Below are 56,888 nucleotides of genomic sequence, written 5' to 3'. Positions count from 1 at the left end.
CGCCTGGTCGGGCGCGCCATTGCCGACTACCGCATGATCCAGCCCGGGGATCGCGTGCTGGTGGCCGTCTCCGGCGGCAAGGATTCCCTGTCCTTGCTGCACATTTTGCGTCACTTGCAGCGGCGCGCGCCGGTGTCCTTTACGCTTGGCGTCATCACGGTCGACCCGCAAATTCCCGGCTTCGATCCCGAGTCGCTGGTGGAGTATTACAGCCGCCTTGGGCTTGACACCCTCTACGAGCGCCAGCCGATCATGGAGCAGGCGCGGGCGCACATGGATGGCGATTCTTTTTGCGCCTACTGCGCGCGCATGAAGCGCGGCATCATGTATCGGCTGTGTCGCGAGCATGGTTTTGGTGTGCTCGCGCTTGGGCAGCATCTCGATGATCTGGCCGAAAGCCTGATGATGTCCATATTTCACGGCGGGCAGTTGCGCACCATGAAAGCACACTATCGCATCGACGCTGGCGACCTGCGTGTCATCCGCCCGTTAGTCTATTGTCGCGAGCGTCAAACCCGCGCCTATGCCGAGGCCGCCGCGCTGCCGGTGGTGCCGGATTCCTGCCCGGCCTGTTTTGACAAGCCGACTCAGCGCGATTATTTCAAGGAGCTGCTCGCGCGTGAGGAGCAGGCCAATCCGCGCCTGTTTGGCAATCTGCTGAGTGCCATGCGGCCCTTGCTGACTGAAGGCGATGTGTGAATAAGCCGGCTATTAGGCTAGGCTCGCTCAGCAATGGCGGTTCAAGAACCCGTCCCGGAGAACGATACAGTGAGTAGGGCTGCTCACAATGAGGGAGATGACGAAAGCCGACATCCTTGTGACAGGGAGTCGCTTGCCGACAAGATAGGACGGAACAGAGCCGGGCTGCGAGCGGTCGCTTTTTTGCAACAATGCGCAAAGTTAATCATGGGAATTCACGACCTGGGCTGGTCAGCACCCTGAGCGTCAGCGCGGACTCTTTGGCACAGCTTCGAGGCTCGACCATGTTTGATCGACTGGATGCCATTCAACCCATTGCCTCCACCCGTTTTGGCCATGCCTTGGGCAGTGGTGAAAACGAGCATCACCCGTTGCTTGACGGGCGCCCCTTGCCGCGCAAAGGCACCGGGAGAGGCGACCAGCGTGGCGGCGAGCGGCGCTCGGGCGAGAGACGTCGCAAGGAGCGCCGCTCCAAGGAAAGGCGTGACGCGGATCGGCGCGGTGATCTGCGTCTGGCAACCGAGCGGCGCCTGGAAGACAGACGCGCGCTCGATCGCCGCGATGGTGATCGCCGCCGTACCGAACGCCGTCTGCCGAGCGCACCCAGGTCCAACCTGCGCGGTCCGGCGATCTTTCCGTCGGGTTGGGGGCGAGCGCGCCGCCCGGTGATTGACGACTACGCCTGATGTTGCCGCAGCCGTTGTGCCATGGCCGCCGCTTCCAGCATCACGGCCGGCGTTGCTCCGCCGCGTACAGAAACGCCAGCAAGCGCGGGCTGTATTCAGGAATCTGCTCGCTTGAATCATGATCCCCACCGGGAATTTCCAGCAGTTCCAGTCCGCCCGGCGCGCCACTGCGGGCAATCACCCGCGCATCGCTAATGGGCACCGACCGGTCGGCATCGCCATGCACTAGCAGCACCGGGCAGCGGATGGCCTTGATCGTATTCATGGGCGCGATAGTCGCGAAGCGATGGCCAATTACCCATTCCACATAGCGCGCGACCAGGTCAATGATGGGCGCTGGCAGATGGACCTGGCGAAGATAACGCTCAGTCACCCAGCGCGGGTGGGCAAAGGCTGATAGGCTGACCACGGCCATGACATCATCGCGCCGCGAGGCGCTGAACAAGGCCGCGCCAGCGCCAACCGAATGCCCGATCACTGTAATGGAGCGTGCCGCATTCGCCTGCGTGGCTTGCAGCCAAGCGATGGCGGCATCCAGATCCTCGGCGAAGCGTGGCAGGGAGGAGAAGCTCGCACCCGGGCTGCGGCCATGGTTACGCGCATCGAACAGCAGCACATTGTAGCCACCGACATGTAGGGGCGGAGCAAGCGGCAACATCTGCTCGGCATTGCTGCCCCAGCCGTGCAGAATCACCACCGAGCGGTGACTCTCATCCGCCGGCAGCCACCAGCCAAACAGCGGCTTGCGCGAGCGACCGGGGATGGCGACGGTCTCGAAAGGCAGACCCAGGACGCCGGGATCGGACTGCTCGCGCAGCCGCTTGGCACGAAAACCAAGCTGTATGGCAAGGTGAAACAGCAGCCAGCCCAGCAGCAAGGCAGCGATCAGACTGACGGCAAGGGTGGCGAGGTTCAAGGGTAATGGCAGCATGGAGGACGCAGTTTGCCCGCAGCGCCGAAGCAATCGCCATGCATTCGATCAATGCGGCCGTCTAATGCGCCTCATCCCAATTCTCCCCAACACCGACATCGACAATCAGGGGCACTTTTAGCTCGGCGGCGGATTGCATCAGGGTGCGAATCCGGTCACTGGCGGATTCCACGGCGTCCTCGGTGATCTCGAATACCAGTTCGTCGTGTACCTGCATGATCATGCGCACTGGTGGGCGCTCGCGCTCGATCCAGGCATCGACGGCGATCATGGCGCGCTTGATGATGTCCGCCGCGCTACCCTGCATGGGGGCGTTGATGGCGGTGCGCTCGGCGCCCTGGCGGCGTTGCTGGTTTTGGTGATTGATGTCGGGTAGATAGAGCCGGCGGCCGAACAGAGTCTCGACATAGTGGTCGCGCGCGGCCTGTTCGCGAATGCGCTCCATGAAGGCTTTCACGCCCGGGTAGCGGGCAAAGTAGGTGTTCACATAGGCCTGGGCTTCCCGCCGTTCGATGCCCAGTTGGCGCGCCAGGCCAAAGGCGGACATGCCGTAGATGAGGCCGAAGTTGATCGCCTTGGCCGAGCGGCGCTGGTCCGCCGTGACCTCATCGGGCGCGAGTCCGTGGATTTCCGCCGCGGTGGCGCGGTGGATGTCCTGCCCCTCGGCGAAGGCGGCGAGCAGGCGTTCGTCGCCTGAGAGGTGCGCCATGATGCGCAGCTCGATTTGGGAGTAGTCCGCCGCCAGCAGTCGGTAGCCGGGCTCGGGGATGAAGGCGCGGCGGATAAGTCGGCCTTCCTCGCGGCGGATGGGGATGTTTTGCAGATTGGGGTCGCTGGAGGACAGGCGCCCGGTGGCGGCGACGGCCTGATGATAGCTGGTATGCACCCGGCCGGTGCGGGCATCGCGCATGCGCGGCAGCTTGTCGGTGTAGGTGGAGCGCAGTTTCGACAGGCCGCGATGCTCCAGAATCAGGCGCGGCAGTTCGTGGCCGTCCTCGGCGAGTTTTTCCAGCACGGACTCGGAGGTTGAAGGCGCGCCCTTGGGGGTGCGCGAGACCACCGGCAGGCCGAGTTCGTCGAAGAAAATCGCGCCGATTTGCTTGGGCGAGCCGAGATTGAAAGGGCGACCGGCAACCTCATAGGCTTGTTGTTCCAACGCCGCGACGCGCTCGGCCAACTCACGGCTTTGTTGGTTCAATTCATCGGCATCAATCCGCACACCCAGGCGCTCCATGCGCGACAGCACTGGGATCAGCGGGATTTCGATGTCCTGATACAACGCCTGCAGGCGCTCGTTCTGCTCCAGTCGCGGCCAAAAGCGGCGATGCAACTGGAGCGTAATGTCGGCATCCTCGGCGGCGTAGGGCGCGGCCTGCTCCAGCGCGATCTGATCGAAGCACAGTTGCTTGGCGCCCTTGCCGGCGATGTCCTCGAAGGCGGTGCACTTGTGGCCCAGATATTTCAGCGCCAGCGTGTCCATGTCATGGCGGCTGGCGGTGCTGTCGAGCACATAGCTTTGCAGCATGCTGTCGTGGGCAATGCCTTGGAACCTGATGCCATGGCCGGCGAGCACGTTCATGTCGTACTTGAGATTCTGCCCGAGCTTCAGGCGCGTCGGGTCCTCAAGCAGTGGCTTGAGCGCGGCCAGCACCTGGTCGCGGTCGAGTTGCTCGGGGGCGCCGGGATAGCGATGCGCGAGCGGCAGATAGGCCGCCTCGCCCGGCTCTATGGCAAAAGACAGGCCGACGATCTCGGCTTGCATGTACTCAAGCGCCGTGGTTTCGCTGTCGATGGCGAACAGCTCGGCTTCTTGCAGGCGCGCGAGCCAGCGTTGGAAGGCCTCCTCGGTCAGTATGACCTGATAGTCCGACTCCGCCTTGTTGGCCTGATCGGCCTTGGGGCTGGTTTGCTGCTCCAGTGCACTGGCGGTCTCGCTATCCGCCACCGCCTCCAGGGTTGCCAGCAGCCGGCGTGATTCGATGCGCTGGTACCAGGTACGCAGGCTGTCGGTGTCTGGTTCGGCGGGTGTCAGATCCTCCGGCGCCAGCTCCAACGCCACATCGCGTTTGATGGTGGTCAGCTGTCGCGCCAGCGGCAGTTGCGCCAGATTCGCGCGCAGGTTTTCGCCCACCTTGCCGCCAATGTGATCCGCGTGCGCCATCAGGTTATCGAGATCGCCATGCTCGCCCAGCCACTTGACCGCCGTCTTGGGGCCGCACTTGGGCACGCCGGGAATGTTATCGACGCTATCGCCCACCAGGCTGAGATAATCGACAATGCGCTCGGGCGGCACGCCGAACTTCTCGCGCACGCCCTCGGGGTCGAGCAGGTTGTCGTTCATGGTGTTGACCAAATGAATGCGATCCGTCACCAGCTGCGCCAGATCCTTGTCGCCGGTGGAAATGAGCGTGCGCAGCCCGGCCGCCTCGGCGCGGGTCGCCAAGGTGCCGATCACATCATCGGCCTCCACCTCGGGCACGATCAGCAAGGGCAACCCCAACGCGCGCACGATCTCGCGCAACGGCTCGATCTGTTGGCGCAGGTCATCGGGCATCTCCGGGCGATTGGCCTTGTAATCGGCAAAGAGCGCGTTGCGGAATGTTGGGCCGGGCGCGTCGAACACCACGCCGAGATAGCGGGGTTGATAGCGCTCACTTAAGTTGCGGATCATGTTCAGCACGCCAACCAGGGCGCCGGTCGGCTCCCCGCGCGAGTTGCTGAGCTTGGGTAGGGCATGATAGGCGCGAAACAGGTAACCTGAGGCGTCGAGCAGCACGAGATCGTAGAGCTTTGACATGGTGGCGATGATGACAGGGTTGGAACGGCAGGATCGAGCCAAGGGGGCTCAAAGTAGCACGATGCGACCGCTGGTGGCAGTGGGCATGAAGGAACGCGCGTGCGCTTGGCATGGCCGACATGCCTGCCGGAAAGCTTGCTGGAAAGCCTAATGGACACGCCGATGCAACAGCACAGCAGTCTGTTCGACGCCCTGCTCGACGAGCCGGCCTGGTTGCTCGGGGCCTGCTTGGGATTGTTCGCCCTATGGGAACTTGGATTGCGCAAGTTCGGCGCTCGTGGCCCTTCGACGCCCGTGCCGGGATTGATCGCGACGGCGGATCTGGTGTTGCTGCCAGCGGTGGTGATCCTGGTTGGCACCTTGTTGCGACTGGCGATCGTGCCCTTTGGGAGTGCGCGTGCCGATGAGCCGCTGCGAGTCATCATGGTGTTTGTCTTCTACATGGTACTGTCCTGGTCCCTGGTGCGGGTGGGCGAGGTGTTTCTGTTCGAGAAGCGCGTTGCCGACTATCGCGCCACCGTGCCGGCGCTGCTGCGCGCGATCGGCTACCTCGGTGGCCTGCTCGGTGGCATCAGTCTCTTTATGTGGCAGCAGGGCTATTCCATCACCGGGGTTTGGGTCTCGACCGGCGTGGCCGCCGCCCTGGCTGGATTCGCGCTGCAACGTCCGCTGGGCGATCTCTTTGCCGGTATTGCCATGGGCATTGAGCGCCCCTTTCAAATCGGCGACTGGATTGAGCTGCCAGGCGGCATCGTCGGGCGGGTTGTGGACATTAACTGGCGCGCGACCTGGCTGCTGGGTTGGGACAACAGCCGCCATATCATTCCCAATTCGCTGCTCGCTGGTCAGAACATCAAGAACTATGAAGGCGGCCGGCGTCAGTTCGCGCCCTGGTATTTGGTCAAGGTGCCGGCCGAGGTCGACCCGCGTTTCGCCACCGCCTTGCTGCTCGAGGCCGCCATGCGCGCACCCCACGTGCTCAATCGGCCATTGCCGGTGGTGCGACTGGCCAACGCCATGAGTCAGCCTTATGAATACATGGTGTGGGTGCATTATGACAACTATCCGGCCATGTTTCGCGGCCGCGAGGAGTTGTTCCGCGAAATTCATTATGCCTTTCTCAATGCCGGGATTCATATCTCGCCGCAAATCTCGGAATGGCGCACCCGCCGCGCCGATGCCAATACCCGCGAGCGTCCGAGTATTTTCCAGGCACTCAAACAGCTTGATCTCTCGCGCCAATGGACGGATGAGGAGATCGAGCAGATCGCGACCCCAAGTCGTTATCTCGACTTCGACGCCGGCACTGTGTTGCTGCGCGAGGGTGAAATTGCCGAGGCCTTCGATATCGTGATCCACGGTCTGGTGGAGGCCAGCATCACCTTGCCCGGCGGCGCGAAAGAGGTCACCGAGTTGCTCGGTCCCGGCGATTATTACGGCATCCTGTCGATGGCGACCAGCGAGCCGTCATTTCTTGAGTATTCGGCGCGAAGTGACGTGGTCCTGGTCCGCATCAGCTTCGAGTGCCTGCAGCGGGTTCTGGCCACGCACCCGGACCGCGCCGCCGCCCTGGCCGCCACGGTGAAGCAACGCTTCGATGCCGCCGAGCGCGCGCGCGAGGCCTCCCGCCGCCACGTACCCAAGCGCAGTTTTCGCGACATCCGGCGTCGGATTGAAGAATTGATCGGGCGGCGGGGTTGAGGTTGTCTGCGGGTATTTTGGGTTTGCGTTTGCCATCTCGCAAGAGAAACCCGGATACTTGCCTTTTTTTGACCCGGTTCTATTGAAGACCTCAAAGCCCCGATGCATCAGCGGATTCGCGCCACCCTTGCCGAGCATATCGAGACCATCCAAGCCTTGGCTGACCTCAGCGACGAGATCAAGGCCCTGGCTGAGCTTGGGGTGGCGACGCTCAAGGCGGGCGGGCGGATTTTGTGGATGGGCAATGGTGGCAGCGCGGCCGATGCCCAGCACCTGGCCGCCGAGCTGGTCGGGCGCTTTGAGCGCGAGCGCCCTGGGCTTGCGTCCATTGCCCTGACCACGGATACCTCGATTTTGACCTCGGTTGCCAATGACTATGGCTTCGAACGGATTTTTGCTCGCCAGGTCGAGGCCATCGGGCGTGCTGGCGATCTGCTCATTGGTCTGTCAACCTCAGGCAACAGCTCCAATGTGGTGTGTGCCATGGCGGTGGCCGGCAGGCTAGGGCTGGCGCGCGCCGGGCTCACGGGGTCCGATGGTGGCGCGCTGCGCGAGCAGTGCCAACTCTGCCTGTGCGTGCCATCGCGGCGCACCGCGCGCGTGCAGGAGGCGCATCAGCTCATCGGGCACCTGTTGTGCGATGCCATTGAGGCCGAGATGGCACCAGGTGGCCGGACATGATCCTGGCTGATCCAGTCGCGGTGCGCGCGGCCTTGGCCAATGGCTTCGGCGCTCGGCGCTTGCTGGTGGTCGGCGATCTGATGCTGGATCGCTACCTGTGGGGAGAGGTCCAACGCATCTCGCCCGAGGCGCCGGTGCCCGTGCTGCGACTGCGCCGCGAGACCGAAGTCGCCGGCGGCGCGGCCAATGTCGCGCGCAATCTGGCCGCGCTCGGGCTTGAGGTCGAGCTGGCGGGCGTGATTGGCGAGGATGCCGAGGCCGAGCGGCTGCTTGCCTTGCTGCGCGAGGCTGACATCGGCACCCGGGCCATACTGAGCACCAGCGAACGCGGCACCAGCACCAAAACCCGCGCCATCGGTAATCACCAGCAGATGCTGCGTATTGACCGCGAGGAGACCACCGCCCTGGAAGCCGGTCTGGAGGATGCGCTCTTTGCCGCGATTCAGCCGCTTCTGGCCGGGGTCCATGGCCTGCTGCTGTCCGACTATGCCAAGGGCGTGCTGAGCGGCGGACTTTGCCAGCGCCTGATCCAAGCCGCCCGAGCACTCGGCAAGTCGGTGTGGGTCGATCCCAAGGGGCTGGATTTTAGTCGCTACCAGGGCGCCAGCCTGATGACTCCAAATCGCGCCGAACTGGCCGCCGCCTTGGGGCAGCCGGCAACCGAGCTCCCGCCATTGCTCACAGGCGCCAATCGGCTGCGCGAGACACTGGGGCTGGAGGCGCTGGTCGTCACTCTGGGTGAACTGGGCATGACGCTGATTGACGCCCAGGGCCAACAGCAGATCCCGGCGGTGGCGCGTGAGGTATTCGATGTCTCCGGCGCTGGCGACACCGCCATTGCCGTGCTGGCCGCCGCCCTGACCGCCGGTCTGACAAGGACCGATGCCGTGGCGCTGGCCAATCTCGGTGCCGGCGTGGTGGTTGGGCGGGTCGGCACCGCGCGGCTCGAAGCCGCCGAGCTGCTTGCCGCCATGGAACAGGACAATGCCAGTGCCCAGCAGGCAAAAATCCTCACGCCGGAGGCACTGCTGGAACGACTGCGCCACTGGCGCGATCAGGGCGAGCGCATTGTTTTCACCAACGGCTGCTTCGACCTCTTGCACGCCGGCCATGTCAGCTATCTTGCGCAAGCACGCCAGTATGGGCAGCGTTTGCTTGTTGGCTTGAACAGCGATGACTCAGTGCGCGCGCTCAAAGGCCCGCAACGCCCGATCATGCCCGAAGCCGACCGCGCCCTGGTGCTGGCGGCTCTGGTCGCCGTGGATGCCGTGGTCATCTTCAGCGAGCCCACGCCGCTGGAATTGATCCGAGCCATTCGCCCCGATGTGCTAGTCAAAGGGGCGGATTATCGCCCCGAGCAAGTCGTGGGTGCCGATGAGGTACAGCGCCATGGCGGGCAACTGGTGCTGATTCCACTCTTGCCCGAGCGCGGCACCAGCGCCATGATCGGACGGTTGAAGGCTCAAGTTTGAAACCACTAACAACTAGCAACTAACAACCCCAATGAACTACATCCTAATTCTCTACTACAGCCGCCACGGCGCCACTGCCGAGATGGCGCGCATGATCGCGCGCGGTGTCGAGGAAGAAGGCCTGGAAGCGCGCTTGCGCACGGTGCCGGCTGTCTCGGCGGTTTGCGAGGCTCTCGAGGACAGCATCCCGGCCACGGGCGCCCCTTATGCCACGGAGCAGGATCTGCGCGACTGCGCGGGTCTGGCGCTTGGCAGCCCGACGCGCTTTGGCAACATGGCCGCGCCGATGAAATACTTTCTCGATGGCACCTCTGCCCTGTGGCTGAAAGGCGCCCTGGTGGGCAAGCCGGCGGGGGTGTTCACCTCCACCTCCAGCCTGCATGGTGGGCAAGAAACCACGCTCACCTCCATGATGCTGCCATTGCTGCATCACGGGATGTTGCTGCTAGGCCTGCCCTACAGCGAAACCGATCTGCTGCACACCACAGGCGGTGGTACGCCCTATGGTCCCTCGCACCTGGCCGGTATCAATAACGATCTGCCGCTGAGCGAGGCCGAGTCACGGCTGTGCCAGGCGCTGGGCCGGCGATTGGCGCGCACCGCGCGTGCGCTGGCGGGTTAGGGTTCATCCCGTTTGCCATGCAACAACTCGGTCTGGCGCTGCGCCTGCCTCAAAGGCAAGTCCTTGCCAATTTCATCCCCGGGCGCAATGCCGAGGTGCTGGCCGCGCTGCGTGACTGGATGGTCGCCCAGGGCGCGTCCTACCTGGCCCTGCACGGGGAGTCCGGTTGCGGCAAGACGCATCTACTGCGCGCCGCCTGTGCCGAGCTGGAGCAGCATGGGCAGCCGCTAGTCTACCTTTCGCTGGCGCAGCCCGGTCTGGCGCCAGATGTGTGCGAAGGGCTGGAAGCACTGGGTGCCGTCGTGCTCGATGATCTGCACGCCATTGCTGGCAGCGCCCCTTGGGAGCAGGCACTGTTCGCACTCTTTAATCGCTTGCGCGAGCAGGGCGCGCGCTTGTTGGTCGCCGCCACCCGCCCGCCCGCGGCCCTCGCGCTAACCTTGCCCGACCTGCAATCGCGTCTGTGCTCGGGGCCTAGCTTTCTGCTCCAACCACTCGATGATGATGGACTGGATCGACTGCTAGGCCAGGGCGCGCGCGACCGTGGCTTCGCGCTCGATGCCGCCGCGCGCCGCTATTTGCTTTGCCGCTGCGCGCGCGATCCGGCGACCTTGCTGCGCCTGCTCGATGAGATCGACGCCGCGAGCCTGGCCCAGGGGCGGGCGCCGACCGTCCCCTTTCTAAGCACATTGCTGACCTCCCGCGAGCTCTGCTGACACAGCAGTCGCGGGCCTTAGATTAATAAGGTCGCCCGATGAGGACATAAAATGCGCTATCGCCGCTGGCGGACAGCCCCAGGCCCAGATAGGCTGGACCAATCCAGGTGTCCGAGCCAAAGAAGAGGCTGCCGCCAAGGCGGGTGCCCTCGGGCGCCAGATCGAAGGCGACTCCTTCGGCATCGTTAAAGCGGCTCTCGGGCAGCCAGCCGGCTTCCAACGAGGCGCCAAGAAAGAGTCCGCGCCCAAGCGGCGTGGCCAGGGTGGCGACCTGGCGATAGTAGGCCAGGGAGCCGAACACCATGTCGTTGCCGCGAAACTGCTCGTTGGCATAGCCCGAAAGCGTCAGGAAACCGCCGAGCGGAAACTGGTCGTAATAGGGCATGTCGGTGCCAAAACTGGTGCCGGCCTTGAAGTGCACAGCCAGGGTGTTGGGCCCGGCGCTGCGCGCGCCAAAGGCGGAAAACAGCGTGCGCGCATAGCTTGATTCAGCGCCCAGGGCATCGAGAGGCGCTTGTACCTCGAGTGTCACGCGCCGCCCGGCACGCGGCACGGCGGCGCGATCCAGGGTGTCGTAAGCCAGGCGCCCGCGCAGGCCGGAATCCACCACCCAGCCCACGGGAAGTTCGCGCGAACCCGTATCCAGATTGACATCGGTAATGCCCCAGTAAGGCCCGAGGCGCATCTCCAGATGGCTGCGGCTGAGACCGACATCGGCCCCCAGGCGCGCCCGGGTCACATCGTAGCGGGCAACCCGCTGATCGCCATCAAAGACGCTGTAAGGGGTTTGTTGGACATCGAGATAGGGCGCGACAAAGCCGGAGTGATCGAGGTCGAGCGGCTGGAACCATTCACTAAACAGCCGTGGTTCATTACCCAGTTCAAGCTCGTTGTACCACTCGGCGCCGAGGCGGTTCATCCAGGTCTGGCGATAATTGGCGCGCAATCCAAAGCGGCTGTCGCCCTGATTGTCGCTCGAGAGTTTCAGCCCAAAGCCGAGATAGCCCGGCCCCCAGCCTTTTTCCACCGCATCGACGATCAGCACCTCGCCGCCTTGCGCATCCGGCTCAAAGCGATAGCTGATGCGCTCGAAGTCCCCGCGTCCATAAAGGCGCTGAATATCGCGCTCAAGGTGCTCGCGGCCAAAGGGCTGACCACGCTGGGCTTCGATCAGTGTCTCGAACAGTTCGGCATTCACCCGCTTAAGTCCGGCAATCCGCACCTCGCTGACGCGCTGCACTGGCGCGCCGGCACCAAAGCGCGCGCGCTTCCAGGCAGCGTATTCGGTTTCACTCAGGCTGAAGCGGCGCAGCCGGGCGGCGCTTTTGCGCGCCGCGGCCACTCCGGTGGCGATGGCCTCGGCCGCGCGCGGAAAATCACCCGAGCCGATGTCGCCCAGATCGGGCACAATCAGCAGATCGCGCTGGGGATTGATCTCGGCCAGGGAGGTTTTGACGTTTTGTTCGGTGAGGATGGCGATCATCTGCCCGGTGATGCCCAAGAGATTGTCGAGCTGATCGCGGGGCAGAAAGCCCGAGCCAAGATTGACCACGATCAGATGATCGACATTCATGGAGCGCGCCACATCCACCGGCAGGTTGCGCACCAGGCCGCCGTCGACATAAATGTGATCGCCCCACACCATGGGCGCGAAAATGCCAGGCACCGCCATGCTCGCACGCAGCGCCACCGGCAGTGGGCCCTGATCGAATACCACCATGTCGCCGTTTTCAAGATTTGTGGCCACGGCGCGAAAGGGAATGGGTAGCGTGTCGAAGTCTTGGTTGGTCTCCACACCGCGCAGCAGATCGTTGAAAAACAACTGGACCTTCTGCCCGGCAATGGCGCCCGGCGGCAGTTTGACCTGCCTCCCGCGCACCCCAATCGAGAAATTAAAGCCGCTGGTCAGGCTCGCCTCCTGACGCCGGGACGGCCACTGGGAACGCGGCGGGTTGTCGTCGAACAGCTCGTTCCAATCCACCTCGAGCACCCGATTCTCGAGTTCTTGCGCTGACAGCCCGGCCGCGTAGCCGCCACCGACCAGGGAACCCATGCTGGTGCCGGCAATGGCGTGAATGGGAATGCGCAAGTCCTCCAGCACCTTGAGCACCCCAATATGGGCCGCGCCCTTGGCGCCGCCGCCTGCCAAGACCAGGCCAATGCGCGGATGCTTGGCGGTACCGGCGGCACCGCCTGGGCTTGGCACCAGCATGGCGCAGATGATGATGGGCAGAACAAAGGTCAGGAGCAACCAGCGTGGCATGACAACCTCAGGATGATGTTAGTTGCAATCGGTAAGTGGAGGGTGGGGTTTCCTGTGCGCGCTCTCGCTCACAGGCTTTGCGTGAAAGGGTATCCTATCGTGGAATTTATTGAAACACTCGCGAACCTCGGTACTCGGCAAGTCTGACCAGCAAGCATGCACAATCTCAACCCGGCCCAGGCCGAAGCCGTCAGCCACACCTCGGGCCCGCTGCTGGTCATTGCCGGTGCAGGCTCCGGAAAAACCCGGGTCATCACCCGCAAAGTGGCGTTTTTGATCAAAAAGCGTGGGCTTCCAGCGCGTGCCATCCTGGCGTTGACCTTTACCAACAAGGCCGCGCGGGAGATGAAATCCCGCGTGGGCGAGCTGGTGCGTGGGCGCGCCGCGCGCGGGCTCAGGGTTTCCACCTTTCACACCTTCGGGCTCAATCTCCTGCGTCGCGAACTCAAGCATGCCGGCCTGCGCCCCGGCTTTTCGCTGTTCGACCCCCAGGATGGGGAGGCGCTGCTCAAGGACCGTCTGGCCGAGGCGAGTCTGACCGAGATCGCCCCGGCCGCCGCCCTGGCCCGTATCTCCCACTGGAAGAACGACCTCATCCCGCCCGAGGCGGCCGCCAACGCCGCCGAGGATGATTTCGACGCCGCCCTGGCCGCGCTCTATCGCGATTACGAACGCAGTCTGCGCGCCTACAACGCGGTGGACTTTGATGATCTCATCCTGCGCCCGGTCGCGCTGCTGCGCGAGCAGGCGGCGGTGCGTGAGGCCTGGCAGGCGCGTATCGGCCATCTGCTGGTGGACGAATACCAGGATACCAACAGCGCCCAGTATGAACTGATCCGCCTGCTGGTTGGTGAGCTCGGTGCCTTTACCATGGTGGGTGACGATGATCAGTCCATCTACGCCTGGCGCGGCGCGCGCCCGCAAAATCTGGCCCGGCTCCAGGAGGATTATCCAACACTCAAGGTGATTATGCTGGAGCAGAATTACCGCTCCAGCGGCCGTATTCTCAAGCTCGCCAATGCCTTGATCGCGCACAACCCGCATTTGTTTGATAAGCGACTGTGGAGCGCGCTTGGCCCCGGCGAGCCGGTGCGCCTGCTCAGCTGCCGCGACGAGGCGCACGAGGCCGAGCGGGTGGTGGCCGAGATACTGCACGGGCATTTCGCCGAACAACATGCCTTTGGCGACTATGCCATTCTCTATCGTGGTAATCACCAGGCGCGGGTGTTCGAGCAAGCCCTGCGTACCCATCGCATCCCTTATTTTCTCAGCGGCGGTCAGTCCTTCTTCGCCCGTTCCGAGGTCAAGGACGTGATGGCCTATCTGCGCCTGCTGACCAACCCGGATGACGATGCGGCCTTTTTGCGCGTGGTCAATCGCCCGGGGCGCGGCATCGGCTCCACCACCCTGGAGGCGCTGGGTGGCTTTGCCGGGGCTCAGCATTTGAGCCTGCTGCGCGCCTGCGCCGCCGCGGGTCTCGGCGGCCCGGTCAAGGATCCGCAACGCGCCGAGCTGCGCGCCTTTAGCCATTGGCTCGAGGAACTGCGCGGGCGCTCGCGCACCGAACCCATCGCCAGCGCGCGCGCCTTGCTGAAAGACTGCGACTATCACGGCTGGCTCTACCAGCAGTCCAGTAGCCGCGCGCAAGGCGAAAAACGCATGCAAAATGTCGATGATCTCGTCGCCTGGCTGGATGCCCTGCACAAGGGTGAGCGCTCCGAGGGCAACCTGCGCGACGCTGGACTCGACGACCTGACCGCGCGCCTGAGTCTGCTCGATGTGCTCGAGCGCCAGGAGGAAGACGCTGGTGGCGACCGCGTGCATCTCATGACACTGCATGCCGCCAAGGGCCTGGAGTTCGAGCGGGTGTTTCTGGTTGGCATGGAAGAAGACCTGCTGCCGCACCGCGCCAGCATCGAAGCGGACGATCAAGGGTTGTCCGGCATCGAAGAAGAACGCCGCCTGTGTTACGTCGGTATTACCCGCGCGCGCCGTGCCCTGTGCCTGACGCTTGCTCGCCAGCGCCGCCGCTACGGCGAGACCATCATCTGCGAGCCCAGCCGTTTTCTCGCCGAACTGCCCGAGGGCGAACTGCGCCGCGACAACGACCCCAATGCGGCCGCGGACAGCCGCCAGCGGGGTCGGGCGCACCTGGATGCGCTCAAATCCATGCTGGGTGGAAATTAGCGTGATCGCCGCCGGCGTCGCGCCTGATAAGCGGCGATTTGCTGCACGATCTGGCCGAAGGGCAGGGCGTCGATGCGTCCAAATTCGGCAATGGCGCGCTCAATCAGGGCGTCAATGTCGCCAATCGACAAGGGCAGTTTGCGTGCTGGCCAGAGCGCCTTATGCAAGCCCTGGAGGCCGCCGACCTGCACCCGCAGCGCCTTGTTGTGGGCCAGCGCGGACTGCTGATCCAAGGTTTTCAGCGTGAAGCGGGCCTGGGTGCGCAACATCTCGAGCAGCGCCGCGCAGCGCGCCCGTGCCGGTTCGGCATTGCAGCTCACCCCCTCGCGCTCGGCCAGGCAGAAGCGACTGGCGCGTGAGCAGTCGCATTGGCCGGTCAGAATGGCCTTTTCATAGGGGCAGGCACATTCGTTGATTTCATCGTAGGTTTCGCGCAGTGCCTGGGAGTCCATGCTGTTGGTGGTCTGGTGCTGGTTGTGTGAGGTGTCGCGGTGTGCGGTGCTGGGCGGCCGGGATGCGAGCGGGCAGGGTGGTGGTCCGATCTCACTCCGTCGCGGTTGTTGCACGAAAGGACTCCAACTGGCGCCGGTCGCGCTTGGTCGGACGCCCGCGTGAGCGTGGGCTGTGCTGGGCATTTTCGCGCGCGGCGCGGACGAGTTCCTGGCGGCGCAGGCGGCTGGCTTCGTCCTCTTGGTACAAAAGCGCGGCCTCGCTGGCGGGGCGGCGTTGCTTGGCCAGGGCGAGCACCTCGACCTGCCAAGCCAGCTCGCCTTTATGAATCTCCACCCGGTTGCCGGGGCGCAGCGCGCGGCTTGGCTTGCAGCCTTGGCCATCCACTCGCACCTTGCCGCCATTGACGGCGGCGATCGCGAGCTGACGGGTTTTGAAAAACCGCGCCGCCCACAGCCATTTGTCCAGCCGCTGGCTGGTCTCGGGCGCATCGGCTGCCGCGCTCATGTCGGGTCTTCCCCGCGCAGCAGCGGATCGAGCCGGTCATCCATATCCAACTCGGCCATGTCATCATAGCCGCCGATATGACGCCCATCGATGAAAATCTGCGGCACCGTGAAGCGCTCGCTGCGTTGGATCATCACCGCCTCCTGCGAGGGATCCTGATCGATGCGGATTTCCTCGAATTCCGCTCCTTTTTTATTCAGCAACCGCCGCGCGCGCACGCAGTAGGGGCAGGAGGCGGTGCTGTACATTTCGATTTTGACCATGGCGCCTTCGACTCGACTGATCTGCTTTAATACCCATGGGAATCATCTGGGGGTCGCGCTTGGCCAGCCCGCGCGACCCCGCATCAGGATAACAAGTTTAGGAAGCCGCCCGATATGTATCGCGACACGCCCACGCCGACCCGGCTGCAAGATTACCAGCCGCCCGAGTTCCTGATCGACCGCGCCGAGCTGCGTTTTGATCTCGACGCCGCCGCGACCCTGGTCAGCGCCGAGCTTGCTATCCGGCGCAATCCGGCGGCCAAACGCGGCGACGGCTCGCTGCGCCTTGATGGCGAGCAGCTGGAATTGCTGGACATCGCGCTCGATGATCGGGCGCTGCCGCCGGTCGAGTATCTGCTCGAGGATCAATCCCTGGTGGTGCGGCGGGTGCCGGATCGCTTTTGCCTGCGTACCCAGGTGCGTATTCATCCCATAGACAACACCGCGCTCGAGGGGCTTTATGTCTCTGGCGACATGCTCTGCACTCAGTGCGAGGCCGAGGGTTTTCGGCGGATCACCTATTTTCTCGACCGCCCGGATGTGATGGCGCGCTTTGCCGTCACCCTGGTGGCGGACGCGGCGCGCTATCCGGTGCTGCTGTCCAATGGTAATCCCATCGGCCAGGAGACCGGCCAGAAGACCCAAGCGGGCGATCAGCCCGACGGCCGTCATCTGGCGCGCTGGGAAGACCCCTTTCCCAAGCCAAGCTATCTCTTTGCCCTGGTGGCGGGTGATTTGGCGCGCATGGAGGACAGCTTTACCACCGCCTCGGGGCGCGAGATTGCCCTGCATCTGTATATGGAGCCGCACAACCGCGACAAATGCGATCATGCCATGCGCTCGCTTAAAGCCGCGATGCGCTGGGACGAGGAGCATTACGGCCGCGAGTACGATCTGGACTTGTTCATGATTGTCGCTGTCAGCCACTTCAACATGGGCGCCATGGAGAACAAGGGGCTGAATGTCTTCAATGCCAAATATGTTCTGGCCAGCCCCGAGACCGCGACCGACCAGGACTTCGCTGGCATCGCCTCGGTGGTGGCGCATGAGTACTTCCACAATTGGACCGGCAATCGCATCACTTGCCGCGACTGGTTCCAGTTGAGCCTGAAGGAAGGCTTCACCGTGTTTCGGGATCAGGAATTCAGCGCCGACCAGGTCGGGCGCGATGTGCAGCGCATCATGGATGTCCGCGCCCTGCGCGCGCGCCAGTTCCCGGAAGACGCCGGTCCCATGGCGCATCCAGTGCGCCCGGACAGCTATATCGAAATCAATAACTTCTACACCTCAACCGTGTATGAGAAGGGCGCGGAACTGGTGCGCATGCAGGCGCGCTTGCTTGGCCCCGAGCGCTTCCGCGCCGCGACCGACCTGTATTTCGAGCGCCACGATGGCCAGGCGGTGACCACCGAGGACTTCGTGCGTTGCATGGAGGATGCCAGCGGCCTTGATCTGACCCAATTCCGCCGTTGGTATGAACAGGCCGGCACCCCGGTGCTGGACTGCACGGCCGACTGGGACGCGGAGCAGGGCAGGTATCGGCTGGAGGTGCGCCAGCACACCGATCCCACTCCGGGCCAGCCCGAGAAGGCGCCGCTGCATCTGCCGCTCGCGCTCGGTCTGATCGGTGCCGATGGGCGGGAACTGCCAGTGCGACTGGCCGGCGAAGCGACGCCAGCCGCGCCCGGCACCCGGGTGCTAGAGCTGCGCGAGGCGCGCCAGGTGTTTGACTTCGTCGGGCTCGGCGAGCGCCCGGTGCCCTCGTTGCCGCGCGGCTTCTCGGCGCCGGTCAAGCTGCGGTTTCCCTATTCAGACAAAGAACTGACCCGGCTGATGGCCGCGGATCCAGACGGCGTGGCACGCTGGCAGGCCGCCCAGCAACTGGCCGAGCGGGTGCTGCTGGCGATGGTCGCGGCGGCGGATAGCCCAGCGGCCCTGGAAGGTCCGGCTCCGCAAGCCTTTATGGATGCCTTCGCCGCCGCGCTGCGCGATCCAGACTCCAGCCCGGCGCTGCTTGCCGAGGTGCTGGCGCTGCCCTCGGAGTCCTATCTGGGCGATCAAATGGAGGTGGTGGATGTCGCGGGCATCCACCGCGCACGCGAGGCGCTGATGGCAAGGATTGCCGCTAGCCTGCGCACCGAGCTGCTCGCGCGCTATCGGGCACTGCATGCCGCGGAGCCGGTGGCGGGGCAGGGCACGCGGCCAGACCTGTCCCCAGCCGCCATGGGTCGGCGCGCGCTCAAGAACCTGTGCCTGGGCGTCCTGATGCGCGCGCCCGATGAGGAGATGCTCGCCCTGTGCCAGCGCCAGTATGCCAGCGCCGTCACCATGACCGACCGCATCGCCGCGCTGCGTGGTCTTCTCCGCCTGCGCGACAGCCAAGACGCCGACCTGGCCGAGCAGGCGCTGGCCGATTTTTATCAGCGCTGGTCTGGTGATGCGCTGGTGCTGGATAAATGGTTTGCCATCCAGGCCCAGGCCAGCGTGCCGGGCACCTTGGAGCGCGTCAAACAACTGCTCGGGCATGCGGATTTTTCCATCGCCAATCCCAACCGCGTGCGCAGTCTGATCGGTGCCTTTGCCAGCGGCAATCCGTCCTGCTTTCATGCCGCCGACGGCGGTGGCTACCGGCTGCTGGCCGATCAGATCGGGCGCCTCGACCCCCTCAACCCACAACTGGCCGCGCGCCTCTCGCATCCGCTGACCCAATGGCGTCGCTTCGATGCCGGGCGGCAGGCACTGATGCGCGCCGAGTTGGAAGGCTTGCGCGCGCGCGACGGTGTCTCGCCCGATCTGTTCGAGGTGCTGGGCAAGACCCTGGATGGCTAGGCTTGGGTCTTTGGTGATGAAGCCGCCGTTGCACCTGTCCCGGGACTCGCGGGCGCCAGCCGCGGGCGTCGCGCTTTGGGTCTCGCTGGCCGAGCAGCGGCTGGCGTTGCTGAGTTCGGATGGCACCTGTCGCTTCTATCCCATCTCGACCGCCCTGAATGGACCAGGCGAGTGCAATGGCAGTGGCTGCACGCCACTCGGCCTGCACCGGGTGCGGCTGAAAATCGGCGACGGCTGCCCGCCCGGGACCGTCTTTCGCGCCCGGCGGCCGACTGGGGAAATCTACAGCCCGGCGCTGGCGGCAAAACATCCGAACCGCGACTGGATTCTAACCCGTATCCTCTGGCTAACCGGGCTGGAGGCTGGTCGCAATCGCGGTGGCGACCGAGACACCCTGCGCCGCTTCATCTACATTCACGGCTGTCCGGACACCGAACCCATGGGCGTGCCGCGCTCCCATGGCTGCATCCGCATGCGCGACCCCGACCTGCTCGAACTCTTCGCGCGCACGCCCAGGGGTGCCCAGGTGCGCATTGATCAGGGCCCCTTGCCGCGCGATCTTTGCTGGAGCCAGGGCTGATGGGCGGGGCCCTGCTCGCTCGCCTGAGCGCCACCCTGGTGGTCATGCTGGGCGTCTCCACCTTGGTGTTTCTGCTGCTGCACCTGGTGCCAGGCGACCCGGTCGAGGCCATGTTGGGCGAGAGTGCTCGCCCCGCCGACCTGGCCGCGCTGCGCACCCATCTGGGTCTGGATCGACCGCTGTCGGTGCAATACGGGGACTATCTCGCAGGGTTGCTCAGGCTCGATCTGGGGCAGTCCCTGATCGACCAGCGCCCGGTCGCCGACATGATCGCCGAGCGCTTTCCCGCCACCCTACAGCTCACCCTGGTCGCGCTCAGCCTGGCGGTCATCATCGCCCTGCCGCTCGGGGTGCTGGCCGCGCGCCACCAGGGGCGAGCGCTCGATTCCGCCGCCATGGGTTTCTCTGTACTTGGCATGGCGATCCCCAACTTCTGGCTCGGTCCCATGCTGATTCTGGTGTTTTCCCTGTGGCTCGGCTGGACCCCGGTCAGCGGCCGCGAGGGCTGGAACAGTCTTATCCTGCCGGCGCTCACCCTGGGTACCGGCCTGGCTGCATTGCTGGCACGCATGGTGCGCGCCAGTCTGCTGGAAGTGTTGGGCGAGGACTACATCCGCACCGCTCGCGCCAAGGGTCTGAACGAATCCGCCGTACTCTGGCGCCACGCCCTGCGCAACGCCGCCCTGCCCATCCTGACCTTGCTCGGCCTGCAACTCGGCGGCCTGCTCGGCGGTGCCGTCATCACCGAGACCGTCTTCTCCTGGCCCGGCATCGGCAGTCTGTTGGTCGACGCCATCAAGGCCCGCGACTACCCCGTGGTGCAGGGCTGCGTGCTCTTGATTAGCCTGATCTATGTCGGCGTCAATACCCTGACTGATCTGCTTTATCTCTGGATCGACCCGCGCATCGGGCGGGCCTGATTCGTGATTGAACAACATCGGGAATAAGCGCGTTTCGATGAAGGCGAGTGGCGAGGTCGAGTCGCCGGATGAAACACCTGCTTACGTTGTTGGGGAATGAGGGTGCGATATGCCGAGTCCTTCGGTTCGGGAGCAGGGTTGGAAGGGGGCCAAGTGCCAAGCTCACTAGAAAAAACCTGGTCTGTCCCTGAGGTATCCCTGAGGTATCCCCACGAATTATCTTATTGATTCTGTCTTGATGAGCTACCCCTGATCAGGCCCAGCTCCTGGCGCTGCCTGTTACATCCGGAGCCTGATTGTACGGAAAAATTGTGGGGGATATCTCAGGGTCTGTCCCGGTTTGTCACACGCAGCGCTTATTGCCGGCGCTTGGCGCTTGCCTGCGGCTGCTCTGAAAGGGTACCAAAATGAAATCCAACCTGATGGACCTCTTCCATGCTGGCCAACACAAAACGCCCTTAAAGACTGAACTGAGGAGGCTGGTAGGTATACCTGTGATCAGAAATATTAGCGAAGACGATTCAGTATAATGTGCCCGGAATTCGGTTTCGCGGAACTCGCGATTGGCATCTCTGCAACTTGCTGATAAAACAAGCCAGCATTCAACCCAGGCTGCGGCAATCGGCCAAAGATCAAAACGATTGAGAGGATACTCGGCATGAAACCAATCCGGATTTCCGGCGGCCTGGCGTTCGCCATACTCATCATCATCAGTCTCCTGTCGGGTACCACCCTTGGATGGCTGCATCTCAACAATGCGCCTCAGACGTACTTTCCCCAAAATGCCCCGGCGGTGCAATTCGAGAACGCACTGCGCGAGGATTTCCCAACCGACGAAGTGTTGATTGCTTTATTCGAGGGCGACGATCTTTTCAGCGATGACTTTCTGGTTCCCTTTCGCCGCCTGACACAGCAGCTTCAGGCATTGCCGCTAGTGGATCGCGTCTTGACAGTTACCACGGTCGAGCAGATTCGCGGAACCGAGGATGGGTTTGGCGTCGAACCCTTGCTATCCGAAGCGACCATGGCCAGTCTCGAGCCTGCCGAACGCCGCGCGCGGGTGCTGGATGACCGCTTTGCCCCGGGCTTGTTGACGACGGAGCAAGGCGACGCGCTCGCGCTCATTCTTCGGCCCGAGCCGCTTGATGGCAGCCTGCAACGCTTGGCGCTGGAAACTGGCCTGCTCGAGGCGGTAGCGGAACAGGAGCTAACGGACAAGCTCATCGCGCTGGCCGGGCAGGTGGTGCTTGACGTCGCTCAGCTCCGCGCCATGCTGCACGACACCATGATTTTCGTGCCCGGCACCCTCGGCATCGGCCTACTGCTCATCTGGCTGATGTTCCGCCGCCTGCTGGCCGTGGTCATCAGCGCATTGACGATCAGCGCCGTGGTCCATTTCAGTCTGGCCCTGCTAATCATCGCGGGCAAGCCCTACACATTAATTTCCGCCATCCTGCCGCCGCTGATGTCCGCCTTGACCATCGCGATGCTGATTCACTGGTTCAATGCCCTGACCTTGGCTGACCGACATGGACTGAGCGGCGCCGAACGCATCGACTGGGCCTACCAGCGCATCGCCCGGCCAACGCTGTTCGCGGCCCTGACCACGGCCGCGGGGCTGGCCTCGCTCGGCTTCAGTCCCATTCAGCCCATCGCCGCCTTCGGACTGGTGGCCGCTGGCGGGTTGCTGATGCAGTGCGCCATTTCATTGCTGCTGATTCCAGCTCTGCTGCTGCAATGGGATCATGCACCCTGGGCACGCGGGTCAGCCAGTGTGCGCTGGCTGGACCGGCCTGTCCGCGCCCTGCGCAATCTTGGTCTGCGGCGGGCCGGTTGGGTGGTCGGTCTGACCCTCGCCCTGATGGCGCTTGGCTTGCCCTTTATTAGTCAAATTCAGGTGGAAACCGACTTGCTGCGCTTTTTTAAATCCCAAGCGCCCATCAGTCAGGCCACCGACCATATTCAGGAGCGCCTCACCGGCGTGACCACGCTTGAGATCGTTTTCGACGCCCCCGAACGCGATGCCCTCAAATCCCCCGAGCACCTCAGGCGCATTGCCGAATTACAGAGCTGGCTGAACAATCATCCTGCGGTCACCCGCACATTATCCCTGGTCGATCTCATCGAGGAAATGCACTGGGGCTTTCATGCCGAGGATCCCGCCTATCGCATGCTGCCCGACAATCGGGCACTGATTGCGCAGTATCTGCTCATCTACGATGGCGACGATCTCTACGAACTGGTCAACCGTGACTTCACCCGCACCCGTCTCACGCTCAATCTCAGTTTGCATGGCGCACGCGCGCTCAATGAGTTCATCGGCGAGATGAACGCCTGGCTTGCTGATCGGGAGATGGGCGAACTGCAAGTCACGGCCGCTGGATTCGGGCGCCTGTTCGCGGACCAGGAACAACTCACAATCGACGGGCAAATCCGCAGCCTTGCGGTCGCCATCGGACTCATTGCACTGCTGATGTTATTGATGTGGCGTTCGCTGGCTGACACGGCACTGACCATGATCCCCAACCTAGCCCCTGCTCTGCTGATTTTTATCATCATGGGGCTGTTTGGCATTTGGCTGGACATGGCCACGGCCATGATCGCCAGCGTCACCGTCGGCATCGCCGTGGACGACACCGTGCATTTATTTCACGCCTATCGCCGCCGGCGCCGGTCAGGGCGCTCCGTGGTCTGGTCGCTGGCCCGCGCCTATCGCCAGGCCGGCCGGGCGCTCACAGCCACCACCTTGATTCTGTGCGCGCAGTTCCTGCTACTGACCACCTCCAGCTTCGTGCCGACCATTCAGTTTGGATTATTGACAGCCATTGGCCTGCTCGCCGCCCTCTTGTTCGATCTGCTGTTCCTGCCGGCCTTGCTGGTGGTGCTGAGTCGCCCCGCGAGGAAACGCCGCGCGGAAGTACCGATTCCCACCTAAAACAAACCCCGTCCCACAGCGCCGAGCAATCAGAAGTCCCTGGTGGTGGATTGCAAGTGATAACGGCGCGCAAATCCGAAGGGATAGTGCACAGTGATTCTGGGCATGCAAGGGCTCCGATGCGGGCAGGCAGATTGCCCGTGTGGTAGACATCCTCTTGGCCCTGGAGATAGCCCTCCAGATCGGGATAGGATCCACCGCCGGTCGGTCCCGTGATCGGCAATGCGCGCGTGCGCGGGCTGAAATAGCCGCTCTTGAGCAACGCCGGCAGGTCGGTGGCGTGATCGGCGTGCAGATGGGTCAGGGCTATCAAGTCCAGATCGGCAAAGCGCGCCCCACTGGCGCCGAAGCGCGCGAAGCTGCCGCCGCCGAGATCGAGCAGAATCCTGGCCTGGCCATCCAGCCACACCAGATAGCCCGCGCTGGCTCGCCCGTGCTGGCCCTCGGGGCCGCCGGAGCCGAGCACTTGCACGGCGATTGCGTCTGAACAAGCTTGTCCGGCGGCACCCGCGGCCGCCATGCTCAGCAGCGCGCCGAGAACAATCGTTCTTAAGCCAAGCATGCGCATCCTCCTCACCAGGGTCGGGCAGCAATTCCAAATTTGGGTGTTCCATCTGGGGTAGAAGCGGCTTCCAGCCGCTTCATGGCGCGTCTACTGATAATAGGGCCAACAATCGGGCGCTGAACAACGAAATTTGGAATTGCTGGCGCGGAGCGCTCGCTGTTGCAGGTCAGTGCCATTTGTGGCATCGTTTTGGACGCAAGGGGCAGGTAGGATCGGGCTCGCAGCGGGCTCCTCCACAGCGCTGCGAGGGTATCTTCGCATAATCCGTCAGCGGCGTGGTCTTGCGATCAGTCTGGTCCGGGCTTAGTCTGCTATTCGTCTGATTAGTCGATTTTTTTATCCAGCCCACTCAAAACGAGCGCAAGGCCGAGATCAGGTCATCTGAATCTAAGGATAACCTTATGCACTGCCCCAAGTGCGGTGCCGCTCAGCCAGATGGCACCACCATCTGTCGGCAATGCGGCATCGTGTTCGAAAAATACTGGAAGTACCATTTGCGCCCGGGTGAGGCAGCGCCGCCAGTGGCGCGACCTGACTTGGAGGTCACCGCGGACTCCAGCCGCCCACCATGGCGGGAACTGGTGTTGCCTCCGACCACCGATGCCGATCCGCTGACCGCCTGGGCGCGCGCCGTGCTGCTCGGGATCCTGATCATCTGGGGTCTACCGCTGATCGGCTCCTCGGTGGACAGTAACGCGGTTGGCCAGTCCTTTCTCCACCTGATCAACCTGCCGTTTCACGAAGCCGGTCATGTCCTGTTCCGCCCCTTCGGTGCTTTCATTACCTCCCTGGGTGGAACCCTGGGACAACTGCTGATGCCTCTGATTTGTCTGCTGGTCCTGCTGCTCAAGACTCATGATCCCTTTGGTGCCGCCGTGGCCTTGTGGTGGTTTGGCGAGAACTTCCTCGACATCGCCCCCTACATCAATGATGCGCGCGCCGGGGTCTTACCCTTGCTGGGTGGGAATTTTGGCCATTCCTCGCCCTATGGCTTTCACGATTGGGAATTCATCCTGACCGAGAGCGGGCTGCTGCATCTGGATCAACAAATCGCGCAGTTCAGCCACATGACCGGTGCGTTCATGATGCTCGCCGCCATGGTGTGGGGAGGTCTGTTGGTGCATCGACAGATGCATGCCGCCAAGGACGCGCGCTGAGCCAATCGTCGCCAATTTGAAGATGAATGTACCCTTTATGAACATTCCAGAGCACGGCGGACATCCAGGTAGCGTATCCCAACGCCGGCGATGGTTGTTCATCGGCATGGTGATGCTTGTGCTGATTGCGGTCGCTGTCACCGGCGGTCTCTCGTACTACGTCGGCTCAAACCTCATTCACCCCCAACGCAAGCCGATCACCAACACGCCCGATGCCTATGCGCTTGTCTACAAGACTATCCGCTTCCCCTCGGCGGTGGACCAGTTGCAGCTGTCCGGCTGGCTGATTCCGGCCACAGGCGAGACCAACAAACTGGTGATCGAGGCCCATGGCTACGGCCAGAACCGCTCCTCCGATGCGCCCGCGCTGCCGGTTGCCAAGGCGTTGCACGAGGCTGGCATCGCGGTGTTGCTATTCGACTTTCGCGGCGAAGGCGAATCCTCGGGCAACAAGGTCAGCGTTGGACTCTACGAACAGCGTGACCTGCGTGGCGCCATCGCTTACGCGCGGCGGTTGGGATACCGCCATATCGGCGTCATCGGGTATTCCATGGGCGCGGCGACCGCGCTGGAGGTGGCGAGTGCCGACCAGGGCGTGGAGGCGACCATCGCTGACAGTCCGTTCGCCAATCTGTATGACTATCTGAGCCGCCACTTTTCGGTCTGGACCCATTTGCCCAATTGGCCCTTCACCCCGGAAATCCTGTTCGAACTGCGGGTGTTCGATCATCTCAATGCCCATCGCGTCGACCCGGAGCGCGATGCGGCCAAGCTTGGCCAGGCTCCGGTCCTGCTGATTGCCGGCACCGCCGATAAGACGATTCCGATGAGCAATAGTCTCGCGCTCTACCGCGCGCTCCGCCATGATCGCTCAGCAAGTCTATGGATTGTTCCGGGAGCGAAGCACGTCGGCGCCTATCGCGTCGAACCACAGCGCTACCTGGAACGGGTCGTTGGATTCTTCGACCAATGCCTGTGACATCTGCCTAGTCTAAATATATGCTGGCCTGTATCTTCGCGCAGCGCAAGGAACACATCACCATCAGCGGTTCGCGCTCAACTTTATGGCCGGTTATGTCAATGCCACCGTCGGCGAGATCGAGATGACGCTGGATGGCGCCACCTAGATCGACACCCGCGACAATGGCGAAGGTTTATGAAGTCCCGCTTGTCGCCATCGAAGGCGGGTGAGGCTTAGGCCGCTTCGGCCGGTCGATGAATGAACTGGGCATAATCAACATCAGCGCTGAGGATGTGGCCGACGGTCACTCCGATCATGAAATTGAGCATGATCAGTGACTGATGCTGGAAGGCCCATTCGCTTTGATTGCCCCGTATCCTTTGACGCACAAAATCAAACTCCGCGAGCATTGCCTGATGTTGGGCGCGGTGATTGTCAATGTCTGGATAGTTGATCTCACCCAACTTGTCTTCTTCGAAGCGGAAATGCGCTTCCAAGGCCCGTCCAAAGCGCTCGAACACCCTGAACAAAAGCTCATCATCGGACCTTTCTTGCGCAAGCTCACTGGCCTTCAGGGCCAGTTCGAAAATCGCCTCATGCTGCGCGTCGATGGTCGGTTCATCGACGCCGAAGTCCTTGTGCCATTCGAGCAGGGGCTTGAGCGAGTGAAAAGCTAACCCTTGTAGGGCATTGACGCGCCGACTGACATCTTGATGCATGATGAGACCCTCACGGTAGACGCGGGCTGACTGGAACCGTCCATCACCTTTGTTGGCATCGCGGAAGGCTTCACAAAACAGCTAGAAAACCTGGGGCAAGTCTACAGACTCAGCGGTGCAGCAAATACAATCAGACGGTTAAGAAGCGACGGTTCAAAACACCCCGTCGACATGGCGGGTCGGCGTTTCCCTGGTAATACTCCACCGTCTTGGTCGGTTTTAAGCATCTTCCGCGCCTCTTCGCAAGCTTTTTATTACAAAAAAATGACAATTGCCATGGCTTTTTTCCTGGCGCCTGCTGTTTGAATTCGGCTAAACCGGCGGTTGCCGGCAAAGGGTCATTGCCAACGGACAGGCCCACGCTGGCCAGTCCTGATATCGCGATGACGGAAAGGATGTCACCGGCCTCATACTTGTAGCTGCCGGCGTGCTTGTCGATTGTCTTCTCCTTCAGGCCACTTTCGGCGAGCCAGGCCTTGAAGCCATCAAGCAGAACCTCTTTCTCCTCTCTTAGCTTGTTGGCTTCTTGTTCCCAGTCGCTGTAGTCTCGACAGTGCATCTGCCATACCCAAGTCTGTCGTTAAGCTGCAGTAGCCTCGGATCTCAGCGTACTACCCGCGGCGACGCATCGCGGTCCCTGACCAGCCCCCAACCCCTGATCAGACAACCCCCCGGCAACCTGCCCGATTATCCACGGCGGCTCACTCCAGCCCAACCGCCTTGAATGCCGCATCCACTGGATCGGCAAAAAACGCCGTTTGAAACTTCGCGAACAACTCGCCGGGCACACTGGGGATGTCGCCGACACTCGCCATCGGCAGCAGGATGCGCTTGGCGCCGGAGTCGAAGGCGACTTGCAGACATTCGGCCAGGTTTTCGACCGGCACGATATTCCCGCCCAGGCTCATGTCGCCGAGGATCACCAGCTGACCCTGCAGCGGCTTGCGTAGCACGCCGGAGCAGAGGGCGACGAAGCTCGCCAGCGTCATCGCCTTGGCCGCGCCGGTGTTGTGCAGCTCCACCGTATGCAGGTGATAGTCGTGATCGCCGGCCTTCACCAGCCCGCTGACGCGCGGCAGGTTGGCCTTGAAGTAGTCGAAGGCGATGCGGGTCGCTTCCTTGGCCGCGCTGTTGCTGCCGAGCCCGGAGGTGGCGAATTTGCCGCTGCCAGCGGTGGTTTGGGTTTCCAGCCGGTACAGGCCCAGATGCCCGCTAGTGCCCGTCGCGATGGTGTGCAGCACACCGGGATTGAGCGGCCCCTCCGGAATCAACGCATCCCCGCCTTGTTCCGGCACGCTGATGAAGGTCTCCTCCAGGGTCTCCTGATCGATGAAGGAGAAATGCACGTCGAAAAATTCCATGCCGCCGATCTTCTTTAGCTGCTCCTTGACCCGCCGGCGCAGCTCCAGGGCATAGATCAGCACCCGGCGCACGGCGTCCTTGTCGAAGTCGCCGGCGGGATACAGCAGCTTCAGCAAGCCCGATACCGTCCGCCGCACGGCGATGGTGTCGCGCTGATTCAGATCCTTGCCGAGCCGAAACCAGCGGTCAATGGCGTCGGAGAAGTTGCGCTTACGCATCTCGCGCATGAACTCGGCCAGATAGTCCGTAATCAGCCCGTAGCGGTTGGTGAAGAACTCCGGGCGCATCTTCGGTATCTCCCAGCCCGGAATGTAGGCATGGAAGCGGTCGAAGAAAGCCGAATCGATCATCGACTCGGGAAAGGGGGCCAGCAGGTGACTGGTCTTCACCAGGGTATCGACCGGTTGATTGATATTGCCGACGAACATCATGCTGGCCGAAGCCTGTACCGACTCGCGCCCTCTGGCGAAGGAGCCCGAGGCCATGTAGTCCTTCATGATCTGCACCCCGTCCTTGTCCTTGAAGGCGATGCCGGCCACCTCGTCGAAGGCCACCAGATCCCACAGCCCGACCAGCCCGATGGTGCGCCGCGCCATGTTGTAGAACAGGTTGGCCACCGTCGTCTGCCCGCCGGAGACCAGAATGCTGTTGGGGCTGATCTCCTTATAAATGTGACTCTTGCCGGTGCCGCGCGGCCCCAGCTCGCAGGCGTTGTAGTTGTTCTCGACGAAGGGAATCATCCGCGCCAGCAGATGCCATTTGACCCGCTCGTCCAGGTTGGTTGGCTCCATGCCGGTCGAGCGGCACAAGACATCGATCCATTGCGCTTCGTCGAAGCCGCGTCGGCCCTCGAACAGTTGCTCCAGGTCCAGGTTCGGCATCTGGATGGGCTTCAGCTCGCCGATACTGAAGGGCGAGCCCTTGTTGCCTTCCTCGTGAAAATAATGCAGCGTGACGATGCACCAGATGCCGCCGACCAGCAGCTTCTCGTAGTCCTTGACGAAGCGCGCGCTGATCTCGGCATCCTTAACGCCTAGGTTCGACAACAGCGCCTCATACAGATCGCGGCGCTCGTTCAGCCGCACTGTCACCTTGTCGATCACCTTAAAGCTGCCGCGCTCCTTGACCTTGGACTTGATCTTCTCGGCCTCATCCGGGCGCACATAGTTCTCCGCCAGAATGGTCTTGACCGTCTCCAGCCCGTCGCGGATGGTCGCCTCGTCATCGGAGGCGCAATACATGCCGAGCAAGTACTCCAGCACATAGACCGGCACATTCGCGCCTTCCTTGATGCGCTTGGTCAGGTCTTTGCGGACCACCTTGCCGGTGAAGTGTTGGTTGAGGAGGGTGTCTAGCATGGGGGGGGGGGAGTTAAGAAGTTGGGAAGTTGGGAAGTTGGGAAGTTAAGAAGTTAAGAAGTGGGGAAGTTAGGAAGTTAAGAAGTGGGGAAGTTAAGAAGTTGGGAAGTTAAGAAGTGGGGAGGTTGGGATGTTGATCAGGTTAGACGGGTGATGAATTTGGTGATCATCTTTTGCAGTTCTTCCAATAGGGATAATAGGTTTTTTGCATTCGCATCGGCTGTATACCCTAGACGGATCGCAATCAGGATTTGTGTTTCGACCTCCGCCCGCGACCCTTGGGCAATGCGCAAGAAGCGGCGGAACTCGGCGGGAGAGTCGCGGGCCTGCCCTTCGGCGATATTGGACGGGATAGAGACTGCGGCGCGTCGGAGCTGCTGCGTCAGCCCATAAAGCTCCTCGCGCGGAAATCCTCGCGTGAGTCGGTAGACATCCACAACAACCTCCATCCCTTTCCGCCAAACAATCAACTCACGATAACTCTGCACACCAGCCCCACTTCTTAACTTCTTAACTTCTTAACTTCTTAACCTCCCAACTTCCCAACTTCCCAACTTCCCAACTTCCCAACTTCCCAACTTCCCAACTTCCCAACTTCCTCAAAAATCATTCCCAAACAACAAATCAATCACCACATCAAAGCGGGCTTCTTCCACGTCGGTTTCGGCGTTGCGCAACAGCAGGTGATAGACCTGCTTGCTATCGAATGGGCGACTTTCCAGCGTCAGGCTCACGGTTTTGCGCCAATGATTCATATCCGCCGAGGGGCTGTCGAAGGTCAAGGTCTCGACGTTGGTCACCGGCTCGGCACCGTCGTAGAGCGCAATTTTGAGCGTGACGGGCTTGACCCGCTCGCTCACGGCCTGGTTCTGCATCAGCTCGAAGCGATGGCGGTTGGTGGTGACCTTAAAGTTGTTCCCGAGCACACTGACCCCGACGGTTTTGATCTGGGTCTTGGCCGCCTTGCCGCCGCCCTTGTAATGCTGCACCCGGATCACCGGGATCGCAATCTCCTGCGGCATCGCCCCACCATGGACAAAGCGCGCGCCGCCGATAAAATGGAAGCGATTGGCGCCCTTCGGCACCCAAAACGCCATGGCGCTGTCTGTGCTCTCGGCAGAGACGCCGGCTGTGATCCCGGCAGTGATGGCGGTCGAGCCGCGAAACGCCTGGTCGCTCTCGGGCAGGTTAAACCCTAGCAGATAGCGCTTCTTGGCTTTGATGGTGCCAGCGGGCTTATCGGCGAGGGCGTTTTTGTCGGTCTCCCCGAGCGGTCGCTCCTGAAACAAAAACCCATGGTCGGCGGTGATTAGGACAAGGTTGCCGTTCAGGCTGTTGACGATCTTGGCCACCAGGTCCGCCAGCTCATCAAGCGCCTGGCGCACCGCGTGAAAGGTCTCGGCTTCGGTGGCGAGCTTGTCGCCGATGGCGTCGATGCGATCATGATACAGATACACCACCCGATAGGGCTTGATGAAGGCGCGGCCCTCGTCCTTCTTCATCGCCATCAAGGTCTCGGCACGGGCCGCGATGCCCTCGACCGCCGCCAGCACCTTGGCGCGTTGCTCCAGTGAGCTGCAAGGCAAGCCATCCACGCGCGGGTTGGCGTTGGCGTCATAGGTGAGCTGTTGGTGCGGCAGCAGGGCCGCCATGCCGAGCCCGGTGTAGGACGGCAGCACGCCAAGCTGCGCACTGAGCTTGGCATCGAAGCGATAGCGGCCGTTCAACTGCGCGGTCAGCTCCTGCGCCGCCTCATGGCGCAAGGCATCGCTGATGATCACAAACACCCGCCGATCCGCGCCTTTCGCCAGCAAGGGCGCGATCTCGCGGGCGAAAAAGTCTTGCTGATTGGGCACCTCGGGCAGCCGCCAGTGCGCCAGCAGGCCGTTGGCCAGGTGCTTGTTCCAGCGCAACGCCAGCTCGGCCACAAAGCCCTGGCCATAGCTTTGTTCAACCCGCTCGCGCAAGGCTTTGAGGATGTCCCAGTCGCGCGCCTCGGCGGCATCGGCGCAGACGCAGAAGTGCCGATACAGCTGATCGAAGCGATACAGCCGCTCGGTGTAGGCGGTGAACAAATCCCGCGCCGTTGCCGGCTCCGGGTTTAGTGCCTCGGCATTGCGCCGCGCGAACAGCTCCGCCGCCGTCGCCAGCGCCTGATAAACCGCATGCAGCGCCTGGCGCGGCGCGGCCTGGGTGTCGGCCAGTTTGGTCGAGGCCCAATAGCCATCCTGGCGGCGCGAGACCAGGTCGCGAATGGCTGCGGCATCGATGGTGTCCGCCGTCTCCAGCACCCGGTCGCGCAGCCGGCGGGCGATGGCCTGCTCGACCTGGAGGAAGGTCTTGGCCTCCAGCAGAGCATTCAGTGTCAGACCGGCGAGTTGCTGATCGAGCTTGATCGCCTCGGCGACCTGGGCCGACAGCTCCTCATAGGAGGGGCTGCGCGCCCGGCTGTCGCGCCACTGCGCCAGGCACACCACGGCATTGGCGACCCCATGCTTGGGCAGTACCAGATGCCCCAGGCCGGCCGGCAAGGCTGGCCCCAGCGCATGGGCCAGGTCGGAGACCAGCAGCCGAATCAACAGGCCTTGCAGCGAGGGCGCCTCCTCGCGCCACCCGAAGGACTCCGCCACCAGCTCCCAGAACGCCGCCTCAAGGCCATACTTGGCCAGTTCGCCCCAGACCGCAGGCGGTTCGTCGAGCCGGCCCTGGGGGATGGCATCCAGCAGCGTGATCAGCAGGGTGAAACACTCAGGGTGATCGGCCTTGATCAGCACCGCGATCATCTTGCGATCGATGGTCGCAGCGTCATCCTCGGCGCTGACCAGCTTTTTCAGCCGCTCAAGCCGCTCACGGTTGGCGAAGAACCTAGCCCGTTCGGCGAGATGCGCGCGCAACGACTGGGTGGACAGCCCCAGATCAGCCAGCACCATCGACGCCCGGTCAGCGCTGAAGCTGCCGCTGTAAAGGCGGATATCCAGCAGCCAGTCCTCATCCGGCGCGGGTGGTGCGCACGGAGCGTAGAGCAGATAGCGACCACTCGGGTCGTCCAGCTCCAGGCGGACCTTGACCTCCAGGGCCGGATGCTCATCGAGTCGCAGCAGGCTCACCCCGTCGAGCGTCTCGACCAGCGCCGGCAGGTTCTCCTCGAACGCGCGATCCGGGTCATGCCAGAACACCAGACGGTGGCCGTCCTGGTGGAAGCGCTCGTGCAGGGCGTCAGTGATGCGTTGGGTATCCATGGATCAGGCCCAGAGGCTTGCCAGCGAGAAGCGCGTCGCCTCAAACGGCGGCTGCGATACACCAGCATCGTCGCTGAGCGTGTCTAATAGCCGCCAGCGCCCGTTGCCCTGCCGCGCGTAGATCTCCAGCGTGCGCGCATTTGGGTCGATTAGCCACAGAAAAGGCACCTGCTCGCGGGCGTAAATGGGCATCTTCACCGCCCGGTCGGATGCCGCGGTCGAGGGCGACAGGATTTCGCAGACCCAATCCGGCGACAGCTCGAACCAACTCGTCTCCGGCAAGGTCGGCAGCCGCTCGCGCCGCCAACCTGCCAGGTCTGGCACCAGAATGTCGCCGCCGAGGTGCAACTCAGGCTCATCAATGATCCACCAGCCGCCAGGTCCACCGAGCCCGCCGTCATAAGGCCCGCCAATCAGATAACCCAGCGCGGAATAGGCACGAGCATGTTTCGGTGCCGGGCGGGGATGGGTATAGAGCGCGCCATGAAGGATCTCGCCGACCAGATGCTCCGGTAGTTCGAGGATGTCCTCGTAGGAGGCGAGACGCGCGGCGGCTGATTGAGCTGGTGGAGTCACGGCATCTAGTCCTTGAAATCGTCCAGATATTCATCTGCATCGGCGATGATGGTGAGATCTTCGGGTCATCCATCAAGACCCCAGTCCGACGCGGAGGCGCTGCTCATCACATCGCCCAACTCGCGGACCTTGCCGGCGAGGGCTGGCGGTGGGACGCGTCGTTTTCGTTGAAGGAATGCCTCGGTATCCTCCTGCTTGACGTCGCCGGTGGGCGATGTGACGGCATAGCGCTGTTCGGGAAGCCGGCGGCTATGCGCGTAGATGATCTCGGCGATGGACATGGTAAGTGGGTTCCTGTCAGGAGTGATCGGGGCGACTCATCCGCGCTCTTAGCGCTGACTCGGTGATTCAGGCCGCATCAACATAGTGTAAACCTAAGGTGAGTATCGGGCGATCTCGGGTTAGGACATTAGATACCTGGGTGTCCCCATCAGTCGCCCTCTCCAAGGAACGACTGCGCAATCTGCCGATTCACCTCGGGGCTGTCCCAATCATCCTCAGGCGGTGGAAGATGTGCGCAAGCCCCAGGTCGCCTTGCTCTTTCGGATCCGGTTCTCTTGAAGCCACTTGGTCGTGGAGTGGCCACAGAATGATCTCCGTTTTTTGGTGACGAAGCGCCTCGGGCACCGGATCGAATCTGGTGTGCCGTCGTACTTGGGCGCTTCTTCACTTCTTCCTTTTGACAACTTATGGACTGGCCTCCCCGGCTAACCGCAACGCCTCTTGCTCCATCGCCGTCGAGAGGCGAAAACCCGCCAGTTTCAGACATCAGGAAACGCGGAGCCAAACTCATCGCGGACCTCCTCGGCGACCAGAATGTGGCCATAGACGCCTTCCAGCAATGCCAGTAAGCCGATATTATCCAACGCGATCAAGGGGCTGGTATTGCAGATGGTCTCAGGCACGCTCAACATCCTGGGCCAAGTCTTCCGCCGGGTAGTTAAAGAGCGTGACATCCTGGCGGCCCAGCAGCTCGATAAACCCTCGTTTCGAGAGTCCCGCCAACTGCGCGGCCTGTCCCGCCGACAAGCGGCCCTGCTCATACAACCGAGCCGCGAGCGTCAGAGCCAGATCAGACGGGCTGATGTCAAGGTCATCGGGAAGCGGCAGTACGGCATTCATGGAAGGATCTCTGAATAAGTGAGGAAGTGGAGAAGTGAATAAGTTAGGAAGACGAGCGTGCAGTCGGACTTGGGCGCTTCTTGACTTCCACGCTTCCCCTGCCATGCGTATCCAGCGGGAGCCTCACGGCATGTAGCCCTTGAAATCGTCCAGATGTTCATCGTCATCGGCAATGATGGTGAGCTTCCCCCGCGCGCTGCCATGGCGCTCCCTATCGGCCGCAAACTCTAAGCAGGCGCGGATGTCGTCAGGTTCCAGCTCCGGAAAGTCTTCGATGATCTTATCCGCTGAAAGGCCGGCGGCAAGCTGATCCAGGACATCGTAGACGGTGATGCGCAGCCCCCGCACACAGGGCTTTCCGCCGCGTTTGCCGGCCTCAAGGGTGATGCGTTCTCGGTAGTTCATCGTCATTCTATTTTCACCTCAGCGAGCAGGTCGCCGAATTCGTAACCAGGATCAGTCGAGATCCTGGCGCGGGCTGTCCTTGCCAAGGTCGGTGTTGGGGATGTCGTCGGGGAAGTCCTCGCTCAGTCCGCCGGCGACTGCCGCAAGAAACGCCTCGGTGTCGTCCTGCTCGCCGTCGGTGGGCGATGAGACGGCATCCATCAGTGTTGGGGTGAAACTAATCTGCGTTCTCGGACACATTGATCGCCTTTGGTCCAGCGAGCTGCATTAATACCCTTCCTGATCTCGCATTGTGCGACAAAACTCCCCGGCACTAACGCTCTGCCGTGGGAGCCCGGCGCGAAATTCAGCCAAGTTTGGAAGAGTAGCTGTGTCGGCGGACATCATCTGCTGATCCGCTGCCTTCTTACCAGAATCGTCTTCGGCTGTCAGATCAAGTGCTCGCAGGACGGCCTCGACTCGGCGATGCCGCATGTTATCGGGTACCGGGATGCTTGCCGGCGCATCTTCGTAAATCATGGTTACGGAAGTCATAGGTAAGGTTACCTTCGGACAGATGCAAAGTTTCGGTTAGTGGCGGATTTAAGAAGTTAAGAAGTTAAGAAGTTAAGAAGTGAGGAAGTGAATAAGTTAGGAAGACGCTGCGTCCGGCCACAGTTCACGCCGCCATTTCAAATGATTTTTCCACTGCGGATGGAAGCTGAATCGGCACAAAGCGATCCGCGGAGTAGAGGTAATCTTCGCCGCTTTCATCGATGATTCGCAAATCGCCATCCGCTGCCGCGTCTTCATCTGGGAGGACGCGATAGATTTTGTGGCGTTCGAGAGAGGCGGGATAGTCGGCGTTGTTGATACAGACCGCATAAGCGATTAAGTGATCCGGATTTCTCATCATTCCAGGTACCTTTTGCGTTTAATTTCTCGTTTACCAATCCCATGCGCCTCGTACCAATGCAGCTCTGCCCGGCGCTCGCGCCCGTTGCTCAAGCGAATCAACGCATATCCCTTTAGCTTGCGCCAGTTTCCTTTTCCGTACTGCCGGTTCAATCGCGATAGATCCCGGATGCCGGTGCCGCGTGTGATCAATTCGACGTCGGTGATCGTTCCGATCAGATCAAACTCGGACATGCGATCAGGCGCTCTTCTGCCCCGTCACCGCCTTCACCTCGGCCAGCAGGTCGCCGAACTTGCCGTAGTTGACCTTTACCCCGTCGTCGAGGTCGAGGGCGATGCGCTGGTCGGCGTGGTGGCGCAGTTGTTCGTCGAAGCGGCGCAGTTCGTCGAGCTGTTTGCCGAGCTTGTCGCGCTCTTTTTGCAGACGCTTGGCCTGGGCGCCGCTGCTGGCGGCTTCGATGTCGTCGGCCAGGCTGTCGATGCGCGCGGCCATTTTGCTTTGCAGCGGGACGACGTATTCCATGCGCATCCGCGCCAGGGTGCCTTGGTGGTAGCGGTGCAGGTAGACCAGGCATTGGAAGGCTTTGTGTTTGCCGCTGGTGAAGCACCAGTAGATCGGGCGCTTTTTGTAGGTTTGCAGGTGGTCTTTGAAGAATTTGTCGGCGAGGTAGCGGCGGATGGTTTCGCGGGGGGATTCGGTTTTTTTGGGGTTGAGGTTGGCGGCGAGGAAGGCGAGATTTTGGTCAAGAAGTGAAGAAGTACGGAAGTTGGGAAGTGAAGAAGTAAGAGGGGCGGCGCTTGGGTCATCTGCTTCTTCACTTCTTAACTTCTTAACTTCTTGACTCTCTTCCCCCCACACCACATCAATAAACTCCACCACCCGATTCGCGGCGTCGTCCTCGAACCAGTCGGTGTCGGTGATCGGCAGGATGCCGTCCTCATCTGGGGGGAAGAAGGGGCGAGGGGTTAGGGATGAGGGGCGAGTTTGCGTTGCAGCGCGTTGAGCATCTTCGAGAGTTCTGTCAGCAGCGAGAGGATCGTTTCGACTTGCGGGTTCGTCACGTAGCCCAGCCGAAGGGCGATCAAAGTCTGTGTTTCCACCTCGGCCCTCGATCCCTGGGCGATCGAAAGGAAGTTCCGATACTCTGCCTTGCTCTGACGTGCATGACCCTCCGCGATGTTCGATGGTATCGAGACTGCCGCTCGCCGAATTTGATTGCTCAAGCCGTAGCGTTCCTCGGCCGGAAAGGTCTTGGTCATTCGGTAGACTCGCTCCACCAGTTCCATCGCCTTCTGCCAGACGATCAAGTCCTGGTAGCTCTTCACTAACCCCTGGGTGGGGAGGGGTGAGGGGTGAGGGGTGAGGGGTGAGTTCTTCATTCCGGTCTTTTCCTTCGTAGATTGTCCAGAAATGCTCGTTGCCGGAGTGTGCGTAGATCAATCCCGGGCGATCCAGACGATAGCGACCCATCATGCAGCCGATGGCGTAGGAGACCAGTTCCTGCATCGTGTCTTCGCGGAAGCGTTTGGCTAGCTCGGGGATTTCGTAGGGGTCTGGGTTTAGGGGTGAGGGTTCAGGGGTGAGGGGTGAGGGGTGAGGATGCATCGTCTTCACTGGACCCTCATCCCTCTTCCCTAACCCCTCTTCCCTAACCCCTTTCCAGCCGTAGCGGTAGGCGGGGTTGACCGTCAGGGTGATTTGGTCAATGGGGACTTCGGGGGTGAGTTCGTCTTGGAGGCCGTAGGCGTCGATGAAGAGGCGGTTGTTTTCCTCTTCGAGGCGTTTCATCTCGGCGATGGTGTCGCGGTTCCGGGTGATCCAAGCGGTGTAGCTGGATTCGAGGATCGCGGTGCGGTCGCAGGAAGCTTCCAGGAGAGGGAGGGATTGGAAGTCCCAGGAGCGTTCGTAAGCGTTCCAATCGGCTTTTCCACCTTCGACCAAGCGCCAAACCTCGCGCCATAATTCGCCTTGTCCGCCGATCTTTTGCGGCAGTGGAAGAGATGCAACGTGCCCAACTTCCGTCTTCATTCCAGTACTAATGAACCGCAGAAAATATCGGGCGGCGCTCGAGCCAAGCAGTCCGAGCAAGAAGCACAAGGATTGGCCACTTTTCGGCTGAACAAACGGGCTAACATCGTCAAACGCGTAGCCGGAACCAACTTGGCGCACGAAAAACCGACCATTACTTACACGGTTCCAGACGATAGATTCTCTGAAGTAGTGTTCTTGATTTCGTAAAGACGCGTTATGAGTATTCAGAATGTCTCTTCCAGAATTCTGAAGATTTACCAAAGCATCGTTATTGCCGTACCACTTTCGGCGGTCTCCGCCTTGCTGAAGCGGCACCCAGCAGCGGCGCAGAGTATTTGTTTGGGTCCACTCGGAAAAACTAAGATACCGGTCTGCAGAGCTTACCTCAAACCATTGTCGGTAATGGCTTTCGTTGTCGCCGCTCTGTATACCAATTCTCGGGTTAGCTATTTCATTTAACTTTTGGCGGTCGAAGCTTGTGTACACTTGCGTTGTAGCCCAGTAAGCGATCGGGCTGCCGGGTATTTTCGCAAAGTTCGTGTTTGAGCATAGAAAGCGTGGCTTTTCAAAGAATCGGCGCACTATCTCATCGTTGGTAGCGACTTTGCTGTGCTCGGAAAAAAGGCGAAGAAACGTTCCCCGAATCGCATGAGGCGAAGAGCGTTGCAGCACAAACGAGCAACTCCCGAAGTCAGCACCCCAAACACCCCTTCCGTTGTGCACTAGCTGTTGAATGGGGGCATCTCGGCAGATCGCTCTCCTAAGGTTCTTGTAAGCGGACAGAGACATCCAGTTTGGAATGGTTATCATCCCGACGCGTCCTGCGCTCGCCGTAAGCAAGACGTTACGCAATAGGAACGCACCGTAGAGGTCACCCTTGCCCGCCTCATAACGCGCCTTTACAAAATTCTTCAATAGCGCGCAGAAATTGCCGCCCCCCATATACGGCGGGTTCGCTACCACTGCCTGGTACTGCGTCGCCAACATTCCAGCCTGCCGCACTAGTGGCCCTAATCGCTTGAGCGCCTCGGAGACAAACAGGTCGTGGCTGGTCAACTCGCTGAGCTGTTGCAACGCCGGCAGCTTCTCCGCTAACCCCTCCGGCACCTGAATCAACGACCCAAAAGTCCGAGCATGCCGAAACAACTCCACCAACTCATCCACAGCCTCCGCAATCCCTTCTTCACTTCCCAACTTCTTCACTTCTTCACTTCTTAACCCCCCCGACTCCTCCAACGCCATCACATTGAGCGTCACCCCCCGCTCCAACACCCGCCGATCATCCTCCCTTGCCTTCATCATCAACGCGAACCCGGCCAACTGCGCCGCGCGCGGGTCGATGTCCAGTCCGTACAGGTTCTTCTCCAGAATCAGCTTCGGAATATCCCGCAGCCGATAGCCACGCTCCAGATAGATCGCCTTGAACAGCTCATAGGCCTCGACCAGGATGTGGCCGGAGCCGCAGGCGGGGTCCATCAGGGTCAAGTGTTCAGGGGAAAGGGAATAAGAATTAGGGGTTAGGGGCGAGGGGTGAGGGGTGAGGGCAGAGTCGTCAGCGTCCCCACTCGCCCCTAGCCCCTCACCCCTAATCCCTCGATCCTCTCCCCTCGCCCCTAAACCACCCGCCTTCTCCGCCAACCACTCCCGCTGCATCTTCTCCAGCTGCGCCTGCACCTCCGGGGTCTGCTCGGCGGGCTCGATGTAATAGGCCATCTGCGCCTTGAGCGGCGAGTCGGGATAGGTCGCCAGCCACTGCGCGCCGAGGCTGTTCTGGACCATGTACTTGACGATCCAGTTCGGGGTGAAGAGCTGGGTGGCGGCGGGGATGTCCTCGCTCTTGACCACCTTGCCGATGACCTGGTCCTTCTTCTCGGAGATGTAGAACTGGTACAGCCAGCCGATGATCTCGATCGGTTGCCAGTCGGCCTCGGGGATAGCGCTGACCAGCTCGCGGATCAGGGAGTCGGTTTGCAGCAGGCGGTCGGGCAGCAGCAGCTCGGTCTCGTCGTCGACCGGCTCGAACAGGAAGGGCATGGCCTGGTGCAGCGCGCGGCATTGGGCCAGCAGCAGCTCGCGATAGAGGGTCTCGTCCTGGGTGCCGTCCATCTTGAGCTCGATGACCCGCTCGCGCTCCAGGCCGGGCAGCTCGACGTGCTGGGCCTGCTCCAGGATCTCCGGCGGCGCGCCGCTCGCGCCCACGGCGGCGGGATGGCTGAGGACGCGGTAGCTGTGATCAAGGAAGCCGTGCAGCTCCATGTAGCGGATGGCGATCAGGCGGTTGAACCAGGTGTAGGCGGCGGCCTCCATGACTGGCTCGAAGCCCTGCGCGCGGATGCGCTCGGCGAGCCGCGCGCGCTGCCGGGCGATGCGGCGCGGGTGCGCTTGGCCGTCGATGACCAGCAGCTCGCCTTCTTCGCGCGCCTCGGCGATGCGCTCGGCGCTGAGCCCGAACAGCCCGGCGCGGCGGGTGACGGCGGCGATGAAGTCGCGGCGGGCCTTGGGGGCGTAGGTTTTGAGTTTGTTGGTTTGCATGGAGGTCAGTGGCCTTCTTGGTTCAGACTTGAGGCTTGCAGCGTTCTAGGCGGTCTGCACGATCTCGGATGTTGCTGGTATCAGCACCTTTAGCGATGCCACGCATCTCGGCCAGCGTCGGGATCGGCACCAGGGTAATGATGTCGCCCTTTGGGATGACCGCAAAGCGCTGACCTGCTTGCAGGTTCAGCTCTTCACGCACGGCTTTGGGTAGGGTGAATTGGAAGCGACTTGAGAGCGTGATGGCCGGCATGATTGGGACAAGACCTCATGCGTAGTCGTAGACCGGCGTTTCGATCACCCGCACAGGCCTTGCATGTCCAGCGATGATGGACTGAATGTGCTCAACGGTTTCTGGGGCAAAGTATTCCTCGCCGGTCTCCTGGCACACGCGGGCTGGCACATGCTCGATCACGTAGAGCTTGCCGGCGTGCTCGACCCTGTAGGTTACCTGGGTGTCGATCATTGTTTCTTGCATCGCTTCATCCCTCGCTCTTCTTGGAACGGCTAGGCGTACATTCGATGACGGTCAGCCAGCCATTTCGTTGCATCAGGTTCATAGACTGTGATTATCTTCACGAGCGGCCGACTTGGGTAGCTACAGACGATATGCAGCGCGCGTCCGGCGACGCTGTAACCCAAGATGAGACAACTCGGTCCATACTTATCATCCGGATAATCTTCAATGATTTCCGCCTTCCCAAGCAGCGCCTCTTCAAGCTCGGCGATGCGGATGCCACGCTTGATGCTCTGGTCGAGTGCATGACGCGATAGCTCATAGTGGCGCGATCGGATCTTGTCCTGAATCTCGGCGATCATCAGCGAAGCTCAATGCGATCACCCGCGGCAATCACCGTCTCCAGCGCTCCGCGCAGCTTGTCGAGGTACGCATCGATATCGGCCTGAGTCTCCAGATAACCCTCCGGTGCCAGCGCGGCGGGCTTGATCACCCGGCGCGGTTTGACGTAGGGCTGGCCCGGTTTCTCTTTGACGCCATCGCTCGGTTGCTTCGGCGGCGGCGGGGCGCTGGCCTCGATCTTGGCAAAGGCGGCGTCGGCTAGTTCCAGCGCGCGGATGCCGGCCTGGGTGATGTGCGCCAGGCTGGTCTGGGCGGCGATCTGCTGCTTGAGCTGTTGCAGCGGATACAGGCATTGGTTACTTAGGGTGTTATCGGCCTGGGCGGCGTCCAGCTCGCTCTGTACCTTGGCGAGTTGTTTGTCGATTTCGGGTAGGATCCGGTCGCGCTGCGCGGCAATCAGCCCGTCATTGACCTGCTCGATGCGGTGGATCAGCCCGGCGGCTTCCTTGACCATGCCGTAGGGCGCGGGGGCCGCGAGAATCTCGGCGATGCGCTTGAGCGCGGCGGCGGCATCGCCATGCTGCTCCAGCTCGGTGCGGTTGGCCTGGAAGCGCTGTTTGGCGTCAATCAGCTGATCCCAGGCTTGGCGCTGGTGGGTGTAGAAGTTGCGCAGCTCATGGATGTCGTCGGCCAGATCAAGCAGGTCGCTCTTGCGCGCAAGGAATTGCTCGATGAGGCTGACGCTGTCGGTCTCGGCGCTGAGTGCCTTGATCACGCCGAGCGCGTCGGCAATGGTTGGTCCGCCGGGATACTGACCGGTGCCGGCTAGGGTTTGGTACTCGCTGAGATCCCCGCGCCAGCGCCCGAGCTGTTCGCGCAGGTGGGCATCGATGGCGTCCTCGCCATCGGGGGCCAGGCTGCTGAACAGCTCCTTGGCGAGCTGCCGCGCCTGCTGGAGCTGGCCGCTGTCGACGGTTTTGCGCTTGATCAGCCGCAGTTTGCGCCACTTGCTCGGCGAGGTGAGCGGCTCATAGGCTTTTTCCAGGCTCAGGGTATCGCCGTCGAGCACCAGGCTGATGTCGCCCCGGCGCAGCAAGCGGGCGATTAGCAGCACCACCTCCCATTCCGGCCAGCCATAGGGCCGGCGACCGAAGCGCTCCTGCACCAGGGCTTCCAGCACCATGGCATGGTTGGCGCTGGCCATCAGCTCGATGTGCTGCGCCAACTCTTGAATGGCTTGTTGATTGCCCTGGCCGGCCTCCAGCGAGAAGCCGAGGTCATCGACATCGGTGGCGCTGAGGATGGCCTTGATCTCGGCCTGGGGGTTGGCCGATAGCTGGGTGAGGTAGCCGAGCTTGTTGAAGCTGTTGCGCACCAGATAATTCAGCCCGTCGATGATGACCTGGGCCGCGCTCTTGGCTTTGGTCGGGACGGGCTGACCGGCGGCATGGCAGGCGGCCTCCTGGCCGTGCGCGTCGAGCATGCGCAGCAGACGCGCGCGGCGCTCGCGGTTTTCTTCCTGACGCTCGCGCAGGATGCGCAAGGTGGTGTGGGAGGCGCTGCCGTCGTTTTTGCGCCCGACGTACTTGTCGGTCTGGATCAGGGTGCGAATCTCGCGTGCTAGGGTTTTGTCATCGGGCAGCTTGAGGATGAGCGCGCCGCCATCGGCCGCGCTGTTGAGAATGCAGCGGGTCTCGTCATAAAGGCCATAGTCGTCGGCCAGCGGGGTGATGACGGAGAGCACCAGATCGCCGTCGCTGCGCTGCCCGTGCGGGTGCAGGTCGCACAGGCGGGTGAGGCCGAAGTCCTTGCCGTTGTCCGGAAAGCGGTGCTTGCGTAGTCCCTTGAGCACGTCCTCGAACAGCAGCTCGGCGAGCAGCTTGGTCTCCTCGGCGGGGCTGAGATCGATGTCCTTGATCTCGCGGCTGATGTCGCGCTCCTCGTTGGTGAGGAAGAAGAAGTCCTCGCCATTGCGGCCGATCAGGGTTTCGCGCTCCAAGCGTTGCAGGCTGGCTTCGATCTGGTGGCGCAGGGCCAGGCGGTCGGCGTCGATGCGGTCGACGAAGAGCGTCACCAGGTTATCGACGTTGCCGCGAATCTCATCGACATAGCGGATCAGGAACAGGGTCTTGAGTACCAGGGTATCGAAGGGGTCGAGCTTGTCGTTGCGCTCGGCGTTGTCGATGGTCGACTTGACCACCCCTTCGAGAAAGCTCTCGATGGCCGGATAGAAGCGGTACAAGGGCACCAAAACGCCGACCTCGGTGTCCCTGAGCTGGGTCGCGGCGGACTGAAAGGCATCGAGCATCGAGCGCTCGCCGCGCGCCAGATGCAAGCCGGTGACGCCGTGGCGGCGAATGGCCTCGAAGATCTTCTGCACCAGCTGGAACTGGTAGGGCGCAAAGGGATAGACGGCGGCGAAGTCGGCGGCGTCGGCGAAGGGCTTGAAGGTCATGCCGACGTGGCTGAAGCTGAGCTGGTTCTTGAGGATGTCGGCGCTCTCGGCATAGACCTGGCTCAGCGCGGCACGCGCCGGCTCGGTCTTGGTCAGCAGGCGCTTCTGGATCACCTCATCGACATTGCCGCTGGACAGCGACAACCGGGTCTTGAAACGGCCCTGAATCTTGGAGAAGTCATTGGCCTTGGACGCGCGCACTTCGCCGAGGATGGCGTCGATGTCCTCTTGCGAGGTGACCACCACCCAGGCGCGCCCGCCGCAGGCGGTGCCGAGGTTCTCGGTGATGGTTTGCAGGCTCAGCATCAGGTGGGTGTCCTGACCGATGAACTGGCCGATCTCATCGACCAGGAAGACGATGCGGCGGCCTTGGCCGGGTGCGGCGGCTTGCCCTGGGTGCGGTTGATCCAAGTATTCGCGCACCCAACCGGCGAAGTTCTCCACCGTCAGCAGGGACTCAAAATCGGCTTCCGCGCGCTCCAGCCAGGCGCGCGCGCCCTCGGGGCTTTTGCCCAGCGTATCGGCCAGGGCCTGAACGATCTCGTCCTGATAGAAGCTGTACCCGTCGCGCTCGGCGTCCCAGTCGACTCCCGCGACGGCATGAAAGGCGGCCTTGAACGCCTGAAGCTCGCCCTGCTGGTCGAGGCGGCGCTCGATATCGGCCAGGTGCGGGTAATCGCCGCTGTAACCGAGCTTCTGGTTGAACACCTTGAGGAACACCCGCAGGATGGCGTCGCGTCCGCTGCTGTCGGCCTTGCTGTCGATGTTGAACAGGATCACATCGGTGTCGGTACTGAGCGCGCGCTTGATGTCGCCGGCGAGCATGGCGTCCTGGATCTTGCCGTCGAAGAAGTCAATCGCCCGCCGGGTCTGCCCCTGGTAGCTGATCTCGCGGTTCTCGAGCAGGTAGGACAGGATCTTGAGGAAATGCGACTTGCCGGAGCCGAAGAAGCCGGAAATCCACACCCCGATCAAACCCAGGACATGTGGGTCGCCGGCCTGGTCGATGGTCTTGAGAAAGGCGTCGAAGAAGCGCCGGAAGTGGGTGTCGAGCTCCTTGGTGATGACATACTCGTCGAGTTCCTGCCACACCGAGGCGGCATCGTCCTGATCGGCCTTGATCACGCCGTTGATGGGGCGGTCGACGGGTTTGGTGAAAAGGTTTTTGATGAGCATGGGGGGGAAGTGAAGAAGGGGGGAAGTTAAGAAGTTAAGAAGGGGGGGAAGTTAAGAAGTTAAGAAGTTAAGAAGGGGGGAAGTTAAGAAGTTAAGAAGCGAGGAAGTGAGGAAGTTAAGATAGGGAGGAAGTTGGGAGAATTGAAGTGGAGAAGAAGAGCGGATGTCTGCAATTTGTAAAATCAATGTATTAGGATGTTGCGACATCTATGGGACACATCCGCAACACCTCACTTCTTAACTTCTTAACTTCTTAACCTCTTAACCTCTTAACTTCTTAACCTCTTAACTTCTTAACTTCTTCTCAATCCACCAACCGAAACGCCCTATAATAAGGCTTGTCTTGCAACAGACCGAACAGCCGCAACGACTGGCCGTCATAGACGCCGGGATAGAACAGCACCAGTGGCGTGCTGCCCATGCCGGCATGCAGGTTGTTCAGAAGATTGTGAGTGCGCAGCAGCGGGTAGGCGCTGCCGATCCCGGAGACCAAGACCAGATCCTTCGCCGCCGGGTCCGCTTGGTCGATCAGCGCCGCGGCCAGCTTGCCCGCGTCGAGCGGGGCGGCCAGTGCTTTGAGTACCGCGGCATCGCCCTTCTTGCGCTGCAGATCGAGCGCCTTGGTATAGAAATTCCGCGTCTTGAGTGTATCGATCATCAGCCGGAACAGGTTAACGTGACCGACGCGCAGATCGGGCCGTTGTTTCGGGAGCTGCTGCAGCAGAAAGGCGATGTGCTCGCGTACCGCAGGCTCCTGCTCTGGTGGGTAATCGAAGGCGTAGAAGGGGATCTCATTGCCAAGCCCCCGCCCGTGGAGAAAGTCATCCCCAGTGATCCGAGAGAGAATTTCGTCGAGCCGCTGGTTGAAGTCGCCGCTCATAGGCTTGCGTCTCGGTCAGGCTTTTCAGTCAGTGAGCTGAATACAGCGTAACGCATACCACTGCTCGGCCTCGCGTAAGACCGTCACCACCTCGGGAGCAATCTGCAGGGGTTGCAGTGCGTGCGCACAACCGGCTGCAATATACCCGGCTTCGCGTAACATGCCAAATGCACGCGTTCGCAGGGTCGTGCGCGTCGACTCATTCCAGCTTGGCATGCGCGGATCACGCATCCTGCAGTCATCGACGTACTGGTCCCAGTGCGCGCGTTTGAGCTGCCGCTCCAGACGGCGGTAGAGATCGCGCACAACCAGATCAAGAAAGTCACCAAGCAGAGGAGAGTAAGCGGCGGTGGCCGCAATAACCGACTGTGTCGCCACCGGCCGGCTGCCATCGCGAATCAACTCCCACAGACTTGCAGGCATGCTACGCAGCCGCGCCCGGATTAGATTCGCTTTGGTGATCGCCGTCGATGGCGAGCGTTTGGCCAGGACGTTCTCGACCCGAATCGCCTGCTCCCACCGCTCGCGATCAACGCCCTGGAGCAGTAAACCGGCCACCAGCCGACTCTCCGGGACCATCAGTCCGCCCTTGCTGAAGTTGGCTTTGTAGCGCCCGATATGCTCCAAGAGACGCCCCGAGGTTGTAAGGATTGGGATGACTCGTGCCGACCAAACACCGAATCCGCAGGAGTAGCAAAGATCGCGATGGAATCAATCCTACACCAGAACGCGATGGTGGGAACGCGACGAAGGTCGGCAGCATCGAATGATCCCTACGAAGCCCGTCTTGAATTCGATCCCAGCGATGCCGGACCTGCCTGAAGACATGCTGGCTCAGCGGTAAATGAGTTGGACCAGAACTTAGCGACAAGTGGGGCCGTGCTTCAAAAGAGGCGATGCAGCGAATCGTCGCCGGCTAGCGCCTGCGCTGCGAGCTTACTGGCGAGCGCATCTGCGACCGGGAGGTTGGCGTCTGTTTCCCAAGGCACCTGTGGCGACACCAACAACGGCTATGCGCTTGCCATCGATGGCGCCCCGATCGAAACCCGCATGTTCAGCATCGCCACCCTCGGCTACGCCCCAGATGAAGGAGGGCTGCAATATTGGGTGAGCAACATCAACACCGATCCAAGTTGGACTCCAACAACAGTCGCCCAGAGCTTCTTTGACCAACCGCTGGTCGAGCAGCAATACCCCGCCGAGCAATCCAATGACGTTCTGATCGAAGCCCTCTACCAGAACCCCTTCGGTCGCAGTGCCGACACCGAGGGGCTTGCCTATTGGCAGGGTGAACTAAACAGCGGGCGCATGGCGCGCAACCAGATGGTCATTGCTCTGATCGAAGGCGGGTGGGTCAATCCCGACGCCGCCGCCGACATGGCCCGTTTTGGCAATCTTATCGCGGTTGGCCTCGCTTTCGCCGCCTATCAAGCCGAGCACGGTATCCAGTACAGCCAACTCACTGATACTGAGCGATCAGCGCTCCGTCAAGCTGGCCGCAAGGTTTTGGCCAGTATGACCGAAGATGAAACCACCCGGGATGCGGCGATTGCCAGTATCCCGGCGCTGCTTGAGTCTTTTGTCAACTGAGCTTGCAGCCACGGTGGGAGGAATGAGCGAGCACGCGGGCGTACCTTTTGGTACGTCCGTTCTTGGCCGAAAGTCGACACTGAACGCATTATCTTCGAGGCACAGAAGCAGAGCGCCGATTGTCGAAATACGCCGAGAGCGACACCCCATCACAGGCTAGACTTTTGAGTGTCCACGGCGTATCCGGCGAACTCGGTTACCGATCCCGACCTCGACGCGCTAAATTTGGACCCAAGTTTGAAGCTCTGCGTCAAGGAGGTCCACTTGCCCGGACTTCACTTCCTCCACACCAGATCAGGTCAGGGCCTGCCTATCAGCGCCTGCAAGCACTGCTGCGTTGCCCATGGGGCCGATGCAGTACGACGCGCTGATAAAATGGGGAAGCCTCGGCGGAAGGCTTCGCCGGGGCTCGGAGCCGCTTGAACCAAGAGGCGGTACAGACTGCTCAGAGAGGCTCCACTGTCGCTGTCAAAAGTGTAGCTGAGAGTGTGGCTTAACTCAGACCAATCCAGAATATTAGCAATAATAACAATTATTTAGAGAATCTAAATGGCGGAGAGGGTGGGATTCGAACCCACGGACGGGATCAACCGTCGCCGGTTTTCAAGACCGGTGCATTCAACCGCTCTGCCACCTCTCCGGGAATGGGGCTGGGGCGCGAAAACCTTTGCTGTTTTGAGGTGATGCTGTCGGAACGTCACCTGGGTGAAGGAATCCGGTTTGTTTTAGGCGCGCTTTGGGCGCCTTCGTTTGTGGCTGAGCATTTGAGCGGTAGGGGCGGCGACGCGCCGCTCCCTGTCAAACGAGCAGGCAAGCATACCCTAAGCTGCGTTCAGGTTGCTAGTATTTTTGTGCCGCGGCAGCTCTGACGCACGACTTTTAAGCTCAAGGCGCTGGACCATGGATTTGGAGAATTTTCGCGCCGAGTGGGGTGCAAACCGCCCATTGGCACCCTTGTGGCGGAGCCTGACGGAGCAACCATGGCCGCCGCAGACCCTCGCGACAACAGGAGCTCGCCGCCTGCTTTGTCAGCAAGTGGTGGCAAGCCCGCGGATCTTGAGCTCAGAGCAAGCTCAATTGAAGGGGCGTTGCAGGCGCTGTAACACTTAGCGCGCGCTGGGTGGCGGAGGAGCGCTGGCATCCGCGGTAGCAGGGGGTTGGCTGACCGACGGTGCCTATGAGTTGTCGCTACCCTATGCACAGGAGCCGGAGTTGGTGATGGATATTCTATAATACAGCCCGGACTATGAGGTGGTGGCACCGGCGGAATTGCGCGTTGCGGTGGCGGAGCGTCTGCGACTGGCGTGTGCGGTTTATGCTGGTGTGGGCGAGTAAAGATGAAAGGCCATGCTGGTTACTTTGAACGATAAGCCGATGCTGGTGCATTTCTGGGGAACTTGGTGCTCGGTTTGTCGGCTGATGGACGGCGCCATCGCCTGCATTGCGGAGGATCATGCCGTGGTCAGCGTAGCCATGCACCGGGTAATGCACTGGGCAATGCAGCCGAGGTGCGCGCTCATCTGGATGAGAACGGCCATGCGTTTCTGGCGTTGATGTATACGAATTGTCATTTGGTCGGCCGCTGGCGAGTTGTGGGGGTGCCGGCAAGCCGAGATTCATGGAAAGCTGTCCGAATGAATACCTCTCACACTGTTTTGAATCGACTTAAGGCCAATCTCGCGCGGGCGATCCGTGGCCAGGCGGATGCGATTGAGCTGCTGCTGGTGGCGCTGCTCAGTGGCGGGCATCTGTTGCTCGAGGATCTGCCGGGGACGGGCAAGACCACGCTGGCCAAGGCGCTGGCGCGCTCGCTGCGTGCGGAGTTTCGGCGTGTGCAGTTCACGCCCGATCTGCTGCCGACCGATATCCTGGGTGTGTCGGTGTTCGATCCTGGCGCGCGCGCCTTCGATTTTCGCCCTGGGCCGATTTTTACCCAGATTTTGCTCGCCGATGAGATCAACCGCGCCTCGCCGCGCACCCAGTCGGCGCTGCTTGAGGCCATGGGCGAGGGGCAGGTGAGCATCGAGGGACGGGCGCGGGCGCTTGATCCGCTGTTCTTTGTCATCGCCACCCAGAATCCGATTGAATTTCACGGCACCTATCCGCTGCCGGAAGCACAGCTCGATCGCTTCGCGCTGCGCTTCGCCCTGGGGTATTTGAGCCCCGAGGATGAAACCGCGGTGTTGACCGAGCGTCGCCTCGGCGAGCCGCTCGACAGCCTGGAGCCAGTCGCCACGCCCGAGGAAATTCTCGCCCTGCGCGCGCGGGCGGCGGAGGTGGCGGTCAGCCCGGCGGTGGCCCGTTACATGGTCGAGCTGACGCGCGCGACTCGCACCGCCGAGGGCGTGATCCTGGGCGCCGGGCTGCGTGCCTCGCTAACCCTGATGAAATGCGCCCAGGCGCTGGCGCTGCTGCGCGGGTTGGATTTCGTCACCCCGGATCATGTCCAGCGCCTGGCGGTGCCGGTGATCGCCCACCGTCTGGGTCTCGACAGCCAAGCGCGCTTTGGCGGGCGCGACGCGAGCCTGGTTGTGGCCGAATTGCTTGAGCGCCTGGAGCCGCCGCGCTGAACGGCTGGGGCGGACTGTGCGGACTGAACCGATGGGGCGGATGAACGTGGCCTGGCTGCGCGCGTCGCTCTACCCCGGTTTGCGCCGGCTGGAGCGCTGGCAGCGCTTTCAACACCAGGGGCTGACGCCGCTGGGGCGCTTCGTGCTGGGGTTGGGTTTCGCCGCGGCCATCTTTGGTATTGACCCCCGGCTCAATCAGCTCTATCAATTGTTCACCCTGGCGCTGTCCTTGCTGCTGTTCGCGGGGCTGGCGGCCGTGGTCGATGGCCGCTGGCGGCGCGGGCAGGTCAGCGCCAGCCGCGAGCTGCCACGCACCGCGAGCGTCGGCACCCCGCTCGACTACCGGGTGCGCTTGCATTGTCGGGGCCGGCGGACCTGGCGCGCTTGGTTTCTCACCGAGCGCTTGCCGGATCCAACGCCAACGCGCGCGCAGTTTCGCGACTCGCGCCAGGGTGCCGACGCGGGCGATGCTTGGTTTGATCGCCTGATGGGCTATCCGCGCTGGCGCCGGCTGCTGGCGGCCAACCGCGCGGTTAGGGTCGGTGAGCCCCAGGCCGTCGACCACCTGAGTGTCAATCAGCTGACCCAGGTGCGCCTGCGCCTGACGCCGTTGCGCCGCGGCTATCTGCGCCTGCCTGGCCTGTGGCTGACGCGGCCCGATCCGCTGGGCCTGGTCCAGGTGCGGGTGAGGGTTCCCCGCGAGCAATCCCTGCTGGTGCTGCCAAGGCGCTATCCGGCGCCGCGACTCAGCCTGCCGGGGCGGCGCCAGTATCAGCCCGGCGGCTGGACACTGGCCGGTGCCGTGGGCGATTCACAGGAATTCATCGGGCTGCGCGAGTATCGCCCGGGTGATTCGCCACGCCTCATTCACTGGCCGAGCTGGGCGCGCTCCGGCAGCCCGCAGGTGAAGGAGTTTCAGGATGAATTCTTCACCCGTCATGCGCTGGTGCTGGACACTTTCGCCGCGAGCGTCAGTCTGAATGCTGGGGATGCCCGAGATGCGAGCGACGCGACCTTCGAGGCGGCGGTCAGCGTCGCCGCCTCCCTGTGCGACCGCATCGGCGACGAGGACAGCCTGCTCGATCTGCTCTTTGTCGGCGCCGAGACCTATTGCTTCACCGGCGGGCGTGGACTCGGCGGCGTCGGGCAGTTTTTGGAGATCCTCGCCTGCGCGCAGCCGGCCGCCGCGGGCAGCGTCGCCCAGCTCGAGCAGGCGCTGCGCGGACGCATCGGCCAGCTCAGCGCCCTGGTGCTGGTGCTGCTCGCGTTCGACGCGCCCCGGCGCAAGTTGGTGCGCACCCTGGCCCGCGCCGGGCTGCCGCTGCGGATTCTGGTGATCTCCACGCGGGATGCGCCGGCCCTGAACGCTGGCTGGAGCGGACCGCCGGCGCAGCCCATTCATCCCGAGCGCATCGGCGAGGGTTTGGCGCAAGTGGTTGAGTGAAAATCCATGCTATTGGGTGAATGTGATTGGGTGAATCCCGGAGACTGGGCTTGAACCCGTCCGTGATCGGCAGCTCGGTTCCGGCGCGATTGCGGGCGTTCTGACATGAGTCCCTGTTGGCGTCTTTGCTCTTGTCCATCCCGTGACCAAGCAATGGCCCGGCTAGCCTGTCGGATAATCCTCAAGACAGTAGGGATGGAGAAACGCGCGTTGCCAGAAGGCGTCCCGCTCGGCGCGACTCAATTCGGCTTGGTCGCAGAGAGGGTTCCAGGATCCTTCCAGGGTGGCACGCTGATGATCAATCCAGTCGCGGGCTTGGGTTTGTGTCAGACCGAAGGCGGGCGCGGCGGCGAGGCAAGTGACCAGCCTGCTGTCGCGGCGCTGTCCGGTCAGCAGCATGGCCTGGCTCGCCTCGCCGCCGGTGCGCAATTGCGGGCAGATATCATAGGCCGGGGTGAGCCGATAGCGCTGCCCGTCCCAGAAGGCGGCATGATTGCGGGCGTGATCATCGGTATTACCGCACAGAATGTTGAAGACCATGCGGCCAAAGAGTTCATGGAGCGTCGCCCGCGGGGCGCTGAAATCCCGCCGAACCCGGTGGGCCAGATCCTCATAACTGGCATAACGCGCCTCCAGCTCGCGCAATCCGAGCAGCGTCAGTGCCGACAGCATCAGTCGTCGTTCCCAGCCGGCGGGCGTTCGCCGCCGATCAAAACGATCAATCAGCAACACGTCGCGCCCGAGCGCCCGGGTCAGGGTCACCGGCGCCACCTCAAGACCCACCCGGCTGGCCAGGCGCATGGCCAAATATTCCGCCTTAACCACGTTAAACAGATCGGAGCTGGTCGAGAACTTGGCGATTTGGCGCGTCGATTCGCTCGCCAGCAATGCCTTGGGGCGCGCTCCGCCGATGGAGGTGCCATGCTGGAGCGCGAGCGCCAGGGCGGGCGACAGGGGCTCGCCGCGCTCCAATCGCTCGGCGGCCTCCGCCAGTTCATCCAGGCTCGCGCTGGCCGCCGTGCGTGCCCGATAGGAGGTGGCGGAGGTCTGAAAATCCAGGGCGCCGATGCGATCCGACCCCGACTCGAGCAGGTAGGTCAAGTCATCAAGCTCGACCCGTGCGGCCGCCGTCCCGCGCTGCCCAGTCAAGCGTTGGACGATGACACGCCGGCCCCAGGCATCCGGCGCGGCATCGCGCAGACAGGAGGGGATGTCATCATCGCGCTGGCGCTGAACGCCGGGTTGCAAGGGCAACTCATCCGCGAACAGGCTGATCGCTTCCGCTCGGTCCAGGTAGGAGCGACCATAGGTAAAGGAATAACCGCCGCGCGCCTCCCGCACAAGCCGACCGGCGACCACGGGTGCGAGCATTCCAGGCAGCCAAACCCAGACATAGGCTTCTCGGTTCGTCTGCCGCTCAGAAGTCATCGTCGACGCGATCCTCTTGGGGGCGGCGCACGCGCGATGGCAAGAGTTGCAGCTTCTCCTGTTGACGCGCCAGCTCGCGATCAAGTAAGCCTTGCGATTCGAGCGCGAACAGGGGGATGCCAACCAGGGTGGCCGCCTCGAAATAGGTGCCGATGGCCACGCCGGGTGCGCCCTGGATGACGCGGCGGATGGTCAGCACGCCGACGCCAACCCGCTGGGCCAGTTCCTCGCGCGACCAGCCCTTGCGCAGCCGGCCTTCCTCAATCAGGCCGCCGAACAGGCGCAGGGCGTTGTGAGTCTCTGGGGTGAGCATGGGGCGCGACATTAGGCTGTTATAATCGTGATACTTAAGACGTTAAGGCATCAAATTGTAATACTTGCTGGTGCATCCGTCATGCAGCATTTGTTTGTGCCGAGCGCTTTTCCGGGGGCTTGGTGCCCGATGAACTCGAATGGGATGAATCCAGGTCGATGAACCCCAATCCACCATGGCTGTTCACGCTCACGCTGCTGCTGTGGAGCTGGCAGAGCGGCGCCTGGCTGCCGGGGCTGGCGCTGGCGGCCTGGTTCGAGTGGACCATGCGCACCCGCTCGCGCTGGCGGCTGGCCGACCGGCATCTCGAGCGCCTGGTCGATCTCACCAGCCTGCTGGTGCTGGCCCTGGTGCTGTTTGAATACAGCCGCGGCCCGCTCTCGGCGGGCATTTTTGCCACGCTGCGCTGGTCGCCAGTGCTGCTCGCGCCCCTGCTGTCGGCGCAGTTGCTCAGTGCCCGCGCCGGTGTCAGCTATCGCGCCCTGTTCCTGTCGCAGCGGCGCAGTCGCTCGCCCGAGGCCGACCGGGTGCTGGATCTCACGCCCATCTATCTGGCCGCCTGCGTGCTGGCTGCTGGGGTCGGCACGAGTGCTGGTGGCGGCGCGTCGCATCCCCTGGGCTATCTGGGTGGCGTGCTCGTGCTCACGCTCTGGGTCAGCGCCTGGCAGCCGCGAGCGCGACCTAGGCGCCAATGGCCGCTGTGGCTGGCGCTGCTGATCCTCGCCGGCGCCCTGGCCTGGGTCGGGCAGCAGGGAGTGACCCAGGCGCAGCGGCGGGTCGAGGAGCTGGCGGTCAACTGGATGAGCGGGCTGCTGTGGAGCGAGCGCGATCCCTACCAGGCGCGCACCGCCCTGGGCGAGATCGGCGAGCTGAAACTCTCGGACCGCGTGCTCTATCGCGTCACGACCGATGCGCCGCTGCGCCAGGCCCTGCTGCTGCGCACCGCCAGCTATGATCGCTATGCCGGCGCCACCTGGTTTACCCATGAGCGGGCCTTCACGCCCGTGTCCATGGTTGGCGGCGACTGGCTGTGGATGTCCGCGGAGAGAGCGCCGACAGCGCCGGGCGCGGAGAGCGGGGGCGCCGACCAGCGGGTGCGCATCGGCGGCTATCTGCCCAGGCGCGGTCAGTTGCTGCCGCTGCCGAGCGGCGCGTGGCGCCTGCGCGATCTGCCCGTCGACAGCCTTGAGCGGCAGTCGCTCGGCGCGGTCAAGGCCAAGGATGGACCACCGCTGATCCGCTACCAGGCCTTTTTTACCGCAAGCGCCCGTCACGACCGCCCGCCGCAAGACACCGATCTGCGCGTGCCCAAGCCGGAGGTGCCGGTGTTGCAGGCGCTGGCCGCCGAACTGGGTTTGAACGCACAAAACACCGCCGAGACCATCCGCCGGGTGCGCGCCCATTTCGCCCAAGACTTCCGCTACAGCCTCAGGCTGCCCGGCGCCCCGTCGGGGCGGACCGAGATCGGGCATTTTCTCACCAGTACCCAAGCCGGCCACTGCGAATTCTTCGCCTCCGCCACTGTGCTGCTGTTGCGCCAGGCCGGCATCCCCGCGCGCTATGCCGTCGGCTACTCGGTGCAGGAAGCCGATGCCGCTCCCAACAGCTACCGCGTGCGCCGCAGCCACGCCCATGCTTGGACGCTCTACTGGGACAGTGGTCACTGGCATGATTTCGACACCACTCCGGCGCTCTGGGCCGCGCTCGAAGCCAGCGAGCGTCCCGTCTGGCAGCCGCTGGCGGATCTCTGGTCGCGGCTGTGGTATGAGGTGAACCTCAGCCGCCTGGAACCGGGGCAGGGCACGCCGCTCTGGCTTTGGGGTGTGCTCGGATTGCTGTTCGCGCTGCTGGCCTACCGCCTGCGCCTCGGCCAGCGCTGGACCGCCGCGCGCACGCGGCGACGTGACCGGCGCGCGGCCGCCCCCGACAGCCCGCTCGCGCCCATCGCCACCGCGCTGACCCGCGCCGGCTGGCCGCGTCGTCCGGGCGAGACCGAGCGCCAGTGGCTGACGCGCCTGAAGCACAGCCAAGCAGGCGCGCGCGAACTGCCCGCGAGCGAGCCGCTCTTGCACCTGCATGAAAAATCCCGTTACCGCCCTGGCGGTCTCGCCGCGTCCGAGCGCACCCGGCTTGAGGCCGAGATCGCCGCCTGGCTGGCGGCCTGGAAGGCATCCTAAGGAGACCTCACGATGAGCAGTCAGCCCCGACTTGCCGCGCGATTGGCGCAGATTCAGCCCTTTCATGTGATGGAAGTGCTGGCGAAGGCGCGGGAAATGGAGCGCGCCGGTCGCTCGGTGATTCATCTCGAGGTGGGAGAGCCCGACTTTCCTACTCCGGCGCCCATTGTGGCGCGTGCCGAGCAGGCGCTTCGCGCTGGGCTGACGCGCTACACGCCGGCTGAAGGTCTGCCCGAACTGCGAGCGGCCATCGCCGACCACTATCCCGCCGCCATCCGCCCCTCACCCGAGCGGATCGCCCTGGTGCCCGGGTCCTCGGCGGCCTTGCTGGTGGCCTTTGCCCTGCTGCTCGATCCGGGCGATGAGGTTCTGCTCGCCGACCCCGGTTATCCCTGCAACGCCAATTTCATTCATTTGCTCGGTGGGGTTCCCAAACGGCTGTCCTGCGGCCCGGAGGTCAACTACCAGCTTAGGCCCGAGGCCATTCGCGCGCACTGGAGCGAGCGCACCCGCGCGGTGCTGGTGGGTTCCCCGGCCAACCCAACCGGCAGTCTGGTGACGGCAGCGGAAATGACCGCGGTGGCCGATCAGGTGCGCACGCTGGGCGGCACCCTGGTGGTCGATGAGCTGTATCACGGCCTGGTCTACGAGGGCGATGTGCGCACCGCCCTGCATGATGGTGATGACATCTTCGTTGTCAACGGCTTCTCGAAATACCATGGCATGACCGGCTGGCGACTCGGCTGGCTGGTCGCGCCCGCCGGTTACCGCCGCGCCGTGGCCAGGTTGTGCCAGAATCTGTTCATCTCGGCGCCGACGATCTCACAACAGGCAGCGCTGGCGGCCTTCGCGCCCGAGGTCAGCGCCGAGCTGGTCCGCCGGCGTGAAGCCTTTCGCGCGCGACGGGATTTACTGGTGCCCGCGCTGCGTCAACTCGGCTTCAAAGTGCCGCTGCTGCCGGCTGGCGCCTTCTATGTCTACGCCGATGTCAGCGATCTGACCGACGACAGCGCCGCGTTCGCCGCCAGGATTCTCGAGCAGACCGGCGTCGCCATTACCCCCGGGCGCGACTTCGGCGTCTATCGCCAAGCCGAGCACCTGCGCTTCTCCTACGCCGCGCCCCTTGAGCAGCTCGAGGAAGCGGTGCGACGACTGAGCGCCTGATTCCGGGGCGGCGAAATCAATTGTCTATTGTTTTAAGTGTCTCCGACGGGGCGGGAGGCGGCTTGGGTCTCGGGACTAAAGCGAGCAACATCCTGGTCATCGACCAAGCCCTCGGCGCGCAGCACCATGAGGGCAAGGGTCGCCGAGGAGCGGCTAGAGTGTCCGAACAGGCGCCCGATGTCCTTGTCACGCTGGCGCGTCAAACGCGAAAGCGCATCGAAGCGTTCAGCCGGCGGTCGGCCGTCGTGGTCGCAGAGCGCGCGGCAGTCCTCCAGTACCTTGGTGGTGAAGCGGTTGAATGCCTGTTCACGCACGGTTTTGAAAAGTTTCCAGTCGGATTCGGGAATGGGTGATGACATGGCGGAATAGCAGTCAGATTGGTTTTGATGATGCGTTGGATGTTCGCTCAACCCGGCTTTTGCGATCACAGCGAGTCAATAGTCTGGTCGAGTCTGAAGAGCCGCAAGCGCTTGATTTAACTCGTTCCCACGCTCCAGTTGTTGAGTTGGATTGTTTTTCCACGGATTCCCAGGCGCGGCCTTCGGCTCGCGCGCGGGCCGCCTTAAGATCGGCGCGTTCGCGCCTTGGTGTTTGTTTCCGGGGTCATGGCGCCGCCGGTCAGCACCGCGCGCAGTGCATCCTGGGGACTGACCGAGAGCGGGCTGATGCGGTTTCGGTCGAGATACAGGGTGTAGCCGCCCACCTGGTAGCTCATCGGTAGGTAGACCGCG

50 protein-coding genes, 1 tRNA gene and 2 pseudogenes (2 of these 53 cut by a window edge) are annotated in these 56,888 nt (G+C 62.5%); 20 read left to right on the top strand and 33 right to left on the bottom strand.

Annotated elements, in window-relative coordinates; translation table 11 throughout:
• Both Thiowin_RS19085 and Thiowin_RS19080 read left to right on the top strand, forming a co-directional pair.
• Positions 1–699 carry the 3' portion of an ATP-binding protein gene (locus tag Thiowin_RS19085; RefSeq protein ID WP_328988126.1) on the top strand. It extends 39 nt beyond the left edge of the window, so the window shows 699 of its 738 coding nt (coding positions 40–738); its start codon lies beyond the left edge, outside the window; the stop codon is at positions 697–699.
• 284 nt (positions 700–983) lie between these two features.
• Positions 984–1,385: a hypothetical protein gene (locus Thiowin_RS19080; RefSeq protein WP_328984545.1), complete on the top strand. Its 402-nt coding sequence runs from the start codon at positions 984–986 to the stop codon at positions 1,383–1,385.
• A 40-nt stretch (positions 1,386–1,425) separates the two neighbouring features.
• On the opposite strand, the gene Thiowin_RS19075 is transcribed toward Thiowin_RS19080, so the two are convergent.
• On the bottom strand, positions 1,426–2,316 hold the full coding sequence (locus Thiowin_RS19075) for an alpha/beta hydrolase (RefSeq protein WP_328984544.1): 891 nt from the start codon (positions 2,314–2,316) through the stop codon (positions 1,426–1,428).
• A 61-nt stretch (positions 2,317–2,377) separates the two neighbouring features.
• Positions 2,378–5,113: a DNA polymerase I gene (gene polA, locus Thiowin_RS19070; protein WP_328984543.1), complete on the bottom strand. Its 2,736-nt coding sequence runs from the start codon at positions 5,111–5,113 to the stop codon at positions 2,378–2,380.
• Between the two features lie 150 nt (positions 5,114–5,263).
• Here polA and Thiowin_RS19065 point away from each other — a divergent pair, with 150 nt between their 5' ends.
• The 5 genes from Thiowin_RS19065 (at position 5,264) to hda (ending at position 10,305) form a co-directional block, all read left to right on the top strand.
• Positions 5,264–6,814 (top strand): mechanosensitive ion channel family protein, encoded by a 1,551-nt coding sequence (locus tag Thiowin_RS19065; RefSeq protein WP_328984542.1) that lies wholly within the window; start codon positions 5,264–5,266, stop codon positions 6,812–6,814.
• A gap of 102 nt (positions 6,815–6,916) precedes the next feature.
• The gene (locus Thiowin_RS19060) at positions 6,917–7,495 is read left to right on the top strand and encodes a D-sedoheptulose-7-phosphate isomerase (RefSeq protein WP_328984541.1); all 579 of its coding nucleotides are present in this window, start codon (positions 6,917–6,919) and stop codon (positions 7,493–7,495) included.
• A complete protein-coding gene (rfaE1, locus tag Thiowin_RS19055; protein WP_328984540.1) occupies positions 7,492–8,967 on the top strand; it encodes a D-glycero-beta-D-manno-heptose-7-phosphate kinase in 1,476 nt (491 codons plus the stop codon). The genes Thiowin_RS19060 and rfaE1 overlap by 4 nt, the downstream gene beginning before the upstream one ends.
• A 31-nt stretch (positions 8,968–8,998) precedes the next feature.
• Positions 8,999–9,589, top strand: coding sequence for an NAD(P)H:quinone oxidoreductase (gene wrbA, locus Thiowin_RS19050; protein WP_328984539.1), 591 nt, complete (start codon positions 8,999–9,001; stop codon positions 9,587–9,589).
• A gap of 17 nt (positions 9,590–9,606) precedes the next feature.
• Entirely contained in the window at positions 9,607–10,305 is a 699-nt protein-coding gene (gene hda, locus Thiowin_RS19045; protein ID WP_328984538.1) for a DnaA regulatory inactivator Hda, read from the top strand.
• A gap of 22 nt (positions 10,306–10,327) precedes the next feature.
• Here hda and Thiowin_RS19040 read toward each other — a convergent pair whose 3' ends face one another.
• Positions 10,328–12,568, bottom strand: coding sequence for a patatin-like phospholipase family protein (locus tag Thiowin_RS19040; RefSeq protein ID WP_328984537.1), 2,241 nt, complete (start codon positions 12,566–12,568; stop codon positions 10,328–10,330).
• Positions 12,569–12,724: 156 nt separating this feature from the next.
• Here Thiowin_RS19040 and Thiowin_RS19035 point away from each other — a divergent pair, with 156 nt between their 5' ends.
• Positions 12,725–14,755 carry a UvrD-helicase domain-containing protein gene (locus Thiowin_RS19035; protein ID WP_328984536.1) on the top strand — a complete coding sequence of 677 codons (2,031 nt, stop codon included), beginning with the start codon at positions 12,725–12,727 and terminating at the stop codon, positions 14,753–14,755.
• Here Thiowin_RS19035 and Thiowin_RS19030 read toward each other — a convergent pair.
• Genes Thiowin_RS19030 through grxC form a run of 3 tightly spaced genes read right to left on the bottom strand, consistent with a single transcriptional unit; the run spans position 14,752 to position 15,975 of the window.
• Positions 14,752–15,321: a hypothetical protein gene (locus Thiowin_RS19030; RefSeq protein ID WP_328984535.1), complete on the bottom strand. Its 570-nt coding sequence runs from the start codon at positions 15,319–15,321 to the stop codon at positions 14,752–14,754. The two genes, Thiowin_RS19035 and Thiowin_RS19030, sit on opposite strands and share 4 nt — an antisense overlap.
• Positions 15,299–15,712 carry an RNA-binding S4 domain-containing protein gene (locus tag Thiowin_RS19025; RefSeq protein WP_328984534.1) on the bottom strand — a complete coding sequence of 138 codons (414 nt, stop codon included), beginning with the start codon at positions 15,710–15,712 and terminating at the stop codon, positions 15,299–15,301. Before Thiowin_RS19025 ends, Thiowin_RS19030 begins: the two co-directional genes overlap by 23 nt.
• Positions 15,709–15,975, bottom strand: a complete 267-nt coding sequence (grxC, locus tag Thiowin_RS19020) for a glutaredoxin 3 (RefSeq protein ID WP_328984533.1) — start codon at positions 15,973–15,975, stop codon at positions 15,709–15,711. The genes Thiowin_RS19025 and grxC overlap by 4 nt, the downstream gene beginning before the upstream one ends.
• A 114-nt stretch (positions 15,976–16,089) precedes the next feature.
• Between grxC and pepN the strand changes: the two genes are divergently transcribed.
• The 4 genes from pepN to Thiowin_RS19000 all read left to right on the top strand — a co-directional run bounded on the left by pepN (position 16,090) and on the right by Thiowin_RS19000 (position 23,239).
• Positions 16,090–18,804 carry an aminopeptidase N gene (gene pepN, locus Thiowin_RS19015; RefSeq protein WP_328984532.1) on the top strand — a complete coding sequence of 905 codons (2,715 nt, stop codon included), beginning with the start codon at positions 16,090–16,092 and terminating at the stop codon, positions 18,802–18,804.
• 16 nt (positions 18,805–18,820) lie between these two features.
• Entirely contained in the window at positions 18,821–19,384 is a 564-nt protein-coding gene (locus Thiowin_RS19010; protein WP_328984531.1) for a L,D-transpeptidase, read from the top strand.
• Positions 19,384–20,304 (top strand): nickel ABC transporter permease, encoded by a 921-nt coding sequence (gene nikB / locus Thiowin_RS19005; RefSeq protein ID WP_328984530.1) that lies wholly within the window; start codon positions 19,384–19,386, stop codon positions 20,302–20,304. The genes Thiowin_RS19010 and nikB overlap by 1 nt, the downstream gene beginning before the upstream one ends.
• Before the next feature lie 658 nt (positions 20,305–20,962).
• Positions 20,963–23,239, top strand: coding sequence for an efflux RND transporter permease subunit (locus Thiowin_RS19000; protein WP_328984529.1), 2,277 nt, complete (start codon positions 20,963–20,965; stop codon positions 23,237–23,239).
• A 286-nt stretch (positions 23,240–23,525) separates the two neighbouring features.
• Here Thiowin_RS19000 and Thiowin_RS25450 read toward each other — a convergent pair.
• A pseudogene (locus Thiowin_RS25450) lies at positions 23,526–23,759 on the bottom strand (hypothetical protein); the annotation flags it as partial.
• Between the two features lie 446 nt (positions 23,760–24,205).
• On the opposite strand from Thiowin_RS25450, the gene Thiowin_RS18990 reads away from it, so the two are divergent.
• On the top strand, positions 24,206–24,961 hold the full coding sequence (locus tag Thiowin_RS18990) for a zinc ribbon domain-containing protein (protein ID WP_328984527.1): 756 nt from the start codon (positions 24,206–24,208) through the stop codon (positions 24,959–24,961).
• Positions 24,962–24,998: 37 nt separating this feature from the next.
• Positions 24,999–25,940, top strand: coding sequence for an alpha/beta hydrolase (locus Thiowin_RS18985; protein WP_328984526.1), 942 nt, complete (start codon positions 24,999–25,001; stop codon positions 25,938–25,940).
• 215 nt (positions 25,941–26,155) lie between these two features.
• Here the strand turns inward: Thiowin_RS18985 and Thiowin_RS18980 are convergent, their stop codons facing one another.
• The 21 genes and pseudogenes from Thiowin_RS18980 to Thiowin_RS18880 all read right to left on the bottom strand — a co-directional run bounded on the left by Thiowin_RS18980 (position 26,156) and on the right by Thiowin_RS18880 (position 46,098).
• The gene (locus Thiowin_RS18980) at positions 26,156–26,641 is read right to left on the bottom strand and encodes a bacteriohemerythrin (protein WP_328984525.1); all 486 of its coding nucleotides are present in this window, start codon (positions 26,639–26,641) and stop codon (positions 26,156–26,158) included.
• 130 nt (positions 26,642–26,771) lie between these two features.
• Complete coding sequence (locus Thiowin_RS18975) at positions 26,772–27,200, bottom strand: hypothetical protein (RefSeq protein WP_328984524.1); 429 nt, start codon at positions 27,198–27,200, stop codon at positions 26,772–26,774.
• Positions 27,201–27,342: 142 nt separating this feature from the next.
• Complete coding sequence (gene brxL, locus Thiowin_RS18970; protein WP_328984523.1) at positions 27,343–29,361, bottom strand: protease Lon-related BREX system protein BrxL; 2,019 nt, start codon at positions 29,359–29,361, stop codon at positions 27,343–27,345.
• A gap of 137 nt (positions 29,362–29,498) precedes the next feature.
• A complete protein-coding gene (locus tag Thiowin_RS18965) occupies positions 29,499–29,810 on the bottom strand; it encodes a four helix bundle protein (protein ID WP_408034106.1) in 312 nt (103 codons plus the stop codon).
• Positions 29,811–29,960: 150 nt separating this feature from the next.
• Complete coding sequence (pglZ, locus tag Thiowin_RS18960) at positions 29,961–32,600, bottom strand: BREX-1 system phosphatase PglZ type A (RefSeq protein ID WP_328984521.1); 2,640 nt, start codon at positions 32,598–32,600, stop codon at positions 29,961–29,963.
• Between the two features lie 3 nt (positions 32,601–32,603).
• On the bottom strand, positions 32,604–33,176 hold the full coding sequence (locus Thiowin_RS18955) for a Uma2 family endonuclease (protein ID WP_328984520.1): 573 nt from the start codon (positions 33,174–33,176) through the stop codon (positions 32,604–32,606).
• A 65-nt stretch (positions 33,177–33,241) separates the two neighbouring features.
• Positions 33,242–33,457: a hypothetical protein gene (locus tag Thiowin_RS18950; RefSeq protein ID WP_328984519.1), complete on the bottom strand. Its 216-nt coding sequence runs from the start codon at positions 33,455–33,457 to the stop codon at positions 33,242–33,244.
• A 480-nt stretch (positions 33,458–33,937) separates the two neighbouring features.
• Positions 33,938–34,081, bottom strand: a complete 144-nt coding sequence (locus tag Thiowin_RS18945) for a hypothetical protein (RefSeq protein ID WP_328984518.1) — start codon at positions 34,079–34,081, stop codon at positions 33,938–33,940.
• The gene (locus Thiowin_RS18940) at positions 34,074–34,298 is read right to left on the bottom strand and encodes a UPF0175 family protein (protein ID WP_328984517.1); all 225 of its coding nucleotides are present in this window, start codon (positions 34,296–34,298) and stop codon (positions 34,074–34,076) included. The genes Thiowin_RS18945 and Thiowin_RS18940 overlap by 8 nt, the downstream gene beginning before the upstream one ends.
• Positions 34,299–34,421: 123 nt before the next feature.
• A complete protein-coding gene (locus Thiowin_RS18935; protein WP_456243440.1) occupies positions 34,422–34,709 on the bottom strand; it encodes a DUF433 domain-containing protein in 288 nt (95 codons plus the stop codon).
• 45 nt (positions 34,710–34,754) lie between these two features.
• Positions 34,755–34,943, bottom strand: a complete 189-nt coding sequence (locus Thiowin_RS18930) for a hypothetical protein (protein WP_328984516.1) — start codon at positions 34,941–34,943, stop codon at positions 34,755–34,757.
• Positions 34,944–35,361: 418 nt separating this feature from the next.
• Complete coding sequence (locus tag Thiowin_RS18925; RefSeq protein ID WP_328984515.1) at positions 35,362–35,598, bottom strand: hypothetical protein; 237 nt, start codon at positions 35,596–35,598, stop codon at positions 35,362–35,364.
• Entirely contained in the window at positions 35,595–35,831 is a 237-nt protein-coding gene (locus tag Thiowin_RS18920) for a hypothetical protein (protein WP_328984514.1), read from the bottom strand. Before Thiowin_RS18920 ends, Thiowin_RS18925 begins: the two co-directional genes overlap by 4 nt.
• Before the next feature lie 732 nt (positions 35,832–36,563).
• Positions 36,564–36,884, bottom strand: coding sequence for a four helix bundle protein (locus Thiowin_RS18915; RefSeq protein WP_328988124.1), 321 nt, complete (start codon positions 36,882–36,884; stop codon positions 36,564–36,566).
• Between the two features lie 187 nt (positions 36,885–37,071).
• Positions 37,072–40,161: pseudogene (pglX, locus tag Thiowin_RS18910) on the bottom strand (BREX-1 system adenine-specific DNA-methyltransferase PglX); the annotation flags it as partial.
• 22 nt (positions 40,162–40,183) lie between these two features.
• The gene (locus tag Thiowin_RS18905; protein WP_328984513.1) at positions 40,184–40,414 is read right to left on the bottom strand and encodes an AbrB/MazE/SpoVT family DNA-binding domain-containing protein; all 231 of its coding nucleotides are present in this window, start codon (positions 40,412–40,414) and stop codon (positions 40,184–40,186) included.
• Positions 40,415–40,429: 15 nt separating this feature from the next.
• The gene (locus tag Thiowin_RS18900) at positions 40,430–40,639 is read right to left on the bottom strand and encodes a YgiT-type zinc finger protein (RefSeq protein ID WP_328984512.1); all 210 of its coding nucleotides are present in this window, start codon (positions 40,637–40,639) and stop codon (positions 40,430–40,432) included.
• Positions 40,640–40,668: 29 nt separating this feature from the next.
• On the bottom strand, positions 40,669–40,980 hold the full coding sequence (locus Thiowin_RS18895) for a DUF4258 domain-containing protein (protein WP_328984511.1): 312 nt from the start codon (positions 40,978–40,980) through the stop codon (positions 40,669–40,671).
• Positions 40,980–44,591 (bottom strand): BREX system P-loop protein BrxC, encoded by a 3,612-nt coding sequence (gene brxC / locus Thiowin_RS18890; protein WP_328984510.1) that lies wholly within the window; start codon positions 44,589–44,591, stop codon positions 40,980–40,982. The genes Thiowin_RS18895 and brxC overlap by 1 nt, the downstream gene beginning before the upstream one ends.
• A 304-nt stretch (positions 44,592–44,895) precedes the next feature.
• Entirely contained in the window at positions 44,896–45,471 is a 576-nt protein-coding gene (locus Thiowin_RS18885; RefSeq protein ID WP_328984509.1) for a DUF1788 domain-containing protein, read from the bottom strand.
• A 24-nt stretch (positions 45,472–45,495) separates the two neighbouring features.
• Positions 45,496–46,098, bottom strand: coding sequence for a DUF1819 family protein (locus Thiowin_RS18880; protein WP_328984508.1), 603 nt, complete (start codon positions 46,096–46,098; stop codon positions 45,496–45,498).
• Between the two features lie 339 nt (positions 46,099–46,437).
• Between Thiowin_RS18880 and Thiowin_RS18875 the strand changes: the two genes are divergently transcribed.
• The gene (locus Thiowin_RS18875; protein WP_328984507.1) at positions 46,438–47,061 is read left to right on the top strand and encodes a DUF4214 domain-containing protein; all 624 of its coding nucleotides are present in this window, start codon (positions 46,438–46,440) and stop codon (positions 47,059–47,061) included.
• Positions 47,062–47,611: 550 nt separating this feature from the next.
• Here Thiowin_RS18875 and Thiowin_RS18870 read toward each other — a convergent pair.
• Positions 47,612–47,701 (bottom strand) — tRNA-Ser (locus tag Thiowin_RS18870).
• A 707-nt stretch (positions 47,702–48,408) separates the two neighbouring features.
• Here Thiowin_RS18870 and Thiowin_RS18865 point away from each other — a divergent pair.
• The 3 genes from Thiowin_RS18865 (at position 48,409) to Thiowin_RS18855 (ending at position 51,075) form a co-directional block, all read left to right on the top strand.
• Positions 48,409–48,615, top strand: coding sequence for a thioredoxin domain-containing protein (locus Thiowin_RS18865; RefSeq protein WP_328984506.1), 207 nt, complete (start codon positions 48,409–48,411; stop codon positions 48,613–48,615).
• A gap of 80 nt (positions 48,616–48,695) precedes the next feature.
• On the top strand, positions 48,696–49,631 hold the full coding sequence (locus tag Thiowin_RS18860) for an AAA family ATPase (RefSeq protein ID WP_328984505.1): 936 nt from the start codon (positions 48,696–48,698) through the stop codon (positions 49,629–49,631).
• A 40-nt stretch (positions 49,632–49,671) separates the two neighbouring features.
• Positions 49,672–51,075 (top strand): DUF58 domain-containing protein, encoded by a 1,404-nt coding sequence (locus tag Thiowin_RS18855; protein ID WP_328984504.1) that lies wholly within the window; start codon positions 49,672–49,674, stop codon positions 51,073–51,075.
• Positions 51,076–51,237: 162 nt separating this feature from the next.
• Here Thiowin_RS18855 and Thiowin_RS18850 read toward each other — a convergent pair whose 3' ends face one another.
• Both Thiowin_RS18850 and Thiowin_RS18845 read right to left on the bottom strand, forming a co-directional pair.
• The gene (locus Thiowin_RS18850; protein ID WP_328984503.1) at positions 51,238–52,503 is read right to left on the bottom strand and encodes a type II toxin-antitoxin system HipA family toxin; all 1,266 of its coding nucleotides are present in this window, start codon (positions 52,501–52,503) and stop codon (positions 51,238–51,240) included.
• The gene (locus tag Thiowin_RS18845) at positions 52,493–52,828 is read right to left on the bottom strand and encodes a helix-turn-helix domain-containing protein (protein WP_328984502.1); all 336 of its coding nucleotides are present in this window, start codon (positions 52,826–52,828) and stop codon (positions 52,493–52,495) included. The genes Thiowin_RS18850 and Thiowin_RS18845 overlap by 11 nt, the downstream gene beginning before the upstream one ends.
• A 146-nt stretch (positions 52,829–52,974) precedes the next feature.
• On the opposite strand from Thiowin_RS18845, the gene Thiowin_RS18840 reads away from it, so the two are divergent.
• Both Thiowin_RS18840 and Thiowin_RS18835 read left to right on the top strand, forming a co-directional pair.
• Entirely contained in the window at positions 52,975–54,993 is a 2,019-nt protein-coding gene (locus Thiowin_RS18840; RefSeq protein ID WP_328984501.1) for a transglutaminase domain-containing protein, read from the top strand.
• 12 nt (positions 54,994–55,005) lie between these two features.
• Complete coding sequence (locus tag Thiowin_RS18835) at positions 55,006–56,157, top strand: aminotransferase class I/II-fold pyridoxal phosphate-dependent enzyme (RefSeq protein WP_328984500.1); 1,152 nt, start codon at positions 55,006–55,008, stop codon at positions 56,155–56,157.
• 32 nt (positions 56,158–56,189) lie between these two features.
• Here Thiowin_RS18835 and Thiowin_RS18830 read toward each other — a convergent pair whose 3' ends face one another.
• Both Thiowin_RS18830 and Thiowin_RS18825 read right to left on the bottom strand, forming a co-directional pair.
• On the bottom strand, positions 56,190–56,516 hold the full coding sequence (locus tag Thiowin_RS18830) for a hypothetical protein (protein ID WP_328984498.1): 327 nt from the start codon (positions 56,514–56,516) through the stop codon (positions 56,190–56,192).
• A 203-nt stretch (positions 56,517–56,719) separates the two neighbouring features.
• Positions 56,720–56,888 carry the 3' end of a DUF502 domain-containing protein gene (locus Thiowin_RS18825; protein ID WP_328984497.1) on the bottom strand. 497 nt of this gene lie beyond the right edge of the window, so only the last 169 of its 666 coding nucleotides appear in the window; its start codon lies beyond the right edge, outside the window; the stop codon is at positions 56,720–56,722.

Origin of the sequence: Thiorhodovibrio winogradskyi, assembly GCF_036208045.1 — a bacterium.
In the GTDB taxonomy this organism is placed as follows: Bacteria; Pseudomonadota; Gammaproteobacteria; order Chromatiales; family Chromatiaceae; genus Thiorhodovibrio; species Thiorhodovibrio winogradskyi.
Note: the sequence above shows the minus strand (reverse complement) of the source record. Positions and strands in the feature narration are given on the sequence as shown.

Bases quoted from the DNA above. Each gene is read 5' to 3' on its own strand.
- Thiowin_RS19080 (WP_328984545.1), top strand. From the start codon at position 984: ATGTTTGATCGACTGGATGCCATTCAACCCATTGCCTCCACCCGTTTT.
- Thiowin_RS19075 (WP_328984544.1), bottom strand. From the start codon at position 2,316: ATGCTGCCATTACCCTTGAACCTCGCCACCCTTGCCGTCAGTCTGATC.
- polA (WP_328984543.1), bottom strand. From the start codon at position 5,113: ATGTCAAAGCTCTACGATCTCGTGCTGCTCGACGCCTCAGGTTACCTG.
- Thiowin_RS19065 (WP_328984542.1), top strand. From the start codon at position 5,264: ATGGACACGCCGATGCAACAGCACAGCAGTCTGTTCGACGCCCTGCTC.
- Thiowin_RS19060 (WP_328984541.1), top strand. From the start codon at position 6,917: ATGCATCAGCGGATTCGCGCCACCCTTGCCGAGCATATCGAGACCATC.
- rfaE1 (WP_328984540.1), top strand. From the start codon at position 7,492: ATGATCCTGGCTGATCCAGTCGCGGTGCGCGCGGCCTTGGCCAATGGC.
- wrbA (WP_328984539.1), top strand. From the start codon at position 8,999: ATGAACTACATCCTAATTCTCTACTACAGCCGCCACGGCGCCACTGCC.
- hda (WP_328984538.1), top strand. From the start codon at position 9,607: ATGCAACAACTCGGTCTGGCGCTGCGCCTGCCTCAAAGGCAAGTCCTT.
- Thiowin_RS19040 (WP_328984537.1), bottom strand. From the start codon at position 12,568: ATGCCACGCTGGTTGCTCCTGACCTTTGTTCTGCCCATCATCATCTGC.
- Thiowin_RS19035 (WP_328984536.1), top strand. From the start codon at position 12,725: ATGCACAATCTCAACCCGGCCCAGGCCGAAGCCGTCAGCCACACCTCG.
- Thiowin_RS19025 (WP_328984534.1), bottom strand. From the start codon at position 15,712: ATGAGCGCGGCAGCCGATGCGCCCGAGACCAGCCAGCGGCTGGACAAA.
- grxC (WP_328984533.1), bottom strand. From the start codon at position 15,975: ATGGTCAAAATCGAAATGTACAGCACCGCCTCCTGCCCCTACTGCGTG.
- pepN (WP_328984532.1), top strand. From the start codon at position 16,090: ATGTATCGCGACACGCCCACGCCGACCCGGCTGCAAGATTACCAGCCG.
- Thiowin_RS19010 (WP_328984531.1), top strand. From the start codon at position 18,821: ATGAAGCCGCCGTTGCACCTGTCCCGGGACTCGCGGGCGCCAGCCGCG.
- nikB (WP_328984530.1), top strand. From the start codon at position 19,384: ATGGGCGGGGCCCTGCTCGCTCGCCTGAGCGCCACCCTGGTGGTCATG.
- Thiowin_RS19000 (WP_328984529.1), top strand. From the start codon at position 20,963: ATGAAACCAATCCGGATTTCCGGCGGCCTGGCGTTCGCCATACTCATC.
- Thiowin_RS18990 (WP_328984527.1), top strand. From the start codon at position 24,206: ATGCACTGCCCCAAGTGCGGTGCCGCTCAGCCAGATGGCACCACCATC.
- Thiowin_RS18985 (WP_328984526.1), top strand. From the start codon at position 24,999: ATGAACATTCCAGAGCACGGCGGACATCCAGGTAGCGTATCCCAACGC.
- Thiowin_RS18980 (WP_328984525.1), bottom strand. From the start codon at position 26,641: ATGCATCAAGATGTCAGTCGGCGCGTCAATGCCCTACAAGGGTTAGCT.
- Thiowin_RS18975 (WP_328984524.1), bottom strand. From the start codon at position 27,200: ATGCACTGTCGAGACTACAGCGACTGGGAACAAGAAGCCAACAAGCTA.
- brxL (WP_328984523.1), bottom strand. From the start codon at position 29,361: ATGCTAGACACCCTCCTCAACCAACACTTCACCGGCAAGGTGGTCCGC.
- Thiowin_RS18965 (WP_408034106.1), bottom strand. From the start codon at position 29,810: ATGGAGGTTGTTGTGGATGTCTACCGACTCACGCGAGGATTTCCGCGC.
- pglZ (WP_328984521.1), bottom strand. From the start codon at position 32,600: ATGGATACCCAACGCATCACTGACGCCCTGCACGAGCGCTTCCACCAG.
- Thiowin_RS18950 (WP_328984519.1), bottom strand. From the start codon at position 33,457: ATGTCCATCGCCGAGATCATCTACGCGCATAGCCGCCGGCTTCCCGAA.
- Thiowin_RS18940 (WP_328984517.1), bottom strand. From the start codon at position 34,298: ATGAATGCCGTACTGCCGCTTCCCGATGACCTTGACATCAGCCCGTCT.
- Thiowin_RS18935 (WP_456243440.1), bottom strand. From the start codon at position 34,709: ATGACGATGAACTACCGAGAACGCATCACCCTTGAGGCCGGCAAACGC.
- Thiowin_RS18930 (WP_328984516.1), bottom strand. From the start codon at position 34,943: ATGTGTCCGAGAACGCAGATTAGTTTCACCCCAACACTGATGGATGCC.
- Thiowin_RS18925 (WP_328984515.1), bottom strand. From the start codon at position 35,598: ATGATGAGAAATCCGGATCACTTAATCGCTTATGCGGTCTGTATCAAC.
- Thiowin_RS18920 (WP_328984514.1), bottom strand. From the start codon at position 35,831: ATGTCCGAGTTTGATCTGATCGGAACGATCACCGACGTCGAATTGATC.
- Thiowin_RS18915 (WP_328988124.1), bottom strand. From the start codon at position 36,884: ATGGAACTGGTGGAGCGAGTCTACCGAATGACCAAGACCTTTCCGGCC.
- Thiowin_RS18905 (WP_328984513.1), bottom strand. From the start codon at position 40,414: ATGCCGGCCATCACGCTCTCAAGTCGCTTCCAATTCACCCTACCCAAA.
- Thiowin_RS18900 (WP_328984512.1), bottom strand. From the start codon at position 40,639: ATGCAAGAAACAATGATCGACACCCAGGTAACCTACAGGGTCGAGCAC.
- Thiowin_RS18895 (WP_328984511.1), bottom strand. From the start codon at position 40,980: ATGATCGCCGAGATTCAGGACAAGATCCGATCGCGCCACTATGAGCTA.
- brxC (WP_328984510.1), bottom strand. From the start codon at position 44,591: ATGCTCATCAAAAACCTTTTCACCAAACCCGTCGACCGCCCCATCAAC.
- Thiowin_RS18885 (WP_328984509.1), bottom strand. From the start codon at position 45,471: ATGAGCGGCGACTTCAACCAGCGGCTCGACGAAATTCTCTCTCGGATC.
- Thiowin_RS18865 (WP_328984506.1), top strand. From the start codon at position 48,409: ATGCTGGTTACTTTGAACGATAAGCCGATGCTGGTGCATTTCTGGGGA.
- Thiowin_RS18860 (WP_328984505.1), top strand. From the start codon at position 48,696: ATGAATACCTCTCACACTGTTTTGAATCGACTTAAGGCCAATCTCGCG.
- Thiowin_RS18855 (WP_328984504.1), top strand. From the start codon at position 49,672: ATGAACGTGGCCTGGCTGCGCGCGTCGCTCTACCCCGGTTTGCGCCGG.
- Thiowin_RS18850 (WP_328984503.1), bottom strand. From the start codon at position 52,503: ATGACTTCTGAGCGGCAGACGAACCGAGAAGCCTATGTCTGGGTTTGG.
- Thiowin_RS18845 (WP_328984502.1), bottom strand. From the start codon at position 52,828: ATGTCGCGCCCCATGCTCACCCCAGAGACTCACAACGCCCTGCGCCTG.
- Thiowin_RS18840 (WP_328984501.1), top strand. From the start codon at position 52,975: ATGAACCCCAATCCACCATGGCTGTTCACGCTCACGCTGCTGCTGTGG.
- Thiowin_RS18835 (WP_328984500.1), top strand. From the start codon at position 55,006: ATGAGCAGTCAGCCCCGACTTGCCGCGCGATTGGCGCAGATTCAGCCC.
- Thiowin_RS18830 (WP_328984498.1), bottom strand. From the start codon at position 56,516: ATGTCATCACCCATTCCCGAATCCGACTGGAAACTTTTCAAAACCGTG.